Raw genomic sequence first — 57,671 nt, forward strand, 5'->3', positions numbered from 1 at the left:
TCACCAATTTCACCAGCGGTCACAGCCATTCGTTTGGCGGCACCTATCGGGAGCTCGTGCCCGGTGAACGCATTCGCTACACCGCGCGCTTCGACGATGCGAACCTGCCTGGCGAGATGCAGACCACGGTCACCCTGAGGCAAGTTTCCTGCGGCACGGAAATGAACGTGGTGCAGGAAGGCATTCCGGAGATGATCCCCACCGAGGCATGCTATCTGGGCTGGCAGGAGTCGCTGCTGCATCTGGCAAGCCTGGTCGAGCCTGAGATTCCCGGCTGATTCATTGATGGAACGCCTGCGTTCCACGACTCGCAAGGAGCTGTCATGTGGACGCATGAAGAAGGCATCGAGATCGACGCCACACCGGCGCAAGTCTGGGCGGTGTTTGCCGATGTGCACGGCTGGAAGCACTGGAACGCAGGCGTCGAACACATCCAGTTGCACGGGCCTTTTGCCACCGGCACCACCTTCACCATGCAGCCGCCGGGCACGGACGCGTTCGTCAGCACCTTGATCGCGGTGGACGAGCGCAAGGCTTTTACCGACGCAACCGTTATCGATGAAACGCGCGTTGTGGTCGACCACCGTATCGAAGCGCTCTCGCCACATCGGGTGAGAGTGACTTACGCCACCCGGATCACCGGCCCCGAGGCTGAGGCGATCGGGCCGCAGGTCACGGGCGATTTTGGCGACGTACTGCGTTCGCTGAAGAAGATCGTGGAAGAGGCGCGATGAATGCGCTGTCACGGATGATGCAAAAGAAAAGTCCCGGAAATCCGGGGGCTTTCAGCGGGATGAATCGATCGGCTCAGAGGCGATGCAGCGCGCGATGCGCGATATCGCGACGGCAGAAGCCGCCCTCGTAGTGAATCTTGGCCACTGCCGCATAGGCGTGCTCGCGAGCAGCCGCGATGTCCTTGCCCAGTGCACACACCGTCAACACGCGACCGCCGGCAGTGACGACTTTGCCCTGCGCATCGAGCTGCGTGCCGGCGTGGAACACTTTCACGCTGGAGCCAAAATCGCTGTCCAGCCCGGTGATGACGTCGCCACTGCGCACCTTGCCCGGATAGCCGCCCGCTGCCATCACCACGCCGAGCGACGGACGCGCGTCCCACTGCACATGCGTGTGATGCAGCTCACCGTCGAGCGCGGCTTCGATCAGGTCCACCAGGTCGGACTTCAAACGCAGCATGATGGGCTGCGTTTCCGGATCACCGAAGCGCACGTTGAATTCGATGACCTTGGGCGTACCGCTCTTATCGATCATCAAACCCGCGTAGAGGAAACCGATGAAGGGCGCGCCTTCCATCGCCATGCCACGCAGGGTGGGTTCGATCACTTCCTTGAGGATGCGCTTCTCGACGTCAGGCGTGACGACCGGCGCGGGCGAATACGCGCCCATGCCGCCGGTGTTGGGACCCATATCGCCTTCGTCGCGGCGCTTGTGGTCCTGGCTGCTAGCCATCGGCAAGGCGTGCTGGCCATCGCTCACCACGATGTAGCTGGCTTCCTCGCCGTCGAGGAATTCCTCGATCACCACGCGCGCGGATGCATCGCCAAACTGATGCGCACCCAGCATGTCATGCAGCGCCTGCTCGGCATCCGCCAGCGTCAACGCCACCACTACACCCTTGCCCGCGGCCAGACCATCGGCCTTGATCACGATGGGCGCGCCATGCTGGCGCACATAGGCAAGCGCGGGGTTGAGTTCGGTGAACACCGCATAGCGGGCGGTGGGAATGTTGTGGCGGAGCAGGAAGTCCTTGGCGAATGCCTTGGAACCTTCCAGTTGCGCAGCCACCGCGCGCGGACCGAAGCAGCGCAGCCCGGCCGCGCGAAACTTGTCGACCACACCGGCCACCAGCGGCACTTCGGGACCGACCACCGTCAGCCCGATCTTTTCGTCCTTGGCCAGCTTGAACAAACCCTCCAGGTCCGTCACCGCCACGTCGGCGTTGCGCACACCCTTTTCCCGCGCCGTACCCGCATTGCCCGGGGCGACAATCACTTCGCTCACGCGCGGCGACTGCTTGAGCTTCCACGCCAACGCGTGTTCACGCCCGCCGCTGCCGATGACCAGGACTTTCATGGGGACTCCAACTGCCGTAGGGGTGCGCCTGGAGCGGCGCAGCGGGCCATTGTAAAGGGCGGCGGGGGTTTTCGCAGTGCAGCACCGGGGGGGGCTTCAGCGGGAGGCTGGGTTGGGGCCAGGTGAGAGTGAGGAGTGCGGCGCATCGCGTGGCGGCAAGCTGGCCACGGCGCAACTGTAGGAGCGCACTTGTGCGCGACCAGCCTACGGAGCGGTACGTCTGAGCTCCGCGGTCGCGCACAAGTGCGCTCCTACAAGGGATCGCGCTGGCCTGTGGATGGCGGATCAATCTTGCCGGTCGGCTCTTTGTGGGAGCGCACCCTGTGCGCGACAAACCTACGGAGCGGTACACCCAGGCGTGGCTGTCGCGCACAGGGTGCGCTCCCACAGACAAGCGCCAGGTGCGGTAGTCAATTCGCGATGTGCGTGCCAAGGCTAAAGCGAAGCGAAGCGAGGCCCTGCTTTAAGTCCTCAGCGATTCGGGCGCGTTGCGCAGCGCTTGGAAGTACCCCCTGTGTACCCTCGGAGGTTGTCCCGCCAGACGCGCCTCGAGCGATCGGGCTTATCCCAGCACGATGCTGCGGGCGTTATCAGGCCATTTTCTTTGGGTTACTTTCGACGCGAAGCTAGTCCCGAGGGATCTTTTGGGCCAGCAAAAGAAAAGTGACTCGAGCGGCGGCAGCCGATCGAAACGCCCGCCGCGTCCCACAGGGACTAGCTTCGCGTCGTAGGCGGCACGCTGGCGGGGAGGCGGCAACCAGAAACCGAGGCTCTGGCTCCCGGCCTGCGCCGGGACGACGGCGAAGAAGAAACGTTCCCGCGAGCACCCGCCCCTCACCCCAGCCCTCTCCCCGCAGGGGAGAGGGAGCAAGGCTAGAGCAGCGCCAACAACGCCGCCCTCGGCAACTTCCCCGTCTCATTGCGCGGCAACCCGGCCACCAACTTCAAGGGCCGCGGCAAAAACACCGGATCCACCGACTGACGGAATGCGTCCAGGATGGTCTGCTCATCCATATCCGGCGCCACCGCCAGCGCCGCAATGCGATGCACACCGAGCGCATCGCCGTTCTCCAGCTGGAACACCACGCCGTCTTTCACGCCCGGTATCGCCTGCAGCCGACGGGTGAGATCACCGAGCGAAGCACGCTTGCCGGCAATCTCGAGCAAGTCCGAATGACGTCCGCACAAGCGGAAACGGCGTCCGCCGTCATGCAGCGTCACGATGTCGGCCAGCGTCATCGGCTCATCCAGCTGCGGTGCGCGCACCTGCGTGCCGTCGGGCTGGGGATGCAGCTGCACGTCGTCGTACAGCAGCCACGGCTCGTCATTGGCCGAACGGCGGCTGGCGAACACGCAGGTTTCCGTGGATCCGAACACTTCCAGCAGCGGCGCGCCGAAACGCGCCTCAGCCGCCTGCGCAAGCTCCACCGGCATCGGCGCGGTGGCGGACACCATGGCGTCGATCGGCGGCAACGTCACGCCCGATTCGATCAGCGCACGAAGATGCACGGGCGTGGTGATCAGCACGCGCGGCGCGGGCACCTCGGCCAGCGCTGCCGCGACGTCCGCCGGCAGCAGCGGGCGGCCCGCATGGACGGCGATATGCCCGAGCAGGGGCAGCAGCACCGACATCTCCATGCCGTACATGTGCTGCGGCGGCACCGTCGCCACCACGTGGAACTGCTTGCCCACCGACTCATGCAGCATGCGCAGGTTGCCCGCATTGCTGGCGTTGAAGCTGCCCCAGGTCTTGGGGTTGCCCTTGGGCGTGCCGGTCGAGCCGGAGGTGTAGCCAATCGCCACGACCTGGTCGGCCGGCAGGGTCGGAATCGTCAGGTCTGCCTGCGACTCGGGGACGTCCATCAGGTTCGGCAGATGCCGGTAATGGCTCGGCGGCGCATCGAGTGCAAGTTCGCCCAGGGCATAGCTGCCGGGATGAGCGGCCATCACCTCGGCCACGGCCTGCGGTGCGCGCGAGGACGGCAGCAGGTTGGTCTGGCCACGCAGCGCAATGGCGCAGAAGGCCACCAGGAAGGCGTAGCGGTCTTCGCACAGGTTCACGGCGGCAGGGGCCACCGGCAGCTGTTCGGCGACCGCCAGCACGTGCGCCAGGAAGCGCGCGGCGGTGACCGGCTCGCCATCGCGCCACACCAGCGGGCGATCCGGCGCGGTCGCCGCCAGCAACGGCAACTCGATGGCGGATCGTTCGAGCTGGACGTTTTCAAAAACGATGGCCAAGGTGTTCTCCGGCAACGGCAGTCTGCCCCTCGGTCCGGCTTGGGCCGGTCCGACATGCGGACGGAATAGAGAGCCCGCGATGATCGCCATCCTCGCGGTAGCCACTGAATCACTCCCTACTGAGAGCGCGTGGCATGCGGAAACCGTTCATCCTCGCTGACCCGGTCAGCAAGTCCTTGCGGCTTCACTCAGGCACGGATGATAGCGCCCGAGAGCGCATCGCGGATCACGGTGGGGCGTAGCTGATCGCCGGTCGGTGCGTCCAGCAGGCCATCCAGCGCAGGTCCGAAGTAGCCGGCAGCTACGTCAGCGGTGCGCGCCGGCGGCTCGCCATGCGGATTGGCGCTGGTGGAAACCAGGGCGGCGCCATAGGCGCGGCATAGCGCAGCAGCAGGTTCGTGCGCCGTCACGCGTAGGGCGATGCCGGCATGCGCGCCGGCCACCCAGGCCGGAACGTCCGCGGAGCGCGGAAAGATCCAGGTGTTGGGTCCGGGCCAGCTCTCGCGCACCTGCGCCAGCACGGCGGCGGGCACGGCGGCCAGGTCGATATAACGCTCGACCTGGGCAAACTCCGACGCGATCAACAGCACGCCCTGGGTGGGCGGCCGTTGCTTGAGCGCGAACAACCGCTCGAATGCGACGGGATTGTGCGGGTCGCAACCCAGGCCGAACACGGCCTCGGTCGGATAGGCCAGCACACCGCCGCGGCGCAGCAGCGCGGCGGCGGCATCCAGGTCGGACAGGCTGAAGCGAGCCGTCACTCAGGCTTCCGTTGCCGCCTTCTTGGCGGCAGCTTTCTTGGTGGCAGTCTTGGCCGGAGCCTTTTTGGCCGCCGTCTTCTTCGTGGCGGTCTTCTTGCTCGCAGCCTTTTTGGCGGTGGTCTTCTTCGCCGGGGCCTTCTTGGTGGCCGTCTTGCTGGCGGCCGCCTTCTTGGCTGCCGGCTTCTTCTCGGCGGCTGCCTTCTTGGCGGTCTTCTTGAACGCGCCGCGGCCCTTCTTGACCGGTGCGGCAGCGAGCAATTCGATGCACTGCGCTTCGGTCAGTTCCTTCGGCTCCTGGTCCTTGGGAATGCGCGCGTTCTTTTCGCCATCAGTGATGTACGCACCGAAGCGGCCATTGAGCACCTGCACGCCGTTGCCGAAGTCCTGGATGATGCGGTTGGCGATCATCTCCAGTTTCTCCTGCACGATCTGCAGGGCGCGCGGCAATTCGATGGTGTACGGATCGTCTTCGGGCTTGAGCGAGGCGTACGTGCTGCCCTGCTTCACGAACGGACCGAAGCGGCCCACGCCCACCGATACTTCGTCGCCGTTCTCAGCCTGGCCGAGCTTGCGCGGCAGCTTGAACAGCTCCAGCGCGTCGGCCAGCGTGATGGTGTGCATGCTCTGGCCCTGACGCAAGCTTGCGAACTGCAGCTTCTCGTCCGTGTCCTTGTCGCCGATCTGCGCATACGGCCCGTAGCGGCCCAGGCGCACCGACACCGGCTTGCCGCTCTTGGGATCGCTGCCCAGCTCGCGCGCGCCGGTCGCTTCGCTGCGATCGACGGTTTCGGTCTTCTCGTCCACCTGCTGCTTGAACGGCTGCCAGAAGCGCTCCATCAGCGGCACCCAGGCTTCTTCGCCACGGCTCACGGCGTCCAGCTCGTCTTCGAGCTTGGCGGTGAAGTCGTAGTCGACATAGCGGGTGAAGTGCGCCGTGAGGAACTTGCTCACTGCACGGCCCACATCGGTCGGCTTGAAGCGGCGGCTGTCGAGGAAGACGTATTCGCGGTTGAGCAGCACCTGGATGATGCTGGCATAGGTCGACGGACGGCCGATGCCGTGTTCTTCCAGCGTCTTGACCAGGCTCGCTTCGGAGTAGCGCGGCGGCGGCTCGGTGAAGTGCTGGTCGGCCAGGATGTCCTGCAGCGCCACTTTCTCGCCCACGTCGAGCTTGGGCAGGCGGCGGCCTTCGTCATCGTCGTCGGCGGTCTTCTGGTCGCGGCCTTCCTCGTACACGGCGAGGAAGCCAGGATCGACCACGGTGGTGCCGGTCGAACGGAACGAGGCATCGCCACCGTGCACGTGCGGCACGGCGAATTCCACCGACACGGTGTTGAGCGTGGCGTGGATCATCTGGCACGCAACCGTGCGCTTCCAGATCAGCTCGTAAAGCTTGCGCTGCTCGTCGTTGAGATACGCCGACACGTCGCGCGGCGTGCGCATGGCCGAGGTCGGGCGAATCGCCTCATGCGCTTCCTGCGCGTTCTTGGACTTGGACTTGTAGGCCTGCGCATGATCCGGCAGCGCCTTGGTGCCGAAGTCGCGTGCGATCAACTCGCGCAACTCGACCACGGCGTCCTCGGACAGTGCCACCGAGTCGGTACGCATATAGCTGATCAGGCCAACGTTGCCCTCGCTGCCGATCGACACGCCTTCGTACAGACCCTGCGCGACCTTCATGGTGCGGCTGGTGGAGAAACCGAGCTTGCGCGCGGCCTCCTGCTGCAGCGTGGAGGTGGTGAACGGCGGGGCCGGGCGGCGCTTGCGCTCCTTGCTGCCAACCTCGCTGACAGTGAGGTGGCCGTGTGCCGCCTGCTTCAGCGCATGGCGAGCGGCCAGCGCATCGTGTTCGTTGGTGAGGTCGAACTGCTCGAACTTCTTGCCGTTGAGCTTGGTCAGGCGGGCGTTGAAGTCGCCTTCCGGGTGGCGCATCGCCGCTTCGATGGTCCAGTACTCGCGGGCGACGAAGGCTTCGATCTCTTCCTCGCGCTCCACGATCATGCGCAGCGCGGGCGACTGCACGCGACCGGCGGAAAGACCGCGTTGCACCTTGCGCCACAGCACCGGCGAAAGATTGAAGCCCACCAGGTAGTCCAGCGCGCGGCGCGCCTGCTGCGCATCGACCATGTCCAGCGACAGCTGGCGCGGCGAGGCCACGGCGGCCTTGATCGCCTTGGGCGTGATCTCGGAGAACACCACGCGATGCAGCGTCTTGCCCTTGGTCAGGCCGCGCTCCTTGAGGATCTCGCTGATGTGCCAGGAGATCGCTTCACCTTCGCGATCCAAGTCGGTCGCCAGATAGATGTCGTCGGCCAGCTTGGCTGCCTTGGCGATGGCGTCGACGTGTTTCTCGTTGCGGTCGATGACCTCGTAGGCCATGGCGAAGTTGTTGTCCGGGTCGACCGCCCCTTCCTTCGGGCGCAGGTCGCGCACGTGGCCGTAGGAAGCCAGGACCTGGAAGTCCTTGCCGAGATATTTATTGATCGTCTTCGCCTTAGCCGGCGACTCGACGATAAGCAGGTTTTTTGCCATGAAGCTTGCTATCCGCCATCTATAGCCGACCTGTCCGGGCCGGCTTCCTATATTTAGTTAAAGGCATGGCGGCATCACGCCGTCAAGCTGAACCATGTGAAAGCGCGCTGCAGTTGGCCTTACGCTAGCCCGGCAAGCGTTGGTAGCGATTGCCTGGCAGCGCTTCGACCTGGCCGTCCAGCTCCAGCATCAACAACACAGATGTAAGGTCTGCGACAGTTTTGCCGGTGAAACCCGCCAGATCGTCGAGCGCGACCGGCCCGTAACCGAGCGCGTCGAGCAAGGCCCGGCGGGATGGATCGGCTTCGGACGCCGTCTCTTGAGGAGACGCGACGGCAAGGCCTTGTAACCGGCTTGCCAGCTCACGCCCCAGCGCGACAGCAACAGGAGCAAGCGCTTCCACGATTTCGGCAGCCGTTTCGACCAACCGCGCACCATCGCGAATCAGCCGATGGCAACCGTGAGCGAGGGGATTATGTATGGAACCGGGCAAAGCGAATACCTCGCGCCCCTGTTCGGCCGCCAGGCGGGCCGTGATCAGCGAGCCCGATTGCAGGCCGGCCTCGATCACCAGGGTGCCCAGCGACAAGCCGGCGATCAGGCGGTTGCGGCGGGGGAAGTGATCCGCGCGACCCGGCGTGCCCGGAGGAAACTCACTCACGAGCGCACCCTCGGCCGCCAGCCGCCGGGCCAGGGCCTGGTGCTTGTGCGGGTAGACGCGGTCCAGTCCGGTGCCCACCACGGCCACCGTAGGCAGCCCGGCCTCGAGCGCGGCCAGGTGAGCGGCGCCATCGATGCCCTCGGCCATGCCGCTGGTGATGGTGAAGCCGGCATGGCCCAGGTCCTGGGCGAAGGCGCGCGCGTCGGCGCAACCGCTCAGGGTCGCCGCGCGAGCGCCGACGATGGCCAACTGCGCGTGCAACAGCAGGCTGGCGTCGCCGGCGACAAACAGCACCGCGGGCGGCTGTGCAATCGCTTCGAGCTGCGGAGGGAAGTCCTCGTCGGTGTACAGCATCAGGCGATGGCCGGGCTGCGCCAGCCAGGCCAGATCGGCGTCGAGACGGCGCGGGTCGGGGCGCTGCAGCCAGCGGCGGGTGTCGGCGGGCAGGTCGGCCAGTCGTTGCTGGAGAGCCGCGAGCACGGCATCGACCTGGCCGTCATGGGCCACCAGCTGTTCGCGCAGCGCGCCCGGCCCGAGGCGCGGCGTGCGCAGCAGGATCAGCCAGGTGCGTAGATGTTGAGGGTCGTTCATCGCCGTCCAGCCTAGGCACGGCGCAAAAAAAAACGGCGCGGTCGTGACCGCGCCGTTCTGTCGTCCTGTACCGCCGGGGTTTTAGTTCGGCAGCTCGAGCTTGTCGTGCCTGTGCACCGGGCGCAGGCCATCCATGATCAGGCCGTAGCTGACGCGGTCGAAGGTGCGGAACACCATCACGTGTCCCACGAACTCCTGGGGCAGCGTCACGTCCACGCCGGTGCCGCGATTCCAGCTGTTGTGGGCGACGTCGTCGTTGATGGTTTCGCCCGGCTGGTAGATCGAATAGGTCTGGCCGTTGTCCACGCCGTCCTGCGAGCCGATGTTCAACGCAACCACTTGATGCGGACCCACCGCATCGTAGGCGTCGGCGAAGGCGATCACGCGCGCATTGCCCGGCAGCGACTTGGGCGCATGCGGGTAGTAGTAGGCGTCATACGGCTTGTCGTCGATCGGCAACAGGCGGTCGCCCTTGTTGATCTCCATGGTGCCGTTCAACAGCAGCAAGGTGGTCGGGTCGCCGGTGCGCAACACCTCGGCGGTGCCGATCACCATCACCTCGGTACCGATGTCCTCGCCATGGCCGTAGTGGCCGTCCGCGCGGAAATCTTCCTTCCACGGCGTCTGGACCAGCGACACATTGCTGTCCAGCGGATGGGCGACCAGATCCGAACCACTGTCGCGACCCTTCTTGCTGTCGAAGTCGCGGAAGGTCTGGGTGGGACGCACGATCGCAAAGCGCTGGCCCGGCTCGGACTGCAGGTTGCGGGCATAGACGTTCTTGCCCACCGTGCCGCGCAGATCCGCTTCCTCGAAGCCCACCACGTAAGGCAGTGCCTTGACCTGGTCGCTGTTGAGTACGCGCATTTCCTTGAGGAACGTCTGCAGCTGATCCAGCGGAATGGCCGGCACTGCATCGCCCTCGGCACGCACGCGGGGCTGCAAGCCCAGGCGCGGACCGTTGGCAAACGACAGATTCAGCACGTCACCCGGATAGATGAGATGTGGGTTCTGCACTTGCGGGTTGGCTTGCCAGATTTCCGGCCACAGCCACGGCTTGGACAGGAAACGTGCGGAAATCGCCCAAAGGGTGTCGCCCTTTCGAACCGTATAGGTATCCGGGTGATCGGCACGCAATTGCGCGCCCGCAGCGTAAACAGCCACCGTGACCAGCATGCCGGCCAGCAGCCCTATGGACTTTCTGATCATAAACGGGAATCCCCCATCCCCCGACGCTCGGGCGAGTGTAACCGAACAACTTGTTCACGCAACCGTGACCAGTTGGCAAAACAGCATGCCAGACGGGCGCTTGGCGGCGTACAATAAAGGTCATTCTAGATGCGCCCGGGGCTTGGTTTTCACCGATTCGCCCGCAGTTTCGGCGCTTGAGGTAAAGCCATGTCCGTACTGACCATCATCGAATTTCCCGATCCCCGCCTGCGTACCAAGGCCGAACCGGTGACCGTGTTCGACGCCGAACTCAAGCAGTTCGTGGCCGATATGTTCGAGACCATGTATGACGCCAATGGTGTCGGCCTGGCCGCTACCCAGGTGAATGTACACAAGCAGGTGCTGGTGGCCGACATGAGCGACGAGCGCAATGAGCCGCTGGCGCTGATCAATGCACGCATCATCGAGAAGGACGGCGCCCAGGTCTACCAGGAAGGCTGCCTGTCGTTCCCGGGCATTTACGCCGATGTCACCCGCGCCCTCAAGGTGAAGGTGAAAGCCAACGACGTGGACGGCAACGAGATCGAGCACGAGTTTGAAGGCCCACTGGCCGTGTGCGTGCAGCACGAGATGGATCACCTCGCCGGCAAGGTGTTCGTGGACTATCTGTCGCCGCTCAAGCGCTCCATGCTGCTCAAGCGCCTGGAAAAGCAGCGCAAGCAGGCGGCCACCGCTTGAAGCTCCGCGTCGTTTTCGCGGGCACTCCCGAATTCTCCGTACCCTGCCTTGAAGCGTGCCGTGCGAGCGGTGCGCAGGTGGTGGCGGTCTACACCCAGCCCGATCGCCCCGCCGGTCGCGGCCGCAAACTCACACCCAGCCCGGTCAAACAGGCGGCCCTGGCAGCCGACATTCCCGTCGAGCAACCCGAATCGCTGAAGTCCGACGAGGCACGCGCCACGCTGGCCGCGTACGCGCCGGACCTGATGGTGGTGGTGGCGTACGGCCTGATTCTTCCGCGCAAGGTGCTGGCCATTCCGCGCCTGGGCTGCTGGAACGTGCACGCCAGCCTGCTGCCGCGCTGGCGCGGCGCGGCGCCGATCCAGCGCGCCATCCTGGCCGGCGACAGCGAAAGCGGCGTCGACCTGATGCAGATGGAAGCCGGCCTGGATACCGGCCCGGTACTGCTGGAGCGCCGCACGCCGATCAGCGGCGAGGACACCGGCGGCTCGCTGCATGATCGCCTCTCCATGTTGGGCGCCGACGTGCTCGCCGAGGGTCTGGCGCGTGTGATGGCCGGTGAAAGCTTGGCCCCCCAGGCCCAGCCGGACGAAGGCGTCACCTACGCGCACAAGTTGGACAAGGCCGAGGCGCGACTCGACTTCACGCGACCGGCGATTGAGTTGGAGCGCCAGGTGCGCGCCTTTGATCCGTGGCCGGTGGCTGAAGGTGAAGTCGCTGGCGAAATGCTGCGAATCTGGGCCGCGCGCGCCATCGAAGGCAGCGGTGCGCCGGGTTCGGTGCTTGGCATAAGCCGCGAGGGTATCGATATCGCCTGCGGTGAAGGCGTGCTGCGGGTAACCGCGTTGCAGCGTGCGGGTGGCAAGCGCATTACGGCGGCCGATTACTTCAACGCCATGAAGACTCGCGGCCTCTAAAGATCGTCATTCCGGCGCAGGCCGGAATCCAGTAGCGGGAACCATTGGCTTTCGCGACGCCAGTGGTAAGTCTCATGAGCGCCAGCGAAAACCGAGCACTGACGCTACTGGAGTCCGGCCTGCGCCGGAATGACGAGCTAAAAAGCGCGCTTCCGTTTACCCTCGCTTCTCACCCACATCCACTACCTTCCCCTGATGACCGATACCCGCGCTCTAGCCGCCCAAGCCCTTGCCGACGTCGCCTTGCGCGGCACTTCGCTGCGCGACGCGATGGAGCGTCATGCGCCCAAGCTGGCCGACGGTCGCGATCGCGCGCTGCTGATGGCTTTGCTCAGCGATGGCGCACGCTGGTGGCTGCGGTTCGACCCCGTGCTCGATCGCCTGATGGAGAAGTCGTTGCGCCAGAAGGAGCCCGTGGTGCATGCACTGCTGGTGCTGGGACTGGTGCAACTGGAAATCCTGCAGCTGCCGGCGTATGCCGCCGTGGCCGCTACGGTGCAGGCGACGCGAGCTATGCAGCGACCGCGCATGGCAGGCCTGGTCAATGCCGTGCTGCGTCGCTGGCAACGCGAGCGCGAGACGCTGCTGGCCGAACTCGACGCCAAGCCGCAGACGCGACACGCGCATCCCCTGTGGCTGGCCAAGACGCTGGCGCGCGACTGGCCCGAGCATGCCGATGCGGTGATGGCGGCGAACAATGTCGAGCCGCCGCTGATGCTGCGCGTCAACCATCGCCGCAGTGAACGCGACTCGCTGATCGAGCGCCTGCGTACGGACGGCTATACGGCCGATGCCCATGCGTGGCTCGCTGACGGCATCGTGCTGCCGCACAGCACCGACGTTACCCGCCTGCCGGGTTTCGCCGCTGGCGAGTTCGCGGTGCAGGACGGCGCCGCGCAGATTGCCGCCGATCTTGCTGACGTGCGCGACGGCCAGCGCGTGCTCGATGCCTGCGCCGCGCCTGGCGGCAAGGCCTGCCATTTGCTGGAGCGCGCGGATCTCTCGCTCACGGCGCTGGAATTCGACGCCAGGCGCACCCAGCGCATCAGCCAGAACCTGGAACGTCTCGGCCTCAAGGCCGATATCGTCGTCGGCGATGCAGGCGAGCCTGAAGGCTGGTGGGACGGCAAGCCGTTCGATCGCATCCTGATCGATGCGCCCTGTTCGGCTGCTGGCGTGCTGCGCCGGCGGCCCGATGTACGCCTGCATCGCCGCGACAGCGACATCGCCCCGCTCGTAGCCCAGCAGAAGCGCATCCTGACGGCCCTGTGGCCGCTGCTGGCGCCGGGCGGCCGGCTGGTCTACATCACCTGTTCCATGCTGCGCGCCGAGAACGACGCCGTGGTCGGCGCCTGGCTCCAGGGCCGGTCCGATGCACGGGTCGTGGAGTTCTCCCTGCCAGTGGGACAGGCGGCGAGTGTCGGCTGGCAGGTTCTGCCCGGGGATGGCGACCTGGACGGCATGTACTATGCCGTCCTCGAGAAGGCCTGAAGGCGCCCGCAGGCGCCGCCGCTAAGCCAGGGACAAGGCCAAGGCCGTTAAGCTCGGGCCACGGCATTAAGCTATGAGTTTGCGACGCGTCCCGCCGCAGCCCCGGAATCCACCCATGTCTGTTTTTTCTCAAGCCACTCCCCTGGAACGCCGCCGATTCTGGCTGTTGCTGCTGATTGCCCTGGTGGTGATCGGCGCCGGCATGGGCCTGCGTGATCCCTGGCCGTCGGACGAACCGCGCTTTGCGCTGGCTGCCAAGCACATGGTGGAGAGCGGCGACTGGCTGTTCCCACATCGCGGCAGCGAACTGTATTCGGACAAGCCGCCGATGCTGTTCTGGCTGGAAGCTGCCAGCTATACGGTGATCCGCAGCTGGCGCATCGCCTTCCTGCTGCCTTCGCTGCTGGCGGCACTGGGTTGCCTGGCGCTGGTCTATGACCTCGGCCGCCGCCTGTGGAATCGCCAGGTCGGCTTGTATGCCGCTTCGGCCCTGCTCATCACGTTCCAGTTCGTCTACCAGACCAAACGGGCGCAGATCGATCCACTGGTGATGTTTTACATCACGGCGGCGAACTGGGGCCTGCTGGTGCATATGCTGAAAGGGCCTAACTGGCGCGCGTTCTGGTTCGGCTGTTTCTGCGCGGGGCTGGGCGTGATCACCAAGGGCGTTGGCGTGCTCGCGCTCTTCATGTTTGTGCCGTATCTGGTGGCCGCGTTTGGCCAGTGGAATGGCGTGTCGCGCATGGGTGAGGGCGCCTGGTGGCGCTGGGCATTGGGTCTGGTTGCGCTGTTGCTGGCGATGGCATTGTGGCTGGTGCCGATGCTGTTGGGCGCGAAAGCGCACGCGGGCGATCCGGCCTATGCCGCTTACGTCAACGACATCCTGTTCCACCAGACGGCCGGCCGTTACAGCAAGTCCTGGGATCACCACCACAACGCGCTGTACTACGTGCCCATCGTGCTGTTCACCTGGCTGCCGCTGTCGCTGACCTATCCGGGCACGCTGCCGCGCTGGTGGCAGTCGCTCAAGGCCAGGGACGCGCGCATCCTGTTGCCGCTGGGCTGGATCGTGCTGCTGCTGGTGTTCTTCTCGATTCCCAAGGGCAAGCGCGACGTCTACATCATGCCGGCGCTGCCGATGCTGGCGCTGGTCAGTGCGCCGTATCTGGACGAGCTGCTGCAGAAGCGCTGGCTGCGTGCGGCTGGGCTCGTCTTCATCGGCATCATGGGCGCCGCCATGCTCGGCGTGGGCGCCACGGCGCTGGTGGCGCATCCGAAGTTTGCGAGCGAGTTCGCTACGGCGCGCGGTTTTGATGATGGCGGCCATGCGCTGTGGTGGATGTTCGTCACCATCGGCGCCGTGCAACTGCTGCTGATCGCCACGCTGCGCATGCGTCGCGCTGTCGCCGCCGTCGCTGGCGGCATGGCGGCCATGTGGCTGGTGTGGAGCTTGTGGGCCTACCCCATCCTCAACGATTCCAGCTCGGCTGCCGGGCTGATGCAGGACGTGCGTGAGCGCCTGCCGGCGGGCGACCAGATCGGCATGGTGGCGTGGAAGGAACAGAACCTGCTGATGTTCAACCATCCGGCCACGGATTTCGGTTTTACGCGACCGTGGCATGAGCAGTACAGCGCTGCGGTGAAATGGCAGGCTGCGGATCCCGAGCATCGCTGGTTGTTTGCGCTGGATGGGGTGATGGCTCAGTGCGTGGATCGCAGCAAGGCGGTGAGCCTGGGGCATGCGAATCGGCGTGAGTGGTGGATGTTCAAGGCTGATGCCGTGGTGCCGGGGTGCATGCCTAGTGAGGATGTGGATCGGGTGCCGGCGGCGGCGCTGGAGGAGTGAGGGGGTTGGGTGGGTGGTGGTGGCTACGCCCACTTGCTTGAATGCGCCCTTTTTTGATCGTCATCCCGGCGCATGCCTAAATCCAAAGCTTCGGTGACTAGCTGTCGCCACGAGGCCAGCGTGCCGCCTACGCGGCGCTGTGGGAGCGCACCCTGTGCGCGACAGCCACGCTGGGGTGTATGGCTCCGTAGGCTTGTCGCGCACAGGGTGCGCTCCCACAAAGAGCTGATCGGCACCGGGCTGCATGTCCCCTTGTAGGAGCGCACTTGTGCGCGACCGCAGCGCATGGGTGTACCACTCCGTTAGGTGGTCGCGCACAAGTGCGCTCCTACAGTTGCGTTGTGGCCAGGTTGTCGGCGCGATAGAAATGCGATGCACCTCACTTCGCCCTGTTCGTCCCGGCGATCAGGTCCGACGCATGTCCAGCAGATCCTGGTAAATCTGCTCCGTTCGACCCACAAACAGCGGCAACCCAAACTCCTGCTCCGCATGCTGGCGCGCAGCTTCGCCCATCGCAGGCAGGGTGTCGCGTTGTTCGAGCAATCGCTGCACGGCGGCAGCAATCGCCGCGGGATTGCGCACGGGGACCAGCCAACCATCCTTTCCTTCGTGGATATTCTCGGGCAGCCCCGCGTAGCGGGTGAGCAGCACCGGTTTGCCCATCGCCATCATTTCGCGGCAGGCGAACGAGATGGTTTCCACGTCGTAGGACAACACGAAGCCCGCGTCGAGCGAGGCCACCATGGGGCGGGCGTCGGTCAACACGCCGGTGAAATGCACCTGATCGGACACACCAAGCGCGGCGACTCGCTCCAGTTCTGCCGTCTTGGGCGGCACGCCGGCAATCACCACGCGCACTCGACGGCGAATCTCCTCCGGCAGCATCGGCAATGCTTCCATGAGGTCCATCCAGCCTTTGTAACTCGCCGTTCCTGCGTTGCTACCGAGCACCAACACGCTTTCATCGCCACCTGTCCAATGTGCACGCTCAGCCCTGGCTTGGTCGATCGGCCACGGAGACCAACGCTCGATATCCACGCCGTTGTAGACCGTTTCCAACCTGCAGCGGCGATAGGCGGTGTGCATCAACTCGCGGCGCGTGTACTCGCACACGGCGATGACCATATCCGTGTGCCGCGCGCGCAGCGCGGCGCCCAGGCCACGGACCGGTTTGGAGTTGTGCTTGGTCCACACCAGGGCGGGACGCCTGGACGGCATGGCCGAAAGCACCAGGCGATGATCGGCGGAGCCGTTGACGTGGATCAGGTCAAAGGCTTGCTCGCGCAGATAGGAGGCTAGCTGCGCACGTGCGCGAAGTCGGGCCTTCCATTTGTTCAAGCCGTTCGGAAACGGCTGGTCCAGCACGAACACGCCGGGCAAGGCACGCGCCTCGCGATTGAGGCGGCTACCTGGCGGCGCCGCCACGTGCACCTCGTGCCGCGATGCCAGCGCCGCGGCAAGTTCGCGGATGTAGGTGGTGTGGCCGCCGCCGTCGCCGTGATGAAAATTCGTATAGAGCAGTTTCATCCCGCGTGATCGCTTTCACCGAGCAGGTCGATGTGCTGGCTGATCCCGCGCTCGCACCAGGTGATCCCTTGCGTGCGTGTCTCGTGGAAAAGCACGTTGTTCGGCAGGCTCATGTCGTCGACGTCCGGCGGGGAACGCGAGTTGTGCCAAAGGTGCACGGCAAGCGCTGCCCATTTGAGCGCGCGCCGCTTCAGGCCGGTGTTTTCAAGGCGCGCCGCCAGCTCGCGATCTTCCGCGCCGTAGCCTTCCATGCGTTCGTCGAAGCCATTGACCTTCAACAGATCGTCGCGCCAGAAACTCATGTTGCAGCTCATCACTCGCCCACCGTTGCGCGAGCGGGACTTCCATCGCGCCAGCCACGGTGCACGGAAGGCGTAGAGCTTTTTGGTGCCGTCGAACTCGTCGAAGTGCGCCGTGGACCACGGCGCAAAGACCGGCGCCTTGCCTTCCAGCAGCCGCTGCGATTCCCCAGCGGTGGCCTTGATGCGTCCGCCTTGCAGGAAACAGCCACGCTCGGCCAGCATCAGATGATCAGCGATGAAGTGCGGCTCGATCAGCATGTCGCCGTCGAGCAGGATCACATAGTCGCCCCGACTGGCGGCAATGCCGCGATTGCGCGCACGCGCCGCCCGAAACCCGTGATCTTCCTGCCACAGGTGGCGCAGCGGCACCGGGAACGTCGCCGCCATGCGCTTGACCAAGACAGCGGTCTCTTCGCTCGAGCCATCATCGGCCACGATGACTTCGCAAGGCAGCTGGGTCTGGCGGGCCAGGCCTTCGAGCATGCGCTCAAGCGCCTGTGGCCAGTTGTAAGTCAGCAGGATCACGCTGACCTTGAGCTCCAGTCCGGCGCTCATATGCCAGCAGCCCCGCGCGACATCACGCTCCCGCCTTGCCGCTGTTGCGACGGCCGTGCCGGAGGATGGATACGGTGCGCTCCACCCGCTTGAGCCAGCCCGCCGTGCCGCGCCGGAACGCAATGCCGGCATAGCGCCAGGCCTCATCCATGCCTGCCGCCGGCTTGCTGCGGAACTCGGCCTTGGCCAGGTCCAGCGTATGGACGTCCATATGCATGCGCTCGGCGTAGTGATTGATCAGCGTGCGCGAGCGGAACAGGTTGGCGAACTGGTTCTCGCGATCGCGTGCGTGCCACCAGCCGTTGGCGCCATGGACGCGGTAATGGACCATGCCCGTGGGCAGGTAATACTTGTGCGCACCCAGCACGCTGGTGCCGAACACCAGGCAGTTATCGGCCGAAATGCGCCACGTCGTGAGAAACGTATGCGGCAGATCCAGCACCCGCTGCGCCCACATGCGCCGCATCGACAAGGCCGATGTGGCAGCGCCGTACCAGTAGGCCGTCACCCAGGTGCTGATGGCGGTATAGCCCAGATCGGTCGCTCGATCCGCGTAGCCGACGATGCCCTGCTCATTGCCGAACAAGTTGACATCGGTGAACACGAAATCGATATCCCGGCGACTGTCGTACACCTCGCCGATGCGCGCCAGGTAATCCTTGTCCCAATGATCGTCGGCATCGAGAAAACACACGATGTCGCCGGTGACGCCTTCCATGCCTTTGACGAACGCCGAAAGCTGGCCGCCATTGCTCACGCAGCGCAGCGTCACGCGCTCGTCGTTGCCGTAGCGCTCGGCCAGCCAGGCGGCCGAACCATCGGTGGAGCCGTCGTCCATCACGATGACCTGGGCGGCGGCGCGCGTCTGCGCCAGCACGCTGTCGATCGCCTCGCCGACGTAGTCGCGGTAGTTGTAGTTGGTGATGATGACGCTGAAGGTCAGAGCCTTCATGCAGCCACCTCTCCCTTCAGCAGCTGACGGAAATAGGCAATGGTTTCGCGCAGGCCGTCGTCCAGGCTCACGCGCGGCTCCCAGCCGAGCTTTTCCTTGGCCAGCGCGATATCCGGCTGGCGCTGGCGCGGATCGTCCGAGGGCAGCGGGCGGAACACCAGCCTGGATTTGCCGCCGACCAGCGCAATCACACGCTCGGCCAGTTGCAGCATGGTGTGCTCGACCGGGTTGCCGATGTTCACCGGGCCGACGAAGCCGGCCTCGCTGTTCATCATGCGGGTGATCACTTCGATCAGGTCGTCGACATAGCAGAAGCTGCGCGTCTGGCTGCCATCGCCATAGATGGTGATGTCCTCGCCGCGAAGCGCCTGCACGATGAAGTTGCTGACCACGCGCCCATCGTTCGGATGCATGCGCGGGCCGTAGGTATTGAAGATGCGCACCACCTTGATGTCCAGGTTGTGCTGGCGGTGGTAGTCGAAGAACAGCGTTTCGGCGCAGCGCTTGCCTTCGTCATAGCAGCTGCGGAAGCCGATGGGATTGACGCGGCCCCAATAGTCCTCGCGCTGCGGATGGACTTCCGGATCGCCATACACTTCGCTGGTCGACGCCTGCAGGATGCGTGCGCCGGTACGCTTGGCCAGGCCGAGCATATTGATCGCGCCGTGCACGCTGGTCTTGGTGGTCTGCACCGGATCGTGCTGGTAATGCACCGGCGAGGCAGGGCAGGCGAAATTGAAGATGCGGTCCACTTCCACGTAGAGCGGGAAGGTCACGTCGTGCCGCATCATCTCGAAGTACGGGTGATCGAGCAGGTGCGCGATGTTCTGCTTGCTGCCGGTAAAGAAGTTGTCCACGCACAGCACGTCATGGCCGTCGCGCAGCAACCGGTCGCACAGATGGGAACCGAGAAAGCCCGCACCGCCGGTAACCAACACCTTGTTCATCGAGATCCCCGAATCCCCAACACGTCGGGGTACTTTAGTTTCAATGGATGGAAATTGCCGGCTTGGCCCGGTCACCCGCGAGCAGGCCCACGACCAGACCCATCGGCAGCCAGATCAGCAGCCATGCCGGCCGCGGGCTGTCGAGCATCTGCGGCATATCGAACTGGAGTACGACCGAGGCGTAAACCCAGATGGTCAGGACCAGCCGACCCTGCAGGGTGCCGCGATGGCGCCAGCCTTGCCAGCCGAGCATGAGCCACATGGCGACGGTCAGCAGCAGGCCCGGCAGGCCCAGCTCGACAGTGACCTGGGTCAGAAGGTTATGCGTGTGCGTGTAGGCCGCACCGTTGACGAGCAGGCTGATGGGAGCACCTTGGCCCAGTCCCAGCAGGGGATGCTGGGCGACCAGATGCATCGCCTGCATGGCCAGCTCCGGGCGCAAAGACGTGCCGCGTACAGTCAGCATGGACGCTGGCCACAGCAACATGACCGCCGCCAGCACGACCACGGTCACCGCCACCCAGCGATGGATGCGGCCCGGCTGCCACAACGGCATCAGCAGGATGGCCAGCGCCAAAGCCATCCACACGCTGCGTGTCTGGGTGAGCCCGACGAACAGAAGCAGCACGGCCATCGCCACATAACGTGCGATGGACCAGCGACGGTCGTCGATATCGAGCTGGCTGAGCCAAAGCGCCACCACCCCCATCAGCGCCGCCGCGTAATTGGCGGTGGCGATCGTCCCCTCGCCGACGATACGGCCATCTTCCATGGGAGCGCGCACAAAGCTGATGCAGTAGTAGATCGCGCAAGCCCCGATGGCCAGGCCGGCGGCCAGCAGCAGATGGCGGATGCGCGACACGTCGTTGGCGGCATAGGCATGCCAGCCCAGCACGAATGCCAGCACGCTGATCAGGCGGCCGACCTCGTCCCCCGCATGGGGTATGTGGCCCCAGCTCAAGGAGAGCAGCGCCCAAGCCAGCAACGCCAGGAACACCCGGAACACCGGCAGCGGCCAAAGTTCGCGCCATACCCGCGCGCCCTGCGAGAAGGACAGCGCCAGGGCGGGCAGGTAGAGCAACACGATCAGGCTGGTCTGGTAGGGCTTGCCGGGATTGAACGACACGCCGGCCGGCATGATGACCATCCCCAGCATCATCCAGACGATGCCCACGCCAAGAATCGTGCGCGTAATGGCCCGGCTCTTCGGCTGAACGTCGGTTTTCAATGGGATCGCCCTGCTTCTCATACTGCCTGCTTGCCTGTTCGTTACTGCGGCCCGGGCGGACCCGAAACCGGTCTATTTTCGGCTTTGCTCCGCCCAAAGTCAGCAGAATAGTGCACGGTTCCAGCTGAAACTGAGCCGACCGCGACCCTGTCGGCTAACGCCGACCGGGGCCTCCCGGAGGACCAAGCCTGCCGGCGAATACCGGTAGAATTCACTTTATGCCTACCTTTTCCCTCACCCTCGTGGTCATGACGTACAACGAGGCGAAGCATATTGGCCGCTGTCTGGATAGCGTGCCCTTCGCCAGTGAAAAACTTGTGGTCGACAGCGGGAGTACCGATGACACGGTAGCCATCGCGCAGGCCCACGGTGCACGGGTGGTGCACCAGCCGTGGCTGGGCTTCGGGCCGCAGCGCAATTTCGCTACGACGCAGTGCAGCAATGACTGGGTGCTGGCGCTCGACGCCGATGAGTACCTCTCGCCCGAACTGGCGGCCGAACTGGAGCAGCGGCTGCCCAAGCTGATGGCCAGCAATCTTTGCGCGGCCTACCTGCGTCGCTCCACCATCTTCATGGGCGAGCGCATGCGCTGGTACCTGCCGGGCCGTGGCGAGAAAATGGCCCGCCTGTACCACCGCGACCGCGCGCGCTGGGCCGATGTGCGCGTGCACGAGTCGCTGCGTTTCGATGGACCTTCCGTGCTGCTGAAAGAAGTGTTCAACCACGAGAACAACCCGAGCCTGCCCGAGAAACAGATCAAGGTGCTGCGCTACGCCGAACTCAAATGCCGTGACTGGCTGCAGAAGAACAAGCCGGTGCGCATGTGGCAGACGCCCTTCGTGTATCTGCTGGCCTTCGTGAAGGATTACTTCCTGCGGCTGGCCTTCCTCGATGGCTGGCGTGGCTTTGTGATCGCGCAGACAGGCGCCTCGTATGCCGCTTACAAACGCATGCGTTACTACGAGATGCGCCGCAATCCCGCGTCGCTGCAGACGGCCACCGACGCCCTGATCCGCCATGGCATCGATCGATGAGTAAAGACCCCGCTCTGAGAGAGCATTACTTGTTGTATGGCTCCGAGCGCTATGCGCTGGCCATCCTGCGTCCGATCCAGGACGCGATCCGCGCCCGCGGCGACGAGGCCGCCTGGTTCTTCGACGGTCCCGGCGCCGAAGACCTGGTGGAAGGCGAGCGCGCGCTGACGGTGGAAGAAGTGCGCGCGTGGAAGCCGCGGGCCGTGATCACCTCCAGCAATGCGGTGCCGCATTTCTTTCCCGGCGTGAAGGTGGAAACCTTCCACGGCTTCGATGCGGGCAAGCCGCGACATATCTATATCCGCGGCTTCTTCGATCTGTACTGCACCACCGGTCCGCGCGACACGGCGCAGTTCCAGGCCATCGCCGATCGCGTCGGCCACTTCAGCGTGGTGGAGACCGGCTTTCCCAAGCTGGACCCCTTCATGCGCGAAATCACCGGACCGATCCCGCCGGTGCGCCAGCCGCCGGTGATCCTGTACCACTCCACCTTCTCGCCGTCCTGGAGCGCCGCCGAAACGCTGTATGAGGAAGTCAAACGCCTCTCGCGCGACGGGCGCTGGCGCTGGATCGTGACCTTCCATCCGAAGATGGAGCCGGCCACGGTGGCCAAGTACAAGGCGCTGCAGAACGAGCACCTGACGTTCGCCGAGAACGACAACATCCTCGAGCTGTTTCCGCAGGTGGACATGATGTGCTCGGACACGTCCTCCGCACTCAATGAATTCCTGCTCACCGGCAAGCCCGTGGTGACCTTCAAGAACCGCCGGCCGGGTCCGCAGCTGATCGATATCGACCAGGTGTCCCAGTTCGAGCCGGCAATCGAGCGCGCGCTGTCGCGACCGGCCGAGCTGATGCAGGCCATCCATGAGTACGGCGAGGCCATCCATCCGTATCGCGATGGCCACTCGGCTGAGCGCATCCTCAAGGCGATCGACGGCTTCATCGCCGCCGGCGGCCGCAACCGTCGCCCTAAGCCTCGGAATTTCTGGCGAAAACTGAAAATCCGCCGGCGGATCGGCTATTGGGGACCGGCCCGCTACTGAGCCCAGCCCCGGCCGCGCGGCGGCCGGGTCAGCGTGGAGCAGGGGCGGCTCGGGCTAGAATTGTTTCAATCCCATAAAGAAGACTGCCCGTGGCATCCAGCAGCTATAGCCGCTCAGAACACCTGCGCTCCCTCTGGCCATGGCTGCCGCTGTGGACCCTGGCCGCGTTGCTGGCGATCTTCTCGCACGGCCCGATGCCGCTGTATTCCACCCGCACGCTCGCGGTGGCCTGGGAGATGTGGATTCACCACGACTGGCTGGTGCCGCACATCAATGGCGCGCCCTACAGCGAGAAGGTGCCGCTGCTGTTCTGGATGATCCACGCCGGCTGGCTGGTGACCGGCGTCAACGACATCTGGCCGCGTGTGCTTGAGGTGATCTTCGGCGGCACCCAGCTGGTGCTGGTGTCGGTGCTGGCGCAGCGCCTGTTTCCGAACCGCCCGTGGGTGGCCAAGGGCGCGCCGTGGATCCTGCTGGCGCTCGGTTATGCGTTCCTGTTCGGCCTGCAGATCATGTACGAGGTGCTGCTGGCGGTCTGGGTGCTGGCTGCGCTGCTTTGCCTGACACCCAAGCGGGACCGCGCGGAGCCGCGCTGGCTGCTGTTTGGCCTGTGCGTGGGCGCGGGCCTGCTGACCAAGGGCCCGGTGATGTTTCTGCACGTGGCCTTTCCCTTCCTGCTCGGCCCGCTGTGGAACGACTGGGCGCGCGACAACCGCGTGCGCTGGTACGGCCGCGGCGTGCTGGCGCTGCTGCTGGGCGGTGCGATGCTATTGGCTTGGGCGCTGCCTGCCGGCTTCGCGGGCGGTGAGGCTTACCGCCAACGCCTGTTCTTCACCCAGACCGCCGGCCGCGTGGTGAACGCGTTCGATCACGCACGCCCGTTCTGGTGGTACGTGCCGATGATCCCGGCGCTGCTGTTCCCGTTCAGCGGATGGCCGCGCGCCTGGGTGGCGCTCGCCACGCTGCGCCGCCCGCTCGATAGCGGCCTGCGTTTTGCGCTGTGCTGGCTGGTGCCGGTGATCGTGGTGTTCTCCTTCATCAGCGGCAAGCAGCTGTATTACCCGCTGCCGGAATTTGCGGGCGCGGCCCTGCTCGTCGCCGGCGCCATCGCGGCCTTGCGCGATCAGCGTCCGAAGCTCGCCGACAACCCCTGGCTGGGTACCTGGCCGCTGGGCGTGGGCGGCATCCTGTTCGGCATCTTCCTGTTCGTGTTGCCGGTGCTGGTATCGCACAACGACCTGCATGGCGAATGGTTCGACACGACCCAGCGCTACAGCCGCTTCTTCAGCGTGGTGTTTGTGCTGCTGGGCGTGTTGCTCTTGTTGCGCGGTCGCGGCGAGCTGCGGCGCCTGGCGTTTGCCGGCCTGGTCGGCACGCTGGCGCTCAATACGCTGTTCACCCTCACCATGTGGCAGAACTTCGACCTGCGGCCGTCGGCCCAGTTGCTCGGCGCGGCCGATGCGCAAAACCAGGCCCTGGGCTTGCTGGGCAATTACGAAGGCCAGTTCCATTTCGCCGGCCGCCTGACCCACAGCATCGAGCGCCTGTACGAAGGCAAGTCCCTGCAGACGTTCGCGCAGGAACACCCCGATGGGCTGATCGTGGAGCATCCGGACAAGCTCACCAACGATGCGCTGCGCTATGCGCTGCTGGTGCAGCCGTTCCGCTCGGGCTGGGTGGTGATCTGGCCGGCCAAGTCGCTGGCCGAACTACGTCTCGGCCGCGTACCGCCTGAGCCGCTGCACCCGACCCGGGTCTACCAGGTCGACCCCTGGCGCTCCCGCGCCCTGCAATGAACGACGCACTGATCGCCAACCTGCGCGCGCAGTGCGGCGGTCCGCGCGATGGCGCCTTGCTGCGCTTTTCGCTGGGCAATGCGCTGCTGGCGGCAGGCGATGCCGCCGGGTCGATACCGGAGTTTCGCCAGGCGCTGGCCTTCGACGCCCACTATTCCGCCGCGTGGAAGCTGCTGGGCAAGGCATGCCTTGCCGTCGATGACCAAGCCGGCGCCGCCGATGCGTGGCGCCAGGGCATCAGCGTCGCCCAGGCGCGCGGCGACAAGCAGGCCGAGAAGGAAATGACGGTGTTTTTGCGGCGGCTGGAAAAGCAGGGCTGAGCAACCGCCCGCATCTGCCGTGCGGCGAGATATTTGTGGGAGCGCACCCTGTGCGCGACAAGCCTACGGGGCGGTAACGACCAGGCGCCCATGTCGCGCACGGGGTGCGCTCCCACAGGTGGGATGCCGCGCAAGTGATTCAGTCGTACGGGCTTTTCCAGGTGTCCGCCGAGAAACGCTTGTACTGCCACTGGTACTGCGAGAAGGCCAGCTCCACGCACTGTTCCACGCCTTGATTTAGCGCCCGGCAACCGATCGCGAGGTCCGCATCGGCCAGACCTTCCGGCGCCGGCAGCAGATGGATGCGAAAACCTTCGCCCTTGGGCAAGCGCTCGGCAAAGGCGAACAGCACGGTCGCACCGGTGCGCGCGGCCAGCCGCGGCAACAACACCATGGTCAGCGCATCCTGGCCGAAGAACGGCGCCACTTCGCCTTCGCCGGCACGCGGCTTCTGGTCCGGCAGGATGCCCACCGTGCCACCGGCAGCCAGTCGCTTGTACAAGGTGCGCACGCCGGCGCCTTCGGCACGCACCTGCTCCGGCGCCAGCGCGCCGCGCACCTTGCGCAGCAGGCCTTCGATCGCGGCAATGCGCGGCGGGCGATACAGGATCGCCATCGGCGTCTTGCGGCACAGCCAATAGTTGAGCAACTCCCAGCAACCCAGGTGCGGCGCCGCGATGATCACGCCCTTGCCCGACTCCAGCGCGGCATCGAACAGCGCCTCGCCACGGACCTCGCGCACCAGGTCGAGCGCACGCTCGGCATCGTTGCCCCAGATCCAGGTGATCTCGGTGGCGGAGCGGCCGGCGTCCTCCATCACTTCGCGCAGCAAGGCGGCATGCGCGCGCTTGTCCAGGCCGGGCCGGGTCAGCTGCAAGTTCACCGAGGTGTTGTGCGCGGTGCGCGTGTGCAGGGCCAGCGAGAGGCGGCCGATGGCGGCGCCCAGGGCATGCAGCGTGCGCAGCGGCAGCCGTCCAAACAGGCGCAGGAGGAGATAGAGGAGGGTGATGTCGAATCGCATGAGCGACGCAGTGTAACCGCCCGCGTCGCCGGTTCACGGGTCAACGACATGCGGCCCGGTTACGTTCTTCGCCCCAGGGCATGCTCTACAACTTTCGCAGGCTATGCGTCGGCGATAGTCAGGCCCTAAGCTTCCGCCGTCTCCGGCCGTTACCACTTTCGATGATCGCCCTGATCCAGCGTGTCCTGTCAGCCCGTGTCGATGTCGAAAACACCACCGTCGGGGCCATTGGCCCCGGCCTGCTTGCGCTGGTGGCGGTGCAGCCCGGCGACGACGAACCGCGCACCAGGCGCATGCTCGAACGCCTGCTGGGTTACCGCGTGTTTGCCGACGCGCAGGGCCGCATGAACCGCTCCCTGGCCGACACCGGCGGCGAGCTGCTGCTGGTCAGCCAGTTCACCCTGGCCGCCGACACCCGTTCGGGCATGCGCCCCAGCTTCACCAGCGCCGCGACGCCCGAGGAGGGCCGCCGCTGGTTCGACCGGCTGGTGGAACTGGCCCGCGGAACGCACCCCAGGGTGGAAATCGGGCAGTTCGGCGCCCATATGAAGGTACATCTGGTCAACGACGGCCCAGTCACCTTCTGGCTGGAGACCCCATGACGCCTGCACCCCGGCGATCTCGACCAAAGACGAAAAAATCCTCGGAAGATGCCGATTTGGCGCGATTTTTGCGTGTCGGCGCTACCGATTTTCTTCCTTGAAAACTGGTCAAAAAAGCATCACATGGGTATACTGATCGGTTCCTGCATACGCGGCGGTAGGTATGAATAGCAAAGCTCCCGAGCAACAGTCTGAAATCAAGGCGCTCATCTCCAAGGGTCTGGAGCAGGGCTACCTGACCTACGCCGAGATCAACGACCACCTGCCCGACGACATTGTCGATCCGGAGCAGATCGAAGACATCATGGCGGTGCTCAAGGGCGTCGGCATTGAAGTGCACGATGCCGCTCCCGATTCCGATCCGCTCTCGGACAACGCGCCCGGCGCGTCCACCGACGACGAAGCTGCCGCCGAAGAAGCGGTCGCGTTGCTGTCGGCGGTCGATTCCGAAGTGGGCCGCACCACCGACCCGGTGCGCATGTACATGCGCGAGATGGGTACGGTCGAGCTGCTGACCCGCGAGGGCGAAATCGCCATCGCCAAGCGCATCGAGGAAGGCCTGGGCCAGGTGCAGACCGCGCTTGCCAGCTTCCCGCTGACCATCGAGCTGCTGCTCGAGGAATACGACCAGCATCTGGACGGCAAGCGCCGCCTGAGCGAGATCCTGGCCGGCTTCGCCGACCTTGAAGAAGCCGCCGATGCGGCCCAGGCTGCTGCCGCCGACGCCGAGGTTGAAGAAGCCGACGCGGACGCCGAAGACGAAGAAGAAGAAGGCGCGGCCGAAGAAGAAGAAGCCGGCCCGACTGGTCCGGACCCGGAAGAGGTCAAGCGCCGCATGGAGTTGCTGCGCGACTACTACGGCAAGTTCCAGAAGGCGGCCCCCAAGGCCACCGACATCAACGACAAGAAGGTCACCAAGCTGCGCGACCAGATGGCTGAGGAATTCCTCAAGCTCAAGCTGCCGTCCGCGCTGATCGACAGCTTCGTGCGCAAGCTGCGCGAAGTGGTGAACGATATCCGTCACCACGAGCGTGTGCTGATGGAGATCTTCGTCAAGCACGTGAAGATGCCCAAGGCCGAGTTCCTCAAGACGTTCCCCAGCAACGAGGGCAACCTCGAGTGGGCGAACGAGCTGGGCCGCAAGCGCCAGAAGTGGTCGCCGAACATCAAGACCTACAAGGAAGCGATCGACGGCGAGCAGGAAAAGCTCGGCGCGATCGAGCACAAGCTGTTCCTGCCGCTGACCGACATCAAGGAAATCAACCGCACGATGTCGATCGGCGAGGCCAAGGCACGCCGCGCCAAGAAGGAAATGGTCGAGGCGAACCTGCGCCTGGTCATCTCCATCGCCAAGAAGTACACCAACCGAGGCCTGCAGTTCCTGGACCTGATCCAGGAAGGCAACATCGGCCTGATGAAGGCGGTGGACAAGTTCGAATACCGCCGCGGTTACAAGTTCTCCACGTACGCCACGTGGTGGATCCGCCAGGCCATTACCCGCTCGATCGCCGACCAGGCACGCACCATCCGTATCCCGGTGCACATGATCGAGACGATCAACAAGTTGAACCGCATTTCCCGCCAGATGCTGCAGCAGTTCGGCCGCGAGCCGACGCCTGAAGAGCTGGCCAAGGAAATGGACATGCCTGAGGACAAGATCCGCAAGGTGCTGAAGATCGCGAAGGAACCGATCTCGATGGAAACCCCGATCGGCGACGACGAGGATTCCCATCTTGGCGATTTCATCGAGGACACCAACGCGTCCTCGCCGATCGAGTCAGCCACCGAAACGGGCCTGATGGAAACCGTGCGCGACGTGCTCGCCGGCCTCACCCCGCGCGAGGCCAAGGTACTGCGCATGCGCTTCGGCATCGACATGAACACGGATCACACGCTGGAAGAAGTCGGCAAGCAGTTCGACGTCACGCGTGAACGGATCCGCCAGATCGAGGCCAAGGCGCTGCGCAAGCTGCGTCACCCGAGCCGCTCGGAACAGCTGCGCTCGTTCCTCGACATCGACTAAGCACACGCTGGTGCATTTGCAGAGAGCCCCGCGAAAGCGGGGCTTTTTGTTGGGGCCTCACGCGACCCGATGACCTGTGGGAGCGCACCCTGTGCGCGACAGCCGGCGAAGCCGGCATGGTCTTGCTGCAAGATCCCATTGCACGGTAAGCCGATAGACCGCGTCGCGCACAGGGTGCGCTCCCGCAGGGGGCACGGTCGACTTCACCCACCCGCATCGTAAAAAAACTGCTCCTGCACGATCTTGTCGTCCTTCACGTGATAGACGCAGATCTCCTGCATGTTGACGCGGCCGTATTCCTTCATCGTCACATCCAGCGTCATCACGACGCTGAACCAGTTGCCGGCGATCAGCGGCTCGCTGACCTGGACGCCGTGCATCTCGGTGACACCCGCCTGGAAGCGCTTGCCCTTCTCGAGGATGGCATCCAGGCCTTTGACGTTGCCGAGCGGGCCTTGCGCCATGCCCTCCGGCTCGATGCTCACGGCGTCCTTGGCATACAGCTCGTGCTGCGCTTCCTCGAACTGGCCGTGGCGGCACATGGCCACCAGGCGCTTTGCTACGGATTCGGTACTCATCGTGGAACCTCCGGCTGGCGAGGCCCGCGAGCGTAACGCCGCCCGCGGTAGCCGGATGTGAAGGTGCGCCGTCCATGGCCCACCTTCACGCACACATCAATGCTTGCCGACGTTGTCGGTGTCGCCGATGAAGCGCGCCACGTTGTCGTGCAGCTGTTTGAGCGAATCCTCGTGGGCGTAGACCATGTGCCCCGACGGATACCACGCATAGGAGATGTTCTTCTCCAGGTTCGCCGGTATCGGCATGTGATGCATCTCGTAGTCGGCGGCGAAATACGGCGTGGCCAGATCGTAGTAACCGCCGTTGAGCGAGACGCGCAGGTTCGGATTGGTCTTCATCGCCGTGGCCAGATCAGGCATCACGTTGGTCGACTGCTGCAGCGATTCGGTCGAGCCCGGCGCCTTGTGCGAGAAGTCCCAGTTGTCGATGTTGGCGAACAAGCGATAGGTCTGGTTTTCGCCAAACTTGAGCTGGCGCCGCACGTAGTCGTTGAACGCCGCCACATAGGCCGAGCTGATCGCCGAGGACTGCGGATCGTAGTCGGACGACTTGCTCAGCGGGTCGATCGACGGACCCGAGAAGCGGCTGTCCAGGCGGCCGGTGGTGATGTCGCCATCGGCCTGCAGCTCATGCTCGAACATGCCGCCGTCGACACGCAGGTTGGCCTTCATCAGGTAGGCAACCGGCAGGCCGGTGTACTGATGCAGCTTCTGCGCCACGGCCTGCTTGCGGCCTTGGTCCAGACGCGAGCCGGCCATCAGGGCTGAGGCGTAGTCGGTCATGGCGTACTGCTCCACTTCGCGCAGGAAGGGCTCCAGCGCGGCGGGCTGCTGCGGCAGCTTGTGGTGGTAGTACGCCGTGGCCGCGAAGGTCGGCAGGCCAACCACGTACGGCAGATCCACGCCCGGGTTGTTGGCCGGACCATCGATGCTGCTGTCGAAACTGAGGATCTGCGACAGCAGGATCACGCCGTTGAGGTCGACGCTGTTTTCATTTTCCAGAATATTGGCCACCACCGCCGAGCGCGTGGTGCCGTAGCTTTCGCCGAACAAGTACTTGGGCGAGTTCCAGCGGTTGTACTTGGACAGGAACTGGGTGATGAACTGCGCGAAGGCATGGCCGTCGCCATCGACGCTGTAGACCGTCTTCTTGCGGTCCTTCAACAACTCTTCGCGCTTGCCCTTGTCGGCGTCGTCGGCGATCAGGCGACTGAAGCCTGCGCCGGGCGCATCGATGAAGACCAGATCGGAGGCATCGAGCAAGCTGTAATCGTTGTTCACCAGGCCGTACGGCGCAGCCGGTGTATGCGCATCATCGCTGGTCACCACGCGCTTGGGCCCGAACGCGCCCATGTGCAGCCACACCGTGGCCGAACCCGGGCCGCCGTTGTAGACAAAGGTGATCGGCCGCTTGCCCGGCTCCGCGCCTTTCTTGAAGTACGCGGCGTAGAACATGCTGATCTGCGGTTCGCTCTCCTTGTCGCCGCTGCCATGCAACACCAACGTGCCCGCCACCGCCTTGTAGTCGATGCTCTTGCCCTCGACCTTCACCGTACCTGAGGTTTCAGACGCCTGCGGCTTGAGCAGCACGGCATCGGGCTTGTCCTCCGGCTTGTCCTTGTTGTCTTTCTTGTCATCGGCATGAACCGCCGTACCGAGCAACAGCGTGGCGAGTGCCACGACGAGGGGAAGCTTGCGCATGAAAGTGAAACCTCTGAACGGACGCGGTAGCGCGACGCTCCAGCTTAGGTGCCGTGGCTGGGTGGTTTCATACGCCAGAAGTCATTGGCGGGGGAACTCTGCGACGGCTGCATAATCGCGAGATCTCGCGATGTTTCCCAAGCTTTCAATCGGGCCTGATGAAAGCGCGAGGCTAGATGGCCCCCTCGCCCCAACCCTCGCCCCGGGGGAGAGGGAGAAGTGTGGTGCATTGCTCCGTAGGTTTGTCGCGCACAGGGTGCGCTCCCACAGACAAGCGCCAGGTGCGGCAAAGGGAAGGGGGATGCCTAGAGCCGATGCGCAGCGAGGCCCCGCTTTAAGTCCTCAGCGATTCGGGCGCGTTGCGCAGCGCATTGAGGTACCCGCTGTGTACCCTCGGAGGTTGTCCCGCAACGACGCGCCTCGAGCGTTCGGGCTTATCCCAGCACGATGCTGCCGGCGTTATCAGGCCATTTTCTTTGGGTTACTTTCGACGCGAAGCTAGTCCCGAGGGATCTTTTGGGCCAGCAAAAGAAAAGTGACTCGAGCGGCGGCAGCCGTTCGAAACGCCCGCCGCGTAGGCGGCACGCTGGCCGTACCGCGACAACCAGAAACCGAGGCTCTGGATCCCGGCCTGCGCCGGGATGACGACCCCACTAACCCCAAGCGATCACCCCAATCGCCCCCAACGCCAACACCACACCCCCCGCATTAACCCAACTCAAGCGCTCACGAAAAGCCACCGTGCCAACCACCGCCCCCAACGCCACCACCCCAAGATTCATACTGGCAAACACCAGCGACGGATGATCCGGCAACGCCTGATGCCCCCGCACGTAAAACACGATATTGCCAAAGTTGGCCAACCCCAACAGCAACCCCGCCACCGCATCGCGCAACGTGAAAAACGTGCGGTCATGCCAGCGACGCCACAACAGGATCGCCAGCGACACCACCAGCGCCAGAGCGAACATCGCCTGCAATGAAGCTGCAAACGGCGTACCCGCAGCCGCCACACGCTTGAACAGAATATCGATCGCGCCAAAACCCGCGAACACCACCAGCGGCCAAAGCCAGCTGCGTTCACCCTCGCCGTGAGTGGCGGCCGAGCCGCGCCACACCATGCATGCAAGCGCGACCAGACCCATCGCGATGCCAAAACCCTTGCCCATACTCAGCGTTTCGCCGAACAGCAGGAACGCCGCCATCAGGGACATCAGCAGCGACAGGCGCTGCGCTGCGTCCGTGCGCACGATGCCGGCGCTGCTCACCGAGGCGGCAAGCGCCAGGAAGATCAGCGGCAACAGCAGGCCCAACCCGACGAAGCTCAGCCAGGGCGCCTGCGCGCTGGACAACACGGCTAACGAAGGGCGAAACACCAACATCGTGAGCGCACTGGTGGCGACGTAGTTCCAGGCGATCGCCTGTCCGACATCCACGGACAGTCGGCGGGAGAGCTTCAGCAAGACCGACACCAGTACGCTGCAGACCACGCTCAGCAACACGTAAACCATGAAGATTCCTTGTGGGCGACACGGCGGTTCCGCTCCGCCGATATACCCGGTGTAGATGTCAACTTTCCTGCGGTGCGCCAGCCGCACCGACGACGCTCACCGTTGCAGGGCGAATCGCTCGCGGTAGCGTGCCGGGCTCAGCTGCAGGTGCTGTCGGAAATGGTGACGTAGGGTATCCGCACTGCCGAATCCGCACACCTCGGCCACGCGGTCCACGCCCATCTCGCTGCCCTCCAGCAGCTCACGCGCGCGCCCGAGGCGCTCATGCGTCAACCACTGCTTGGGCGAGCATCCGGTGGCTTCCTCGAAGCGCCGCAAGAGCGTGCGCTCGCTCATGCGGGCGCGCTCGGCCAACACGGCAACAGGCTGTGGCTGGTCGAGGTGGCGACGCATCCACTCCAGCAGTTTGCCCAGTCCCGCGCCCTGCGCCGGCATGGGCGACTGGATGAACTGTGCCTGCCCGCCATCGCGATGCGCCGGCACCACCGCACGACGCGCGACGCTATTGGCCACTTCCGCGCCATAGTCCCGGCGAATCAGGTGCAGCGAAAGATCCAGCGCCGCCGCGCTGCCTGCCGAGGTGAGCAGCTGACCCTCGTCGACATAGAGCACATCCGGCTCGATGCGGATGCGCGGATAGCGCTCGGCCAGGGCCTCGGCATAGCGCCAATGCGTGGTCGCGCGACGATCATCGAGCAGTCCCGTGGCGGCAAGCACGAACACGCCCGAGCAATACGACAGCAAGCGCGCACCGCGCGCATGCACCGCTCGCAGTGCCTCAAGCAGCGCCTCGGGTGGCGCCTCGGGTGGCGCCGCATCGATGCCTCGCCAACCCGGCACGATGATGGTGCCGGCGCCAGCGAGCGCCTCGAGGCCGCCATCGGCCAGCACGCGCATGCCGCCGGCCGCGCGCATCGGGCCGCGGTCCACCGCGCACAGCCGAAAGTCGTACCAGTCGGCCAGTTCGGGGCGCGGCAGGCCGAACATTTCCACGGCGATGCCGAACTCGAAGGTGCACAGCCCGTCGTAGACCAGGGCCGCCACCTGCCGGTTGGGCGGGCCGGACAGGCGTCCGGATCGTTTTGGCGGTTTCTTCATGGTGACTGGCATTCTTGCCAATGTCGGCGTAGCGCGCCAGTGCCGATACTGACGCTGTCTTTCCACTGGAGTGATTCCATGAGCAGCGTCGTGCAACGTGTCTCCCCTGCCGCCAGCGATGAAGCGCTGGCGCATTTCCAGGCCCGGCTCGGCTTCGAGACCGATTGTGCCGACGTCTATTACGCGACCCACCATGAAGCGAAGGATTTCGTGCTGCTGGACGTGCGCACGCCAACGCTCTACGCCGCCGGTCACGTGCCGGGTGCGCTCAACCTGCCCACCCGCATGATCAGCGAGCAGCGCCTGGCGGAATACTCGCCCGACACGCTGTTCGTCGTGTACTGCGCCGGCCCGCACTGCAACGGCGCCAACAAGGCGGCGGTGAAGCTCGCGCAACTTGGCCGTCCGGTGAAGGAGATGATCGGCGGGCTCACCGGGTGGATCGATGAAGGCTTCGGCCTCGAGCGTTGAGATGCAGCACGACGTCAGAATTCGCCGGGCGCATGCTCCGGATGTGCCCGAGCTCATGGCGATCTGCGCCGAGCACGCGGATTTCGAACGGCTGCCGCATGTTCCCGGCGAGCGTGCCGCTGCGCTTGCCGGCGCCCTCGATGGCGATACGCCTCGGCTGATGGCGTGGCTCGCTTGCATCGGCGACGCCGTGGTGGGTTATGCCAGTGCGACGGTCGATTTCTCCACGCTTGATCGTGTCAGTTATCTGCACATGGATTGCCTCTATGTGCGCGCGCCATGGCGCAACCATGCGATCGGACGCCAGCTATGGGAGCACGTGATCGCCCACGCATCAGCGCAGCGATGCGCATCCGTGCAATGGCAGACGCCCGCCTGGAACGATGGAGCAGCGCGTTTTTACCGAAGGCTGGGCGCCAACGAACATGCCAAGCTGCGCTACGTGTTGCCGCTGGACGGCGCATGACGTCGCGGAGCTGCCGCTAGCTACTCTGGCATCATCGGCAATATTGCGAAGTGGAGTTCCCATGCTGGATCTACGACCGACCTGCGAGCATTGCAACAAAGCGCTGCCACCGGCATCGACGGAGGCCATGATCTGCTCGTTCGAATGCACCTACTGCAGCGACTGTGTCGAGCTGTTGCAGAATGTCTGTCCGAACTGCGGCGGTGGATTCACGCCGCGGCCGGTGCGCCCCGCGCGGGACTGGAAGAACGGCAATTCGCTGTCACGCTACCCCGCAACAACGCAGGTAACGCATAAGCCCGTGGACCTGGCCAGGCATGCCGTGCTGGTGGCCCAAGTGAACCACCGCGCACCCGCGCAACGCTGATAGATCCGGTTCCGGCCAGCGACGCCTATTCGCGTGCAGCCAGCGCGCGATTCACGCGCAGCGCCAGCAAGGTGCACACCACACCCGAGAGCAGATAGGCACTGACCGCCGCCAGGCCGAAGCGCATCGACAAACCCAGCGCCACCAGCGGTGCAAACGCCGCACCGATCAACCATGCCACGTCGGTGGTCAGCGCCGCGCCCGCATAGCGCAGACGCACCTCGAAATTCGACGTCACGCTGCCGGCCGCCTGCCCATACGAGAAGCCAAGCAGGAGGAAGCCCACGATGATGAAGGCGTCCTGCAATTCCTTGCCGCCGTCCAGCATCCACGGCGTGGCCAAGGCGAACAGACCGATAAGGCCCGCCGCCACACCAAGCGTGGTGCGCCGGCCGATGTGATCGGCCACGTAGCCCGACATCACGATGCCGAAGATGCCCGCCACACCGCCGAAAATCTGGATCAGCAGCACGGAATCCACCGCCTGCGAGTTTTTGAGCACGATCCACGACAACGGGAAGATCGTCACCAGATGGAACAGCGCGTAGCTGGCCAGCGCAGCGAAGGCGCCGATGAAGATGTTGTAGCCCTGCGTGCGCAGGATCTCGCCGATGCCGACCGGCTCCAGCTCGCGCTCTTCCATGGCCACCGTGTATTCCTCGGTCACCACCAGGCGCAGGCGCGCAAACAACGCCACCACGTTGATGGCAAACGCCACGAAGAACGGGTAACGCCAGCCCCAGTCGATGAAGTCGTCCTCCTCCAGGCTGCTATGCAGGAACAGGAACAACGCGCTGGCCACGATGAAGCCGATCGGTGCGCTCAACTGACCGAGCATGGCGTACCAGCCGCGTCGCTCCGGCGGCGTGTTGAGCGCCAGCAGCGAGGGCAGGCCATCCCACGATCCGCCCTGCGCAATGCCTTGCAGCAGACGGAACAGGATCAGCAGTCCAATCGCCCAGTTGCCGATCTGCTTGTAGCCCGGCAGGAAGGCAATGCCCGCGGTCGCGCTGCCCAACAGGAACAACGCGATGGTGAGCTTGGTGCCGCGACTCCAGCGCCGCTGGAAACCCATGAACAACGCGGTGCCGAACGGTCGCGCGATGAAGGCCAGTGAAAAGACCGTGAAGGCGTAAAGAATGCCATCCAGGTGACTGGCGAAGGGGAACAGCACCGAGGGAAACACCAGCACGCAAGAAATACCGAACACGAAGAAGTCGAACTGTTCGGAGGTGCGGCCGATGATCACGCCAATGGCGATCTCGCCTGGCGCCACCTTGGCACGTGCATGCAGCCGCCCGATGTCTTCGGCCGTGGTAGCCGGGGCGCCGCCGTGATCAGGGAAGGTGCTTGACATAGTCATTACTCACAAAGAAGGAATATGTCGCGGCCACACTATGGCACCGCCACGCCTCTCGCGTCACTGGGAATATGGCCTGTTCCTGTTTCGCGCCGAACGGCGTACCGTTTTCCACACTGGTTGCGCCGTCGGTCATGTCTATGAAGCTGCTGCGTGGACTGCTTGTCTCCGTCGTCTTCCTGCTTGCGGGTTGCCAGACCGTATTGATGGCGCCGTCCGGCGACCTCGCCGTGCAGCAGCGCGATCTGATCATCACGTCGACATTGTTGATGCTGTTGATCATCGTGCCGGTCATCGTGCTGACGCTGTTTTTCGCCTGGCATTTCCGCGCATCCAACAAGAAGGCTCACTACGATCCCGAATGGGATCACTCCACCATTCTCGAGCTGCTGATCTGGGCCGCACCGCTGCTCATCATCATTGCGCTTGGCGCGATCACCTGGGTGAGCACGCACAAGCTCGATCCCTATCGCCAGCTCGAACGCATCAGCGCCAATCGCCCGGTACCGGCCAATGTACGGCCCTTGCAGGTGAACGTGGTCGCGCTCGACTGGAAGTGGCTGTTCATATACCCGGAGCAAGGCATTGCCACCGTGAACGAACTGGCCGCGCCGGTGGATCGTCCGATCCAGTTCAAGATTACGGCGTCCACGGTGATGAACTCGTTCTTCATACCCGCGCTCGCCGGCCAGATCTACGCCATGCCCGGCATGGAAACGCAGCTGCAGGCGGTGATCAACGCGCCGGGCGAATTCAAGGGATTCTCCGCCAACTACAGCGGCAACGGTTTCTCGGGCATGCAATTCGTCTTCCACGGCGTGACGGAGGAAGGCTTTGCGCAGTGGGTGGCGAAGGCGAAGGCCAGCGGCGGCGATCTCAATCGTGATGCCTATGTGAAGCTCGCGGCGCCCAGCGAGTACGACCCGGTGAAGTATTACGCCACGGTGGAGCCCGGCCTTTACCGCGCCATCCTCACGCACTGCGTGGACCCGGAGAATCCCTCGTGCATGACGCGCATCGACCTGAGCCCGCACGAGACCAGTGAAGGCGCTGCCGTGTCTCCCCCCGGCCAGGCCAGCGGCATGGCCGCCATGGCAACCCATCCCCACTCCGACTGATCCGGTGGTGTCCACGATGCTTTCCCATCCCGACCTAGCCAAGCTGATCTTCGGACGACTGTCGATCGATTCGTTGCCGCTGCACGTGCCCATCGTGATGTGGACGTTCGTGGTGGTAGCCATCGGCGCGCTCGCGCTGCTCGGCGCCATCACGTACTACAAGCTGTGGGGCTACCTGTGGCACGAATGGTTCACCAGCATCGACCACAAGAAGATCGGGATCATGTACATGATCCTCGGCTTCGTGATGCTGCTGCGCGGCTTTTCGGACGCGATCATGATGCGTGGCCAGCAGGCCGTGTCGTTCGGCGCATCGCACGGGTACCTGCCGCCGGAACACTACGATCAGGTATTCACCGCGCACGGCGTGATCATGATCTTCTTCGTCGCGATGCCGATGGTGACGGGGCTGATGAACTTCGTGATGCCGCTGCAGATCGGTGCGCGCGACGTGGCGTTTCCCTTCCTCAACAACTTCAGTTTCTGGATGACGGTGGCCGGCGCGATGCTGGTGATGAGTTCGCTGTTCATCGGCGAATTCGCGCGCACGGGCTGGCTGGCCTATCCACCGCTGTCCGATATCGTGTCCAGCCCTGACGCAGGTGTCGACTACTACATCTGGGCGCTGCAGATAGCCGGCGTCGGGACCTTGTTATCGGGCATCAACCTGCTTGTGACCATCGTGAAGATGCGCGCGCCAGGCATGACGCTGATGAAGATGCCGGTATTCACGTGGACGGCGCTGTGCACCAATGTGCTGATTGTCGCCGCCTTCCCCGTGCTTACCGCCGTGTTGGCCATGCTTGCGCTGGACCGCTATGCGGGCACCAACTTCTTCACTACCGAGCTTGGCGGCAACGCCATGATGTACGTGAACCTGATCTGGATCTGGGGCCATCCGGAGGTCTACATCCTGATCCTGCCGGCCTTCGGCATTTTCTCGGAAGTCACCGCCACCTTCAGCCGCAAGCCGCTGTTCGGCTATGCATCGATGGTGTACGCCACGGTGGTGATCACCGTGTTGTCGTACCTGGTATGGCTGCATCACTTCTTCACCATGGGTTCGGGTGCGAGCGTCAATTCGTTCTTTGGCATCACCACCATGATCATCTCGATCCCCACGGGCGCGAAGATCTTCAACTGGCTGTTCACCATGTATCGCGGCCGGGTGGAGTTCGAGTTGCCGATGATGTGGACGGTGGCCTTCATGGTCACCTTTGTGATCGGCGGCATGACCGGCGTGCTGCTGGCGGTGCCACCGGCGGATTTCTCGCTGCACAACAGCCTGTTCCTGATCGCGCATTTTCATAACGTGATCATCGGCGGCGTGCTGTTCGGCCTGTTTGCCGGCATCACGTATTGGTTCCCCAAGGCGTTCGGCTTCAAGCTCGATCCGTTCTGGGGCAAGTGCTCGTTCTGGTTCTGGGTCTCGGGTTTCTACTTCGCCTTCATGCCGCTCTATATGCTCGGCCTGATGGGCGTGACGCGCCGCCTGAGCCACTTCGACGATCCGTCCCTGCAGATCTGGTTCCTGGTCGCCGCGTTCGGCGCCTTCCTGATCGCGCTGGGCATTGCCTGCAACATCATCCAGTTCGTCGTGAGCTTCAAGAACCGCGAGGCGCTGCGCGACGTCACCGGCGATCCATGGGGCGGACGGACGCTGGAATGGTCGACCTCCTCGCCGCCGCCGAAGTACAACTTCGCCTTTACGCCACGCATCCATGACCACGATGCGTGGTGGATGATGAAGAAGTATCGCTGGCAGCGCCCGCTGAGCGGCTACCTCCCGATCCATATGCCGCACAACACCGGCGCCGGCTTCATCATGGCCGCGCTGAGCTTCGTGTTCGGCTTCGCCATGATCTGGTACATGTGGCTGCTGGCCATCGTGGCATTCGTTTCGCTGCTGCTGGTGGCGATCGGACACACGTTCAATTACGACCGCGAGTACTACATCCCGGCTGACGAAGTCAGCCGCATCGAACAGTCCCGCACGGATCTATTGGCCAGCCATGTCTGATATGACCTCTTCCATGACACCGGGCAGCGGCGGCCGCACGGAGCAGCTGCTGTTCCACGAGTCGGCCGATGTCCATCCGGCCAACGGCACGCTCCTGGGTTTCTGGATCTACCTGATGAGCGACTGCCTGGTCTTCGCCTGCCTGTTTGCCGCCTACGGCGTGCTCGGGCGCGAGTACGCGGGCGGACCGACTGCGCAGGAAGTGCTGGAGCTTCCCGCAGTCGCCGTGAACACCACGCTGCTGCTGCTTTCGTCCATCACCTACGGTTTTGCCGTGCTGGCCATGCAGCGCGACCGGCAGAAGCCGATGCTGGTGTGGCTGGTGATCACGGGCTTGCTGGGTGCGGGATTCATTACGCTGGAATTGCGCGAGTTTGCGCATCTGATCTCCATCGGTGCGGGGCCGCAACGCAGCGCATTTCTTTCCTCGTTCTTCACCCTGGTGGGGACGCACGGCCTGCACGTGACCTGCGGCCTGATCTGGATGGTGGTGTTGATCACGCAGGTACTGCGCAAGGGCCTGATCACCGCCAACAAGCGGCGTCTGTTGTGCCTGTCGATGTTCTGGCACTTCCTGGACGTGGTGTGGGTCGGCGTCTTCAGCTTCGTCTATCTGATGGGAGTGCTGCCATGAGCGCGCATGACGAACTGCACGCCCACGACGACGGTCACGGTCACGACGACGACCTGGGCATCCATGCCACTTTCAGCGGCTACATGACGGGCTTCGTGCTGGCGGTGATTCTCACCGTCATTCCGTTCTGGCTGGTGATGGCGCATGTGATCACCAAGTCGAGTACGGCGGCGGTGATCATTCTTAGCCTGGCAGCCGTGCAGATCGTGGTGCACATGATCTACTTCCTGCACATGAACGCGAAATCGGAAGGCGGCTGGAACATGCTGGCGCTGGTGTTTACCATCGTACTGGTGGTCATCACGCTGAGCGGGTCGATCTGGATCATGTATCACCTCAACAGCAATATGATGCCCTCGATGATGGATCCGTCGAACCTGCCCTGACGATCCGCACCTCCCATCCGATACGTGAATCCCGATGAGTGTTGTTGAAGAACCGGGCCGCCGACCGCGCGGCCCCGTGGCGCTGGCTTTGCTGACCCTCTTGGGCGTGTTGCTGTTTGCCAGCTTCGTGGCCCTGGGCACCTGGCAGGTGTATCGGCTGGGCTGGAAGCGCGACCTGATCGCGCGGGTGGATGAGCGCGTGCATGCGGCCCCCCTGGCTGCGCCCGGGCGCGGGCAGTGGGGCGAGGTGAATGCGCAAAACTCGGAGTACCGCCATGTCCAATTACTGGGCAGATTTCTCACCGATCGCCGGACCCTGGTATGGGCAGCGACCGACCTGGGCAGCGGCTACTGGTTGATCATGCCGTTGCAGCAAGCGGACGGCTCGGTGGTGTTGATCAATCGCGGCTTTGTACCTGCCGATTGGTGCGGCCTCAAAGACGCGTGCGCAACAGCACCCAGCGGCGACACCCGCGTGACCGGCCTGCTGCGCATCAGCGAAGCGCCGCGACCTTTCCGCCACAACGACCCGGCACGCAACAACTGGTATACGCGCGATGTCGCCGCCATCGCCCAAGCGCGCGGGCTCAAGGATGTCGCGCCGTATTTCGTGGATGAGGACGCCGCGCCGGGCACGCTCGATGCAGGCAAGCCCGCGTGGCCTCAGGGCGGGCTTACGGTGATCTCGTTCCCCAACAACCACCTGAGCTACCTGATCACCTGGTATGTGCTGGCGTTGATGGTGTTGGGGGCGGGGGTTTATGTGGCGCGGGATGAGAGGCGGCTGCGCAGCGGCAGGTAGTGTGTGGGAGCGCACCCTATGCGCGACGGCCGTGCGCCGCGGTACAACGCAACGCCTGTCGCGCACAGGGTGCGCTCCCACAGCACGACGGAGTGCCTGTTGCGCACAGGGTGCACTCCCACAACACGCGGACCCGCCTACATCTTCAAAAACGACTTGCCCTGCTTGAGCACGGTGTCGCAGACCTTGGTGGTTATCTGCGATTTCAGATCGCTGGAACCGCCGCCCACGCTGTTCAAGTCCATGCTTTGGCCATTGCTGCCCTGCAAGATGCCCTTGGCGCCGCTGAGGTAGCCGGGGTCATTGGTTGCGCTGCCCGTGCCCGTGGCGCTGCTGTCCGAGGTCTTCTTCTTGCTGCCGGTGAGCTGGCCGAGCATATCGCTGGGGTTCGAACCGGAATTGCTGGCGGTGGTCTGGGAGCTTGAACCGCCGCCCAGCTTGCCCATCAGCTGGTTCTGGATGCCCGCGGCGCCGGAATCGCCGCCCAGGAAGTTGTTCTTCATGCAGTATTGAAGGAGGCCGGCCACGTTGCCCATGCTGCCGGACGTCATGGAGCCGCCGCCGGGAATCATGCCGCCGAGTTTGCCCAGATCCTGCGCGCCGCCCGTGCTGCAAACCAGGCTCAGGCCGATGGCCACGCAGACTGTTCCGATGCTGCCGATGCGCTTGTTCATGTGTATCCCTCCGTCAGGTGCCGGCATTCAACACCCCGCGCCGTTACGATCGCGTAAGCGGAACGCAGGGATCGTACGTTTCCTACAAGAACGCGCGCCGCGGTGTAGGCCCACGTACCATGGGCATGCGCCCCAACCCAACGATGGAAGACGTTTGATGAAACGACATGTAGTCCTTGCCTTGACGATCACGCTCCTCGCCGGTTGCGCCAGCTCGGGCAGCCTGCGCAATTCAAAGCCTACGGCGTCCTATGCGGGCCCGGGCAGCGCGGCGGACATCGCCTCATGTATCTCGGGCGCCTGGGCCAGCAAACCCGTGCACCTGGAGTCGTACGTGCTCTATACCGGCACCACCATCGAAATCCACAAGACCGAGAACAGTCCCACCATCGCCTTGGTGGATATCAAGCCGGTAAGCGACCACACCGTGGCCACCTACTACTCGAACTTCGATGAAGACGACACCTGGTATTTCCAGCAGGTGCAAGATTGCGTGGACCACACGCCGGCGCCGGCGCCGTAAGCACCTGGGCGGCGCTCCACGTCCTGGCCGCGGGTCGCCGCCGTTCAGTCAGAGGCGGCGAAACACCAGGGACATGGACGCCCCCAGTCCGTCGCGCGGTGTACGCACCACGGTGAGCGAGTAGCCAGCCCCGTCGGCGAGCGCGCGGTCGATCTTCATGCCGCCATCGACGTGGCTGACCGGCGCATCAGCCTTCAGCGATGCGCTGACCTGGGCGAAAGCCGCCGGCGCCAGCACCAGCTCGGTCACCGAGCGTGCGCGTTCCAGCCACAAGGCATCGGACATGGCGTCGTCGCCGGCCACCCACAGGCGCGCGGAGAGCATCGAGGTCACGCATCCCGTGCTGGCCACGCGCAGCACGTCGCCGTTGTCATACATCACCGTGGCGCGGGTAGCGGTGGGGTCGAGCACCACCGACTGCACGCCGGCCGTCGCCTTCAGATGGGCGATATCGATAGTGAGCGGACGAATCGGGCAACCCACCGACGCATCGTCTGCGCTTGCCGGGCCGGACAGGCCCAACCCCAGCGTTGCCAACAGCAACGCACCAACCAGAACCACCCTGCGCATCGAGACTCCCCCCGGAGATCGGTGAAGGGCCCACTTTGACATGATGGGGCCGGAGCCGCCAACGGCTCCTGCCTCGCGATGGTTCAGCGCAGGGCAGCGGCTTCGCGGGCCAGTGCTTCGATGCCAGCCCAGTCGCCGCCGTGCAGCTTGTCGGCAGGTGTAAGCCATGAACCGCCCACGCAGACCACGTTCGGCAAGGACAGGAAGTCCGGCGCACTGCTCAGGCTGATGCCGCCCGTGGGACAGAACTTCACCTGCGGCAGCGGGCTCGCCCAGGCGGCCAGCAGTTTATGGCCGCCGGCCGGTACGGCCGGGAACAGTTTCAGAAAGCGATAGCCGCGTTCGAGCAGAGTCATCACTTCGCTCGCCGTGGCAGCGCCTGGCAGCAGCGGCAACTCGCTGTCGTCCGCCGCGTCCAGCAGACCCGGTGATACGCCCGGCGACACCGCAAAAGTCGCACCGGCCTTGTGCGCCGCACGCAGATCCTTGGCGCTGAGCACCGTACCCACGCCGACGACAGCGCCTTCCACTTCGTTCGCGATCGCCTTGATCGCGTCGAGTGCGGCAGGCGTGCGCAGCGTGACTTCAATCGCCGGAATACCGCCCGCCACCAAGGCGCGGGCCATGGGCACGGCATGACGCGCGTCTTCGATGATCACCACGGGTACCACTGGCGCGAGACGCAGCGTGGATTCGACCTGCTTTTGCTTGTTTTCGATGCTCATGGCGTTCCGTGAATGCAAGAAAGAAGATGACCGCGGATCAGAACACGCCCGCGCCGAGGTCGGCCGTGGTGGCGTTGCGGCGGAACATGCCGAACAGTTCGCGACCCAGGCCGAACTGATGCGCCGACAGGTCGGCCGTGGCCGGCACGCGTGCAGCGAACTCGGCCGCATCCACCAGCACATCCAGCAAGCCATGCACGGCATCAAGGCGCACGATGTCGCCGTCGCGGATGCGCGCGATGGCGCCCTGGTCCTGCGCTTCGGGCGTCACGTGGATGGCCGCCGGCACGCGGCCGGAGGCGCCCGACATACGGCCGTCGGTCAGCAGGGCTAGGCGATGGCCGCGATCCTGCAGTACCGACAGCGTGGGCGTGAGTTTGTGCAGCTCTGGCATGCCGTTCGCCTGCGGGCCCTGGAAGCGCACCACGGCGACAAAGTCGCGGTTGAGTTCGCCGCGCTCGAACGCCTTGCGCACGTCGTCCTGGTCGTGGAACACGATGGCTGGCGCTTCGATGACGAGGCGATCATCCGGCACCGAAGACACCTTGATCACCGCGCGACCGAGATTGCCGGTCAGCATGCGCAGGCCGCCGTCGGCGCGGAACGGCTCGTCCGCGCCACGCAGCACGCCGCGATTGCCGCTTTCCTTGGACACCGGCGTCCACGCCAGCGCGCCGTGCTCGTCAACATGCGGTACCTGGGTATAGCCGTCCATACCGGTGCCGAACACCGTGCGCACCTCGGCATGCATCAAGCCGTGGCTCAGCAGCTGGTCGATCAGGAAGGCCATGCCGCCGGCTTCGTGGAACTGGTTCACATCGGCGTAGCCGTTCGGATAGACGCGCGCCAGCAGCGGGATCACCGAGGACAGCGCGTCGAAATCATCCCAGCGCAGTTCGATGCCTGCAGCACGAGCGATGGCCACCAGGTGCAGCAGGTGATTGGTCGAACCACCGGTGGCATGCAGGCCGATCACGCCGTTGATGATGGCGCGCTCGTCGATGATGTGACCGAGCGGCAGATACGACGAACCCGGCGCGCTCAACTCGGCCACGCGATGCACGGCTTCGCGGGTGAGCGCGTCGCGCAGCGGCGTATCCGGGGCGACGAAGCTGGAGCCGGGCAAATGCAGGCCCATGATCTCCATCAGCATCTGGTTGGAGTTGGCGGTGCCGTAGAAGGTGCAGGTGCCGGCCGCGTGATACGAGGCGGCTTCGGCTTCCAGCAGCTCGGCCTTGGTGGCCTTGCCCTCGGCATAGGCCTGGCGCACCTTGGATTTCTGCTCGTTGCTGATGCCGCTCGGCATCGGTCCGCTCGGCACGAAGATGCCGGGCAGGTGGCCAAAGCTCAGCGCACCAATCAGCAGGCCGGGCACGATCTTGTCGCAGATGCCCAGGTACATCGCGCCGTCGAACATGTCGTGGGAGAGCGAGATGGCCGTGGCCATGGCGATCAGGTCGCGCGAAAACAGCGACATCTCCATGCCCGCGCGGCCCTGCGTGATGCCATCGCACATCGCCGGCACGCCGCCGGCCATCTGGGCGGTGATGCCCGCTTCGCGCGCCACGTTGCGGATCAGCTCCGGATAGCGCTCATACGGCTGATGCGCCGAGAGCATGTCGTTATACGAATTGACGATGGCCAGATTGGGCGTGTGGCCTTCGCGCAGGCGTTCCTTGTCGGTGGTGCCGCAGGCGGCGAAACCGTGGGCCAGGTTGCCGCACGACAGCCGCTCGCGATGCACGCCGTTGCCGCGCGCCGCATCGATGCGGCGCAGGTACTCGGCGCGCGACTCGCGGCTGCGCTCGCGCAGGCGTTCGGTGACTTCGACAAGAACGGGGTGCAGCACACTCATTTCGAACTCCGGTAGAAGCAGGCGACGCGCTGATCAGCGCATCGATTCGTCGGGCAACGCCGTGGATGCCTCAGGGGCACCAATACGCGGCGACCGGCACACGTTGCTGGGTCAGCACCGAGCGCACGGGGAAATTCGCGGCCTCGCCAAGGCCAAGTCGCGCGTCAGCCAGCAGCTGGCGCTTGGTGTCGCCTTCGATATGCAGGTACAACGCGCGCGTATCGAGCAGAGCGGACAGCGTGAAGGTAATGCGTGGTTCGCCGGCGCCCGCTGCGCGCATCGGCAGCACGCGCGTGGCGTTGTTCAGATCCAGCGCTTCGGGGAGGCGGTCGCCGCCCGGAAAGAACGAGGCCGTGTGGCCGTCATTGCCCATGCCCAGGATCACCGCATCGAAGGGCAGCTCCAGCGAGGCCATGCGTGCGCGCACCGCGGCAAGGCCCGCTTCGGGCGTTGGTGCATCGGTGTACAGCGGCACGAACTGCGCACTGCTGGCCGCGTGCTGCAGCAGCATGCCCTTCACCATCGCCGCGTTGGAACGCTCGTTGCTCTCAGGCACCCAGCGCTCGTCGACGAGGGTCACGCTGACCTTCGACCAATCCAGCGTCTGGCGCGAAAGCTTCTCGAAGAAATGTCTGGGCGTGCTGCCGCCGGAGACCGCGAGCAGCGCGTGTCCGCGTTCGGCGATACCGTCGCGCAGGCGATCGGCGATGCGTTCGGCCAGCGCGGTAGCCAGTGCGTGGCAGTCGGTGAAACTATGGGTGGTGACGTCGAGAGTGTCAGGCATGATCGATGAAGGATGCGAGCTGCGCGGGAGCACACGCGCGGCGAAAAGAAGAGGCGGACGGCAAGTCTAAAAACCGCTCCGCGATGCACAGGTGAAGTGCCCGTGCATCGCGCGCGTTCAAGCGAAACGCCGACTTATTCACCGTCCTCGTACCAGGTACGGCCATCGCGCTCGATCAGCGCTACGGCCGCGCTCGGGCCCCAGGTGCCCGACGTGTAGGGGCGCGGCGCCTCGCCGCTGTCCGCCCACGCGGCGAGAATGGGATCGGCCCAGCGCCATGCCGCTTCCACCTCGTCGCGTCGCATGAACAGCGTGGGATTGCCGCGCACCACGTCGAGCAGCAGGCGCTCGTAGGCATCGGGCTGCTGCACGCCGAACGCTTCGGCAAAGCTCATATCCATCGGCACGTGACGCAGGCGCAGGCCGCCCGGTCCCGGATGCTTGATGGTGAGCCACAGCTTGATGTCTTCGTCCGGCTGCAGGCGCAACACCAGGCGGTTCTGCACCAGCGGACCGGCGGACGGATCGAAGATCGAATGCGGCACGGCCTTGAAGACCACCGTGATCTCGGAGACGCGCTCCGGCAGGCGCTTGCCCGTGCGCAGGTAGAACGGCACGCCGGCCCAGCGCCAGTTGGCGATCTCGGCCTTCACCGCGACAAAGGTCTCGGTGTTGGACTTGTGGTCCTTCAATTCGTCCAGATAGCCCGGCACCGCCTGACCTTCGGCCGAACCTGCGCGGTACTGGCCGCGCACGGTGAGCTGGGCCGCATTGCCTTCGTTGATCGGCTTGAGCGAACGCAGCACCTTGAGCTTTTCGTCGCGCACCGCGTCGGGCGCCAGCGAGGAGGGCGGCTCCATCGCCAGCATGCACAGCAGCTGCAGGATATGGTTCTGCACCATGTCGCGCAGCGCGCCGGCATGGTCGTAGTAGCCCGCGCGCTGGCCGACGCCGAGGGTTTCAGCCACGGTGATCTGCACATGGTCGATGTGCTCGGCATTCCACAGCGGCTCGAACAGCGCGTTGCCGAAGCGCAACGCCAGCAGGTTCTGCACCGTTTCCTTGCCGAGGTAGTGATCGATGCGGAAGGTCTGCGATTCGTCGAAGAAGCGGCCGACGTCGTCATTGATCTGGTTGGCGCTCTTCAAGTCGTGGCCGATGGGCTTTTCCAGCACCACGCGCGACTTGCCCTTGTTGAGGTCGTACTTGCCCAGCCGGTTGCAGATATCGACGAACAGGTCCGGCGAGGTGGACAGGTAGAACACGCGGATGCGCTCGGCATCCTTGCCCATCAACTTGGCGAAATCGTCCCAGCCATCGTCCTTGCGGGCATCGAGCGAGCGATAGCCAACCAGCTTGAGGAAGTCTTCGACCTTGCCGCTGCCGTTGTTCTTCAGCACGGCGCGCAGATTGTCGCGATAACCCTCGTCGTCCAGCCCTTCGCGGGCGATGCCGATGATGCGGCTGTCGTCGGGAATCTGGCCGTCCACGTAGCGGTGGTAGAGCGCTGGCAGGAGCTTGCGCAGGGCAAGGTCGCCGGTGCCGCCGAAAATCACCAGGTCAAAAGTCTCGACCGGCTGGGGAGAAGCAGTCACTTCAGTCACCTCAAGGCGATGCGGGGAGCGGGAGCGTGGCATGCATACCACGTCGATTGCCCGCTGATCGTACCAGTGACATACCAGACAACACCAGTTCCCCTGAGACACCTCGGGAAGCTGCGCTGGGCAAGGATTCGCCAGCAAAATTGGTACCACCCGCAAGGCCGCGAAAAAACAACTGATTGCCAGATTGGTATGGTCATTGGTATCGTTCCGGTATGGAAACCGCCCTCGTCAACGAATACCGCCGGCTCAGCCGCGACCCCGCCACCAGCCAGCCGCTGGCGTATCTGCGTCTGCGCCGGGCCATTCGCAACGTGGTCGAGCACCGCGATATCGAACCCGGCCAGGCGCTGCCGAGCGAGCGCGATCTTTCCCGCCTGCTGCAGCTGTCGCGCGTGACCGTGCGCAAGGCGATCTCCGGCCTGGTCGAAGAAGGCCTGCTCAACCAGCGCCACGGCGCGGGCACCTTCGTGGCCGAGCGCATCATCAAGCCAATGTCGCGGCTCACCAGCTTCACCGAAGACTTGCGTGCGCGTGGTCTCAATCCGCGCTCGGAATTTTCCGAACGCATCATTGGCGAAGTGACGCCTGAAGAATCGATGGCGCTCAATCTGTCGCCGGGCGTGCTGGTGGCCCGCCTGCATCGCGTGCGCTACGCCAAGGAAGAGCCGCTGGCGATCGAGCGCAGCGTGGTGCCGGCCAGCATTCTGCCGGACCCGACCATCGTGCAGGACTCGCTGTACGAGATCCTCGAAACGCTGGGCGCCCGGCCGCGTCGTGCGCTGCAACGCCTGCGCGCCGTGTCGCTCGGCGCGCAGCAGGCCCGCCTGCTGCATGTACCCGCAGGCAGCGCCGGCCTCAACATCGAGCGCCGCAGTTTTCTCGATGACGGCCGCGTGGTGGAGTTCACCACCTCGTGGTATCGCGGCGACATCTACGACTTCGTGGCTGAGTTGCAGACCGACTGAAGTCCGCGCCACGACGTCTTTTGCTTGCGTCACGCTGAAGTGACGATCGCGTGAATCGCGCAGGCGTCAGAGACATGACGCTTGGCCTATACGCACTTACGGCACATTCGTTAACGCAGCATTGCGTGCATAACGTGCGATAGAGCTGGCTGACCGCAGGGCCGCTCGTGTCCAGGGCGCGGACGAGGGCGCGCTGCCGACGACGATACGCACACCGTGAATCTGTTCGCACCATTCATACGTCGTCCGATCGGCACTTCGGTGCTGGCGTTCGGTCTCGCGCTGGCCGGCTTCTGGGCGTATCTGCTGCTCGGCGTGGCGGCGCTGCCGTCGCTCGAATTCCCGGGCATGGTGGTCTACACGGAGTTGCCTGGCGCCAATGCGCAGACCATGGCGTCGACCGTGGCGGCGCCGCTGGAGCGTCACCTCGGACGCATTCCCGGCATCAAGGAGATGCATTCGGAGAGCAATGACGGCTCGACCTCGGTGCGCATCATCTTCAATTTCGGCAACAACACCGACAAGCTTGCGCGCGACGTGCAGGCGGCGATCAACGCGGCGCAGGCGGATCTGCCGGCCAACATCCCTATCCCGCCGCGCTACTACAAGTTCAACACGGCCAACATCCCGGTGTTGCTGCTGTCGCTGACTTCCAATTCGCTGCCGCCGGACAGGCTTTACGACCTGGCCGACACGCTGATCAATCCGGCGCTCTCGCAGATTCCCGGCGTGGCGCAGGTGCGTGTCATCGGCGGCCGGCCGAAGGCAGTGCGCGTTGAACTGGACACCGGCGCGCTGGCCGCGAAAGGCCTGACCGCCAACGATGTGGCGAACGCCTTGCGCGCTGCGAACGTGACCTCACCCGAAGGCGCGCTCACCGACGGCCACACCCAGATGACGGTCGCCGCCACCGACGCGCTCAGCACGCCGCAGGAATTCGGCAAGCTGCTGATCGCGATCCAGAAGGGTTCGCAGGTGCGCCTGTCCGACGTGGCCAAGGTGAGCACCGGCCAGCAGGATGAGTACCAGGCGGCATGGTTCAACAACCATCGCGCCGTCGCCGTGCGCATCAGCAAACGCCCGGAAGCCAATGCCGTCGCCACGGCGGATGCAGTGCGGGCGAAACTGCCGCAGATGCGCGCGTGGCTGCCGGCCGACCTGAAGATCACACCCATCTTCGACCTGACCCAGACCACCAAGTCAGCGCTGCACGAGGTGGAAGTGGCGCTGATGATCAGCGTCTTGCTGGTGGCGCTGGTGATGCTGGTGTTCCTGCGCCGGGTGGGGCCAACCCTGATCGCCATGCTGAGCGTGCCGCTGTCGCTGGCGGGCGCGTTCACCGTGATGTGGATACTGGGCTTCACCCTCAATACCTTGTCGTTGGTCGCGCTGGTGCTGTGCATCGGCTTCGTGGTCGACGACGCCATCGTGGTGATCGAAAACATCGTGCGCCACATGGAACACGGCTCACCACCCTTGCAGGCCTCGCTGGATGGCGTGAAGGAAATCGGCTTCACCGTGGTCTCGATCACGCTGTCGCTGATCGCCGTCTTCGCGCCGCTGCTGTTCGGCAACAACCAGTTCACCATGCTGCTGCGCGAGTTTTCAGTCACCTTGACGGCCGCCGTGGTGATCTCTGCCGTCATCTCGCTCACGCTGACGCCTGCGCTGTGCGGCCGCTATCTCACGCTGGAAAACGCGGGCGGGCGCGTGCCCAATCGCATGGAGCGCGCGCTGGAACGGTTCGATCGCTGGCTGCATCGCATCTACCAGACGGCGCTCGACTGGGCCATGCGGCACCGGCGCCTGATGCGCTGGCAGCCGCTCATCCTGCTCACGCTCACCGTGGGCATGGCGATGGCGGTGGTCAAACTCTACGGTTTCGATTTCATGCCGCAGGAAGACATCGGCATGATCCAGGGCGATGTGAAGGCGGACATCAATATCTCGCCCACGCTGATGGCCGAGCGCGCGAAGAAGGCGGCCGCCATCATGCTGGCCGACCCGGCGGTGCTGGACGTCACCACCTTCCTTGGCAGCGACAACGCCGGCGGCGCGGTGGGCAACCAGGCGACCATGTTCGTCGACCTCAAGCCGCGCGGCCATGGTGTCGGCATGCGCGACGAGTCGATCAAGGACACCATCGCGCGACTCAACAAGGCCTACGAGAAGCTGCCCGACCTGCATGTCGCGCTCAATTCCATCGGTTTCTTCAACGACAACAACAATGCCAATCGCGGCAGCGAAAGCTTCCAGCTGATCAGCAGCGACAACGTGGACCTGCAGCCGTGGGCTTATAAAGTCACCCAGCAGATGCGCAAGCACAAGGAATTCCGCGACGTCAGCAGCGATTACGACGATGTCGACAAGCAGCAGATGCTCACGGTCGACCGCCTCACCGCAGGACGCCTGCAGCTGAGCATGGGCAATATCGACTCGGCGCTGTACAACGCGTTCGGACAGCGCCAGGTGTCGATCATCTATTCCAATATCAACCAGTACTGGGTGGTGCTGACCTCGTCAGCCGAACGTTCGCTCAGTCCCGACACGCTGCTCAATACCTATGTGCGCAGCGACAGCGGCAACATGGTGCCGCTGTCGGCCGTGGCGCATATCGAGCAGGCGGTGCAGCCGTCGCTGGTCATCCACACCAACCAGCTCGAAGCGACGCAGATCTACTACAACCTCGAACAGGGCCTGCCGCGGGACAAGGCGACGGCGCTGATCGAGCAGATCGTGTCCGACGCGCGCCTGCCGCCGGGTATTCAACTGGGCTATTCCGGCGACGCGCAGAACCTGCAGGAAACCAAGTCCAATGCGAACGTGCTACTCCTGGGTTCGATCCTGGCGATGTATATCGTGCTGGGCATTCTGTACGAGAGCCTGGGCCATCCGCTGACCATTCTCTCCACCCTGCCGGCCGCGGGCGCGGGAGCCTTCCTGGCGCTGCTGGTCACCGGCACCTCGATGTCGCTGATGGCCATCATCGCGATCCTGATGCTGATCGGCATCGTGAAGAAAAACGCGATCCTGATGGTCGACTTCGCCTTGGTGGCGCAACGCGAACACGGCATGTCGCCACCGGATGCGATTCGCGAAGCGGCGTTGGTGCGCTTTCGTCCCATCACCATGACCACCCTGGTGGCGATGGGCGCGGCCCTGCCCCTCGCCGTCGGCTTCGGCATCGGCTCCGAACTGCGCCAGCCGCTGGGTGTGGCCATCGTGGGCGGCCTGCTGGTATCGCAGCTGCTGACCTTGCTGAGCACACCGGCGATTTACCTGTGGAACTACGACCGGAAGCTGCACAAGGAAGCCCGGCGGGCGAAGCGGGCGGCCAAGCGGAGGCTGAAGGTGCAGACGGCGGCGGGCTGAGGGGTAGGGTAGTTTCGCAGGGATCGTCGCGACCGCTCTTTTGTAGGAGCGCGCTTGTGCGCTGCCAGCCGACGGAGCGGTGCACCAACACGCCGCGGTCGCGCACAAGTGCGCTCCTACAAGAGGTCGCGCTGGCCTGTGGATGGCGGATCAATCTTGCCGGTCGGCTCTTCTGTGGGAGCGCACCCTGTGCGCCACAAACCTACGGAGCGGTACACCGCAGCGTGGCTGTCGCGCACAGGGTGCGCTCCCACAGACAAGCGCCAGGCGCGGCACCCAATTTGAATAGGGAGGCTCCAAAGCCAACGCGCAGCGAGGCCCCGCTTTAAGTCCTCAGCGATTCGGGCGCGTTGCGCAGCGCTTGGAAGTATCCGCTGTGTACCCTCGGAGGTTGTCCCACAACAGCGCGCCTCAACCGTTCGGGCTTATCCCAACACGATGCTGCGGGCGTTATCAGGCCATTTTCTTTGGGTTACTTTTCTTTTGGGCCAGCAAAAGAAAAGTGACTCGAGCGGTGGCAGCCGTTCGAAACGCCCGCCGCGTAGGCGGCACCCTGGCCTCAAGGCAACAGCCAAAGACTGAAGAAGCAGGATGACCAGCCTTCGCTGTTGAAAAGCGCCTCCGGCGTACGGCGGAATGACGAGCAAAAGGGCTAACGGCGGCAAGACAACGAGCAAAAGCAAAAGCCCTGTCCGCACCACGACGACAAGCCCAAAGTCCACCTCCCCCACCAAACCCACCTCCAAAACCCCGTCACCACTAACCCTCCCCACCCCTGCCTTCCGGCACGGACCGACTTCAGGCACATTCGCCCATGCCGCCAATGCAGGCATAAATGGCACTATGTGCGGGCTCTTTGCCTTGCTTACGTGAACGTACGCCCTCGCTGATGGTCTGCCTGGGTAACGGCGCGCGCCCTAACTGGTATGGAAACCTGAGTGAATATCTTCGCCCCCCTCATCCGTCGCCCCGTGGGCACGTCGCTGCTGGCGCTTGGCCTGCTGCTTGCGGGTGCGTTCGCATATCGCCTGCTCGGCGTGGCTGCACTGCCGTCGCTGGAATTTCCCGGCGTGTATATCGTCGCCTCGATGCCGGGGGCGAGCGCGCAGACCATGGCGTCCACCGTGCTCGCGCCGCTGGAGCGCCATATCGGGCGTATCCCGGGCATCGACGACATGTACGGCAATGCATCGGAGGGCTCGGCGTCGATCCAGGTGCGCTTCACCTTTGATCGCACCGCCGACAAGGCGGCGCGCGACGTGCAGGCAGCGATCAATGCGGCCCAGGCCGATCTGCCGGCGCTGCCCAGCCCGCCGCAGTATTTCAAGTTCGACACCTCGCAGATTCCCATCCTGCTGGTCTCGCTGACCTCGACGGGGCTGCCGCAGGACAAGCTGTACGACCTCACCGATACGTTGCTGAAGCCGGCGGTGGCGCAGATTCCTGGCGTCGCGCAGGTGCAGGTATTCGGCGGCACACCGCACGCGGTGCGCGTGGAGTTGGATATCAACGCGCTGGCCGCGAAGAATCTCACCGCCAATGACGTGCGCAATGCGCTGATCGCGGCAAACGTGACGTCGCCGCAAGGCATCCTCACCGATGGCCGCACCCAGATGACGGTGACGGCCAACGATGGCCTGAGCGAGGCGTCCGATTTCGCCAACGTGCTGATCGCGTCGAGGAACGGTTCGCCTGTGCGCCTTTCCGACGTGGCCAAGGTGACCAGCGGCCAGCAGGATATCTATCAGGGCGCCTGGTTCAACGCCCAGTCGACCGTGGCGATGCAGATCAGCAAACGCCCCGAAGCGAACGCGGTGGAAACGGTGGACGAGATCCGCCGACGCCTGCCGGAGTTCCGCCAGTGGATGCCGGCGGATGTGCAGATCACCCCGATCTTCGACCTCACCACGACCACCAAGTCGGCCTTGCACGAAGTCCAGGTCGCACTGCTGATCAGTATCGTGATGGTGGTGCTGGTGATGCTGGTGTTCCTGCGGCGCATGCGGCCCACGCTGATCGCCTCGCTGAGCGTGCCGCTCTCGCTGGCCGGCGCCTTCGTGGTGATGCTGGCGCTGGGCTATACGCTCAATACCTTGTCGCTGGTGGCGCTGGTGCTGTGCATCGGCTTCGTGGTCGACGACGCCATCGTGGTGATCGAGAACATCGTGCGCCACATGGAGAAGGGCGAAGCGCCGTTGCAGGCTGCCTTGATCGGCGTGCGAGAAATCGGTTTCACGGTGGTATCGATCACGCTGTCGCTGGTGGCGGTGTTTGCACCGCTGTTGTTCGGCAACAACATGCTGATCATGCTGCTGCGCGAGTTCTCGGTGACGCTGACGGCGGCGGTGGTGATCTCCGCCCTGGTCTCGCTCACGCTGACCCCGGCGCTGTGCGGCAAGCTGCTCAAACATGAAGAGCCCGGCGAGCGCACGCCTGGTCGCATGGAGCTGGCGCTGGAGCGCTTCGACAAGGGTCTCCACCGCGTGTACGAACGCTCACTGGACTGGGCCATGCACCATCGCCGCGTGATGCGTTGGCAGCCCCTGGTTCTGCTCATTGCGACGTTTGTGCTCGGCTGGGCCGTGGTGGCGACCGCGGGCGGCAACTTCATGCCCGAAGAAGACATCGGCATGCTGCAGGGCGATATCCGCGCCGACGCCAATATCTCGCCCACGCTGATGGCCACGCAGGCGCAGAAGGCCGCCGACATCATGAAGGCCGACCCAGCGGTGCTCGATGTGCTCACCACGCTGGGTGGCAACGATGGCAACGGCGCCGTGGGCAACGCGGGTACCATGTTCGTCGACCTGAAGACCAAGGGCAGCGGCCCGAACGATCGCCACGACAGCGCCAAGGTGGTGATGGAGCGTCTGTCCAAGCAGTACGACGCGTTGCCTGGCATACGCGTCTCGCTGAGCCTGGTGCAGTTCCTCGGCGGCGGCGGCAGTGGCGACAAGGGCGGCGCCTACGAATTCCAGCTGATCGGCAGCAATGGCGAAGACCTGCAGCCGTGGACGCTGAAGATGGTCCAGCAGATGCGCAAGACCAAGGAATTTCGCGACGTTGGCAGCAACTTCGACCTGGTCGGCAAGCAGCAGCAGCTGAAAGTGGACCGCAACGCGGCCGGTCGCCTGGGCGTGACGATGGGCGATGTGGACACCGCGTTGCTCAACTCCTTCGGTCAGCGCCAGGTGTCGGTGATCTATTCGGACATCAACCAGTACTGGGTGGTGCTCACTTCGAGCTCGGCAACGTCGCTGAGCCCCGAGGCGCTGCTCAATGTGCGCGTGCGAAATGCGCAGGGTGAAATGATTCCGCTGTCGGCGATCTCGCGCATCGAGCCCAATATGAGCCCGACCCGCATCCGCCATCACAACCAGCTCGAAGCCTCGACCATCAACTACAACCTGGCCAAGGATGTCACCCAGGATGTAGGCACCCGGCTGGTGGAGAACGCGGGCATCATCGTGGGCCTGCCCGAAGGCGTTCGCATCGAATGGACCGGCCAGAACCAGCGACTGCAGCAGGCCAAGAGCAACGGAATGGTGCTGCTGATCGGCGCGATCATCGCCATGTACATCGTGCTGGGCATCCTCTACGAGAGCCTCGGCCATCCGCTGACCATTCTCTCCACGCTGCCAGCCGCCGGCGCCGGCGCCTTCCTGGCGATGCTGGTCACCCAGACGCAGCTCACCCTGATGGCCATCATCGCGATCCTGATGCTGATTGGCATCGTGAAGAAGAACGCGATCTTGATGGTCGACTTTGCACTCGTTGCACAACGCGAACGCGGCTTGTCGCCGCCTGACGCGATCAAGGAAGCCGCGCTCGTGCGGTTCCGCCCGATCACCATGACCACGCTGGTGGCGATGGGTGCGGCGCTGCCGCTCGCCATCGGCTTCGGCGTCGGTTCGGAAATGCGCCAGCCGCTGGGCGTCGCCATCGTGGGCGGGTTGTTGGTATCGCAGCTGTTGACGCTGCTGAGCACGCCGGCGATTTATTTGTGGAATTACGATCGCAAGATTCGCAAGGAGGCACGCCGGGTGAAGCGGGCGGCGAAGAGGGCGTTGAAGGCGCAGACGGCGTTGGGGTGAGGCGCGTCGCCTCTATTTGGCCCCAGTTGAGCGCCAGAGCCCAGTGCGTGGCTGCTTTCTGTAGGAGCGCACTTGTGCGCGACCAGCCAACGGAGCAGGACACCCGCGCGCTGCGGTCGCGCACAAGTGCGCTCCTACATGGGTTTCGCTCGCTCCCAGGTCGCGTCGGAGAGGTGGGGATCGTTCATTTTGTGGGAGCGCACCCTGTGCGCGACAGCCACGCCGGGGTGTACCGCTCCGTCGGTTTGTCGCGCACAGGGTGCGCTCCCACAGACAAGCAGGTCCTGCCAAGGTGTGATCAATCCTTCGGACTCGTACACGCCGCCACCCTGGCCCCCTCGACCTGCACTACATCCTTCCCGCCAAGACTCACACTCGCCGTGTAGTGCTCCGCGGAATCAAACTTCACCCGCCCTCGCGCAGCATCCGTCAAACCCGAACACTGCAAAGACCAACTGAGCGCCGTACTGCTCCGATGCTGGTCGACGCGTTCGCACTGGCCATAACCAGGCACGGGGAGCTGGGCAAATTCCACCCACGGATCCGGGCCTTCGTCCACGCAATGCCAGGTCACCTGTGGCTCGCCTTGCTTGCCGTGATCGAAGACACGCGTGGTGATCTTCCAAAGTCCCGGCATCGCCTGAAAGTCGCCGGGGTCGGCATGGCCCGGTTCGCCGATGAACGCCGCACCCAGCAACACCAGGATCGCGACGAAGCGCGACACCGCGTGACCGCGACGGCCGTCTGCGGCGGAACTTGAAGGATTCATAGTCGGCAGTACCTCCAACGCACGAAAGACCCCACCCGCTTTCGCGGGCAGGGTCCGGTCCGCGCTATTGCATCAGTCCTGTGTTTCAGCTGCTGCGTAGCCGTGGCCACGGCCATCGCTGCCGAACGAGAACATGTTCATCAAGTTGCCGATGGCCGGCGCATTGAGTGGCACATACGGATTGTTGGGCAGCGACACCGGGTTGGGCAGGTTGTCGCGACTGCGATGGGAAATGGTCTCGCGCAGGCCCCAGTTGGCTTCGACGAATTTGTCGAAGGACACATGGTCGTAGTACGTGTGCACCACGCGGCCGCCTTCGGAGTAGCGCGAGATCACCAGCATCGGGATGCGCGTGCCGTCGCCGAAGAAGTCGATCGGCTGCACATAGCCCGAATCGTAATAGCCGCCGCCTTCGTCAAAGGTCACCATGATCACGGTGTCGTTCCACACCTTGGGGTTGGCCTTGGCGAGCTCGACGATCTTCTTCACGTAGCCTTCGAACAGATCCAGCTTGGACGAGGCCGGGTGGCCGTCCAGGATGCCGTCCGGCTTGGCGATGGAAACCGCCGGCAGCGTGTCGTTCTGGATGTCGTTGTAGAGATCGGTGATGTCCTGGTTGTTCGCACGCAGCTTGGGATTGGTCATGACCTGCGTGGAGTACAGGAACGGATCGCAGATGTTGCAGAACGTGCCCGCTTCACCGTTCTCCTTGCCGCTGGCATAGCCTTCGCCGTAGTACTTCCATGACACGTGGTGGCGATTCAGCAGCAGCGCGAGGTTGTCCTGGCGCGTCGGCGGGATGGTGAACTGCTGCGCGCCCAGCGGTGCCGGCGTG

49 protein-coding genes (2 of these 49 cut by a window edge) are annotated in these 57,671 nt (G+C 64.5%); 24 read left to right on the forward strand and 25 right to left on the reverse strand.

The genetic code is table 11. From position 1 onward, the window contains the following. Together AC1DE1_RS06435 and AC1DE1_RS06440 are read left to right on the forward strand one after the other, a co-directional pair. Window positions 1–278 carry the 3' portion of an SRPBCC family protein gene (locus AC1DE1_RS06435; protein ID WP_477177786.1) on the forward strand. Its footprint begins 169 nt before the window's first position, so 278 of the gene's 447 nt are visible here — the last part of the coding sequence; its start codon lies beyond the left edge, outside the window; the stop codon is at window positions 276–278. 45 nt (window positions 279–323) lie between these two features. Further along, window positions 324–734: an SRPBCC family protein gene (locus AC1DE1_RS06440; RefSeq protein WP_477177785.1), complete on the forward strand. Its 411-nt coding sequence runs from the start codon at window positions 324–326 to the stop codon at window positions 732–734. Window positions 735–807: 73 nt separating this feature from the next. Here the strand turns inward: AC1DE1_RS06440 and purD are convergent, their stop codons facing one another. The 6 genes from purD to AC1DE1_RS06470 form a co-directional block, all read right to left on the reverse strand. Next, window positions 808–2,091, reverse strand: a complete 1,284-nt coding sequence (gene purD, locus AC1DE1_RS06445; RefSeq protein WP_477177784.1) for a phosphoribosylamine--glycine ligase — start codon at window positions 2,089–2,091, stop codon at window positions 808–810. Between the two features lie 873 nt (window positions 2,092–2,964). Next, the gene (locus AC1DE1_RS06450) at window positions 2,965–4,329 is read right to left on the reverse strand and encodes an AMP-binding protein (protein ID WP_477176603.1); all 1,365 of its coding nucleotides are present in this window, start codon (window positions 4,327–4,329) and stop codon (window positions 2,965–2,967) included. Between the two features lie 188 nt (window positions 4,330–4,517). Beyond that, entirely contained in the window at window positions 4,518–5,090 is a 573-nt protein-coding gene (gene tsaC, locus AC1DE1_RS06455) for an L-threonylcarbamoyladenylate synthase type 1 TsaC (RefSeq protein ID WP_477176602.1), read from the reverse strand. Next, on the reverse strand, window positions 5,091–7,622 hold the full coding sequence (locus AC1DE1_RS06460) for a DNA topoisomerase I (protein ID WP_477176601.1): 2,532 nt from the start codon (window positions 7,620–7,622) through the stop codon (window positions 5,091–5,093). A gap of 124 nt (window positions 7,623–7,746) precedes the next feature. After that, window positions 7,747–8,874, reverse strand: coding sequence for a DNA-processing protein DprA (gene dprA, locus AC1DE1_RS06465; protein ID WP_477176600.1), 1,128 nt, complete (start codon window positions 8,872–8,874; stop codon window positions 7,747–7,749). Window positions 8,875–8,955: 81 nt separating this feature from the next. After that, entirely contained in the window at window positions 8,956–10,083 is a 1,128-nt protein-coding gene (locus tag AC1DE1_RS06470; RefSeq protein WP_441601917.1) for a LysM peptidoglycan-binding domain-containing protein, read from the reverse strand. 189 nt (window positions 10,084–10,272) lie between these two features. On the opposite strand from AC1DE1_RS06470, the gene def reads away from it, so the two are divergent. The 4 genes from def (at window position 10,273) to AC1DE1_RS06490 (ending at window position 15,036) form a co-directional block, all read left to right on the forward strand. Then, window positions 10,273–10,782, forward strand: coding sequence for a peptide deformylase (gene def / locus AC1DE1_RS06475; RefSeq protein ID WP_441601916.1), 510 nt, complete (start codon window positions 10,273–10,275; stop codon window positions 10,780–10,782). Next, a complete protein-coding gene (fmt, locus tag AC1DE1_RS06480; protein WP_441601915.1) occupies window positions 10,779–11,699 on the forward strand; it encodes a methionyl-tRNA formyltransferase in 921 nt (306 codons plus the stop codon). Before def ends, fmt begins: the two co-directional genes overlap by 4 nt. 192 nt (window positions 11,700–11,891) lie before the next feature. Beyond that, the gene (gene rsmB, locus AC1DE1_RS06485; RefSeq protein WP_477176607.1) at window positions 11,892–13,190 is read left to right on the forward strand and encodes a 16S rRNA (cytosine(967)-C(5))-methyltransferase RsmB; all 1,299 of its coding nucleotides are present in this window, start codon (window positions 11,892–11,894) and stop codon (window positions 13,188–13,190) included. Between the two features lie 115 nt (window positions 13,191–13,305). Next, window positions 13,306–15,036, forward strand: a complete 1,731-nt coding sequence (locus tag AC1DE1_RS06490) for an ArnT family glycosyltransferase (RefSeq protein ID WP_477176599.1) — start codon at window positions 13,306–13,308, stop codon at window positions 15,034–15,036. Window positions 15,037–15,441: 405 nt separating this feature from the next. Here AC1DE1_RS06490 and AC1DE1_RS06495 read toward each other — a convergent pair whose 3' ends face one another. Genes AC1DE1_RS06495 through AC1DE1_RS06515 form a run of 5 tightly spaced genes read right to left on the reverse strand, consistent with a single transcriptional unit; the run spans window position 15,442 to window position 20,547 of the window. Beyond that, window positions 15,442–16,563 carry a glycosyltransferase family 4 protein gene (locus AC1DE1_RS06495; RefSeq protein WP_477176598.1) on the reverse strand — a complete coding sequence of 374 codons (1,122 nt, stop codon included), beginning with the start codon at window positions 16,561–16,563 and terminating at the stop codon, window positions 15,442–15,444. After that, window positions 16,560–17,420: a glycosyltransferase family 2 protein gene (locus tag AC1DE1_RS06500; protein ID WP_477176597.1), complete on the reverse strand. Its 861-nt coding sequence runs from the start codon at window positions 17,418–17,420 to the stop codon at window positions 16,560–16,562. The genes AC1DE1_RS06495 and AC1DE1_RS06500 overlap by 4 nt, the downstream gene beginning before the upstream one ends. Before the next feature lie 22 nt (window positions 17,421–17,442). After that, complete coding sequence (locus tag AC1DE1_RS06505) at window positions 17,443–18,372, reverse strand: glycosyltransferase family 2 protein (RefSeq protein WP_441601911.1); 930 nt, start codon at window positions 18,370–18,372, stop codon at window positions 17,443–17,445. Further along, on the reverse strand, window positions 18,369–19,319 hold the full coding sequence (locus tag AC1DE1_RS06510; protein WP_441601910.1) for a UDP-glucuronic acid decarboxylase family protein: 951 nt from the start codon (window positions 19,317–19,319) through the stop codon (window positions 18,369–18,371). Before AC1DE1_RS06510 ends, AC1DE1_RS06505 begins: the two co-directional genes overlap by 4 nt. Window positions 19,320–19,359: 40 nt before the next feature. Further along, the gene (locus AC1DE1_RS06515; protein WP_477176596.1) at window positions 19,360–20,547 is read right to left on the reverse strand and encodes an O-antigen ligase family protein; all 1,188 of its coding nucleotides are present in this window, start codon (window positions 20,545–20,547) and stop codon (window positions 19,360–19,362) included. A gap of 218 nt (window positions 20,548–20,765) precedes the next feature. Here AC1DE1_RS06515 and AC1DE1_RS06520 point away from each other — a divergent pair, with 218 nt between their 5' ends. The 4 genes from AC1DE1_RS06520 (at window position 20,766) to AC1DE1_RS06535 (ending at window position 24,743) form a co-directional block, all read left to right on the forward strand. After that, a complete protein-coding gene (locus tag AC1DE1_RS06520) occupies window positions 20,766–21,581 on the forward strand; it encodes a glycosyltransferase family 2 protein (RefSeq protein WP_441601908.1) in 816 nt (271 codons plus the stop codon). Then, the gene (locus AC1DE1_RS06525) at window positions 21,578–22,627 is read left to right on the forward strand and encodes a UDP-N-acetylglucosamine 2-epimerase (RefSeq protein WP_477176595.1); all 1,050 of its coding nucleotides are present in this window, start codon (window positions 21,578–21,580) and stop codon (window positions 22,625–22,627) included. The genes AC1DE1_RS06520 and AC1DE1_RS06525 overlap by 4 nt, the downstream gene beginning before the upstream one ends. Window positions 22,628–22,716: 89 nt before the next feature. Beyond that, the gene (locus tag AC1DE1_RS06530; RefSeq protein WP_477176594.1) at window positions 22,717–24,423 is read left to right on the forward strand and encodes an ArnT family glycosyltransferase; all 1,707 of its coding nucleotides are present in this window, start codon (window positions 22,717–22,719) and stop codon (window positions 24,421–24,423) included. Further along, window positions 24,420–24,743, forward strand: coding sequence for a hypothetical protein (locus tag AC1DE1_RS06535; protein ID WP_477176593.1), 324 nt, complete (start codon window positions 24,420–24,422; stop codon window positions 24,741–24,743). Before AC1DE1_RS06530 ends, AC1DE1_RS06535 begins: the two co-directional genes overlap by 4 nt. A gap of 139 nt (window positions 24,744–24,882) precedes the next feature. On the opposite strand, the gene AC1DE1_RS06540 is transcribed toward AC1DE1_RS06535, so the two are convergent. Next, window positions 24,883–25,764, reverse strand: coding sequence for an LpxL/LpxP family acyltransferase (locus tag AC1DE1_RS06540; protein ID WP_477176592.1), 882 nt, complete (start codon window positions 25,762–25,764; stop codon window positions 24,883–24,885). Window positions 25,765–25,925: 161 nt separating this feature from the next. Here AC1DE1_RS06540 and dtd point away from each other — a divergent pair, with 161 nt between their 5' ends. Together dtd and rpoD are read left to right on the forward strand one after the other, a co-directional pair. After that, on the forward strand, window positions 25,926–26,366 hold the full coding sequence (dtd, locus tag AC1DE1_RS06545) for a D-aminoacyl-tRNA deacylase (protein WP_477176591.1): 441 nt from the start codon (window positions 25,926–25,928) through the stop codon (window positions 26,364–26,366). 163 nt (window positions 26,367–26,529) lie between these two features. Beyond that, the gene (gene rpoD / locus AC1DE1_RS06550; protein WP_441601902.1) at window positions 26,530–28,389 is read left to right on the forward strand and encodes an RNA polymerase sigma factor RpoD; all 1,860 of its coding nucleotides are present in this window, start codon (window positions 26,530–26,532) and stop codon (window positions 28,387–28,389) included. 203 nt (window positions 28,390–28,592) lie between these two features. Here rpoD and AC1DE1_RS06555 read toward each other — a convergent pair whose 3' ends face one another. From AC1DE1_RS06555 to ftrA, 4 genes are all read right to left on the reverse strand, one after another. Then, on the reverse strand, window positions 28,593–28,967 hold the full coding sequence (locus AC1DE1_RS06555; protein ID WP_441601901.1) for a SnoaL-like domain-containing protein: 375 nt from the start codon (window positions 28,965–28,967) through the stop codon (window positions 28,593–28,595). Between the two features lie 96 nt (window positions 28,968–29,063). Further along, window positions 29,064–30,668: a S10 family peptidase gene (locus AC1DE1_RS06560; protein ID WP_477176590.1), complete on the reverse strand. Its 1,605-nt coding sequence runs from the start codon at window positions 30,666–30,668 to the stop codon at window positions 29,064–29,066. A 653-nt stretch (window positions 30,669–31,321) separates the two neighbouring features. After that, complete coding sequence (locus AC1DE1_RS06565) at window positions 31,322–32,179, reverse strand: EamA/RhaT family transporter (RefSeq protein ID WP_477176589.1); 858 nt, start codon at window positions 32,177–32,179, stop codon at window positions 31,322–31,324. A gap of 96 nt (window positions 32,180–32,275) precedes the next feature. Beyond that, window positions 32,276–33,277 carry a transcriptional regulator FtrA gene (gene ftrA, locus AC1DE1_RS06570; RefSeq protein ID WP_477176588.1) on the reverse strand — a complete coding sequence of 334 codons (1,002 nt, stop codon included), beginning with the start codon at window positions 33,275–33,277 and terminating at the stop codon, window positions 32,276–32,278. 78 nt (window positions 33,278–33,355) lie between these two features. Here ftrA and AC1DE1_RS06575 point away from each other — a divergent pair, with 78 nt between their 5' ends. From AC1DE1_RS06575 to AC1DE1_RS06585, 3 genes are all read left to right on the forward strand, one after another. Continuing rightward, entirely contained in the window at window positions 33,356–33,748 is a 393-nt protein-coding gene (locus tag AC1DE1_RS06575; protein ID WP_441601898.1) for a rhodanese-like domain-containing protein, read from the forward strand. Between the two features lies 1 nt (window position 33,749). Then, window positions 33,750–34,214 (forward strand): N-acetyltransferase family protein, encoded by a 465-nt coding sequence (locus AC1DE1_RS06580; RefSeq protein WP_477176587.1) that lies wholly within the window; start codon window positions 33,750–33,752, stop codon window positions 34,212–34,214. 61 nt (window positions 34,215–34,275) lie between these two features. After that, the gene (locus tag AC1DE1_RS06585) at window positions 34,276–34,581 is read left to right on the forward strand and encodes a DUF1272 domain-containing protein (protein ID WP_441601896.1); all 306 of its coding nucleotides are present in this window, start codon (window positions 34,276–34,278) and stop codon (window positions 34,579–34,581) included. 25 nt (window positions 34,582–34,606) lie between these two features. On the opposite strand, the gene AC1DE1_RS06590 is transcribed toward AC1DE1_RS06585, so the two are convergent. Next, on the reverse strand, window positions 34,607–35,938 hold the full coding sequence (locus tag AC1DE1_RS06590) for an MFS transporter (protein WP_477176586.1): 1,332 nt from the start codon (window positions 35,936–35,938) through the stop codon (window positions 34,607–34,609). Between the two features lie 137 nt (window positions 35,939–36,075). Between AC1DE1_RS06590 and cyoA the strand changes: the two genes are divergently transcribed. From cyoA to AC1DE1_RS06615, 5 genes are read left to right on the forward strand one after another with little or no spacing between them, the layout of a single operon-like run. Continuing rightward, window positions 36,076–37,059 (forward strand): ubiquinol oxidase subunit II, encoded by a 984-nt coding sequence (gene cyoA / locus AC1DE1_RS06595; protein ID WP_441601894.1) that lies wholly within the window; start codon window positions 36,076–36,078, stop codon window positions 37,057–37,059. A gap of 46 nt (window positions 37,060–37,105) precedes the next feature. Continuing rightward, complete coding sequence (gene cyoB / locus AC1DE1_RS06600; protein WP_477176606.1) at window positions 37,106–39,079, forward strand: cytochrome o ubiquinol oxidase subunit I; 1,974 nt, start codon at window positions 37,106–37,108, stop codon at window positions 39,077–39,079. Window positions 39,080–39,092: 13 nt separating this feature from the next. Continuing rightward, complete coding sequence (gene cyoC, locus AC1DE1_RS06605) at window positions 39,093–39,713, forward strand: cytochrome o ubiquinol oxidase subunit III (protein WP_477179031.1); 621 nt, start codon at window positions 39,093–39,095, stop codon at window positions 39,711–39,713. Continuing rightward, complete coding sequence (gene cyoD / locus AC1DE1_RS06610; RefSeq protein WP_441601892.1) at window positions 39,710–40,099, forward strand: cytochrome o ubiquinol oxidase subunit IV; 390 nt, start codon at window positions 39,710–39,712, stop codon at window positions 40,097–40,099. The genes cyoC and cyoD overlap by 4 nt, the downstream gene beginning before the upstream one ends. Before the next feature lie 34 nt (window positions 40,100–40,133). Next, the gene (locus AC1DE1_RS06615) at window positions 40,134–40,901 is read left to right on the forward strand and encodes an SURF1 family protein (RefSeq protein ID WP_477176584.1); all 768 of its coding nucleotides are present in this window, start codon (window positions 40,134–40,136) and stop codon (window positions 40,899–40,901) included. Window positions 40,902–41,038: 137 nt separating this feature from the next. On the opposite strand, the gene AC1DE1_RS06620 is transcribed toward AC1DE1_RS06615, so the two are convergent. Beyond that, window positions 41,039–41,575, reverse strand: a complete 537-nt coding sequence (locus AC1DE1_RS06620) for a DUF2501 domain-containing protein (RefSeq protein WP_477176583.1) — start codon at window positions 41,573–41,575, stop codon at window positions 41,039–41,041. A gap of 157 nt (window positions 41,576–41,732) precedes the next feature. On the opposite strand from AC1DE1_RS06620, the gene AC1DE1_RS06625 reads away from it, so the two are divergent. Continuing rightward, entirely contained in the window at window positions 41,733–42,098 is a 366-nt protein-coding gene (locus AC1DE1_RS06625) for a hypothetical protein (RefSeq protein WP_441601889.1), read from the forward strand. Between the two features lie 48 nt (window positions 42,099–42,146). Here the strand turns inward: AC1DE1_RS06625 and AC1DE1_RS06630 are convergent, their stop codons facing one another. From AC1DE1_RS06630 to zwf, 5 genes are all read right to left on the reverse strand, one after another. Beyond that, a complete protein-coding gene (locus AC1DE1_RS06630) occupies window positions 42,147–42,668 on the reverse strand; it encodes a hypothetical protein (RefSeq protein WP_441601888.1) in 522 nt (173 codons plus the stop codon). An 83-nt stretch (window positions 42,669–42,751) separates the two neighbouring features. Next, window positions 42,752–43,393: a bifunctional 4-hydroxy-2-oxoglutarate aldolase/2-dehydro-3-deoxy-phosphogluconate aldolase gene (gene eda / locus AC1DE1_RS06635; protein WP_441601887.1), complete on the reverse strand. Its 642-nt coding sequence runs from the start codon at window positions 43,391–43,393 to the stop codon at window positions 42,752–42,754. A gap of 37 nt (window positions 43,394–43,430) precedes the next feature. After that, window positions 43,431–45,248, reverse strand: a complete 1,818-nt coding sequence (gene edd, locus AC1DE1_RS06640) for a phosphogluconate dehydratase (RefSeq protein ID WP_477176582.1) — start codon at window positions 45,246–45,248, stop codon at window positions 43,431–43,433. Between the two features lie 70 nt (window positions 45,249–45,318). Beyond that, window positions 45,319–46,032, reverse strand: coding sequence for a 6-phosphogluconolactonase (gene pgl, locus AC1DE1_RS06645; protein ID WP_477176581.1), 714 nt, complete (start codon window positions 46,030–46,032; stop codon window positions 45,319–45,321). A gap of 134 nt (window positions 46,033–46,166) precedes the next feature. Further along, the gene (zwf, locus tag AC1DE1_RS06650; protein WP_441601884.1) at window positions 46,167–47,627 is read right to left on the reverse strand and encodes a glucose-6-phosphate dehydrogenase; all 1,461 of its coding nucleotides are present in this window, start codon (window positions 47,625–47,627) and stop codon (window positions 46,167–46,169) included. 221 nt (window positions 47,628–47,848) lie between these two features. Between zwf and AC1DE1_RS06655 the strand changes: the two genes are divergently transcribed. The 3 genes from AC1DE1_RS06655 (at window position 47,849) to AC1DE1_RS06665 (ending at window position 56,067) form a co-directional block, all read left to right on the forward strand. Then, complete coding sequence (locus tag AC1DE1_RS06655) at window positions 47,849–48,601, forward strand: GntR family transcriptional regulator (RefSeq protein ID WP_121883188.1); 753 nt, start codon at window positions 47,849–47,851, stop codon at window positions 48,599–48,601. Window positions 48,602–48,817: 216 nt separating this feature from the next. Further along, window positions 48,818–51,973: an efflux RND transporter permease subunit gene (locus AC1DE1_RS06660; RefSeq protein ID WP_477176580.1), complete on the forward strand. Its 3,156-nt coding sequence runs from the start codon at window positions 48,818–48,820 to the stop codon at window positions 51,971–51,973. A 938-nt stretch (window positions 51,974–52,911) separates the two neighbouring features. Further along, window positions 52,912–56,067, forward strand: coding sequence for an efflux RND transporter permease subunit (locus AC1DE1_RS06665; protein ID WP_477176579.1), 3,156 nt, complete (start codon window positions 52,912–52,914; stop codon window positions 56,065–56,067). A gap of 298 nt (window positions 56,068–56,365) precedes the next feature. Here AC1DE1_RS06665 and AC1DE1_RS06670 read toward each other — a convergent pair whose 3' ends face one another. Together AC1DE1_RS06670 and AC1DE1_RS06675 are read right to left on the reverse strand one after the other, a co-directional pair. Further along, on the reverse strand, window positions 56,366–56,836 hold the full coding sequence (locus tag AC1DE1_RS06670) for a DUF3617 domain-containing protein (protein WP_477179026.1): 471 nt from the start codon (window positions 56,834–56,836) through the stop codon (window positions 56,366–56,368). 72 nt (window positions 56,837–56,908) lie between these two features. Beyond that, window positions 56,909–57,671: the 3' end of an alkaline phosphatase family protein gene (locus AC1DE1_RS06675; protein WP_477176577.1), read on the reverse strand. Its footprint extends 1,250 nt past the window's final position; the window shows 763 of its 2,013 coding nt (coding positions 1,251–2,013); its start codon lies beyond the right edge, outside the window — the gene reads right to left on this strand; its stop codon occupies window positions 56,909–56,911.

Source organism: Dyella sp. 05T440 (assembly GCF_056395965.1).

What these genes read in the sequence shown, in the direction of transcription:
- AC1DE1_RS06440 (WP_477177785.1), top strand. Translation starts at nt 324, where the DNA reads ATGTGGACGCATGAAGAAGGCATCGAGATCGACGCCACACCGGCGCAA.
- purD (WP_477177784.1), bottom strand. Translation starts at nt 2,091, where the DNA reads ATGAAAGTCCTGGTCATCGGCAGCGGCGGGCGTGAACACGCGTTGGCG.
- AC1DE1_RS06460 (WP_477176601.1), bottom strand. Translation starts at nt 7,622, where the DNA reads ATGGCAAAAAACCTGCTTATCGTCGAGTCGCCGGCTAAGGCGAAGACG.
- dprA (WP_477176600.1), bottom strand. Translation starts at nt 8,874, where the DNA reads ATGAACGACCCTCAACATCTACGCACCTGGCTGATCCTGCTGCGCACG.
- AC1DE1_RS06470 (WP_441601917.1), bottom strand. Translation starts at nt 10,083, where the DNA reads ATGATCAGAAAGTCCATAGGGCTGCTGGCCGGCATGCTGGTCACGGTG.
- def (WP_441601916.1), top strand. Translation starts at nt 10,273, where the DNA reads ATGTCCGTACTGACCATCATCGAATTTCCCGATCCCCGCCTGCGTACC.
- AC1DE1_RS06490 (WP_477176599.1), top strand. Translation starts at nt 13,306, where the DNA reads ATGTCTGTTTTTTCTCAAGCCACTCCCCTGGAACGCCGCCGATTCTGG.
- AC1DE1_RS06495 (WP_477176598.1), bottom strand. Translation starts at nt 16,563, where the DNA reads ATGAAACTGCTCTATACGAATTTTCATCACGGCGACGGCGGCGGCCAC.
- AC1DE1_RS06500 (WP_477176597.1), bottom strand. Translation starts at nt 17,420, where the DNA reads ATGAGCGCCGGACTGGAGCTCAAGGTCAGCGTGATCCTGCTGACTTAC.
- AC1DE1_RS06505 (WP_441601911.1), bottom strand. Translation starts at nt 18,372, where the DNA reads ATGAAGGCTCTGACCTTCAGCGTCATCATCACCAACTACAACTACCGC.
- AC1DE1_RS06510 (WP_441601910.1), bottom strand. Translation starts at nt 19,319, where the DNA reads ATGAACAAGGTGTTGGTTACCGGCGGTGCGGGCTTTCTCGGTTCCCAT.
- AC1DE1_RS06520 (WP_441601908.1), top strand. Translation starts at nt 20,766, where the DNA reads ATGCCTACCTTTTCCCTCACCCTCGTGGTCATGACGTACAACGAGGCG.
- AC1DE1_RS06525 (WP_477176595.1), top strand. Translation starts at nt 21,578, where the DNA reads ATGAGTAAAGACCCCGCTCTGAGAGAGCATTACTTGTTGTATGGCTCC.
- AC1DE1_RS06535 (WP_477176593.1), top strand. Translation starts at nt 24,420, where the DNA reads ATGAACGACGCACTGATCGCCAACCTGCGCGCGCAGTGCGGCGGTCCG.
- AC1DE1_RS06540 (WP_477176592.1), bottom strand. Translation starts at nt 25,764, where the DNA reads ATGCGATTCGACATCACCCTCCTCTATCTCCTCCTGCGCCTGTTTGGA.
- dtd (WP_477176591.1), top strand. Translation starts at nt 25,926, where the DNA reads ATGATCGCCCTGATCCAGCGTGTCCTGTCAGCCCGTGTCGATGTCGAA.
- rpoD (WP_441601902.1), top strand. Translation starts at nt 26,530, where the DNA reads ATGAATAGCAAAGCTCCCGAGCAACAGTCTGAAATCAAGGCGCTCATC.
- AC1DE1_RS06555 (WP_441601901.1), bottom strand. Translation starts at nt 28,967, where the DNA reads ATGAGTACCGAATCCGTAGCAAAGCGCCTGGTGGCCATGTGCCGCCAC.
- AC1DE1_RS06560 (WP_477176590.1), bottom strand. Translation starts at nt 30,668, where the DNA reads ATGCGCAAGCTTCCCCTCGTCGTGGCACTCGCCACGCTGTTGCTCGGT.
- AC1DE1_RS06565 (WP_477176589.1), bottom strand. Translation starts at nt 32,179, where the DNA reads ATGGTTTACGTGTTGCTGAGCGTGGTCTGCAGCGTACTGGTGTCGGTC.
- ftrA (WP_477176588.1), bottom strand. Translation starts at nt 33,277, where the DNA reads ATGAAGAAACCGCCAAAACGATCCGGACGCCTGTCCGGCCCGCCCAAC.
- AC1DE1_RS06575 (WP_441601898.1), top strand. Translation starts at nt 33,356, where the DNA reads ATGAGCAGCGTCGTGCAACGTGTCTCCCCTGCCGCCAGCGATGAAGCG.
- AC1DE1_RS06580 (WP_477176587.1), top strand. Translation starts at nt 33,750, where the DNA reads ATGCAGCACGACGTCAGAATTCGCCGGGCGCATGCTCCGGATGTGCCC.
- AC1DE1_RS06585 (WP_441601896.1), top strand. Translation starts at nt 34,276, where the DNA reads ATGCTGGATCTACGACCGACCTGCGAGCATTGCAACAAAGCGCTGCCA.
- AC1DE1_RS06590 (WP_477176586.1), bottom strand. Translation starts at nt 35,938, where the DNA reads ATGTCAAGCACCTTCCCTGATCACGGCGGCGCCCCGGCTACCACGGCC.
- cyoA (WP_441601894.1), top strand. Translation starts at nt 36,076, where the DNA reads ATGTCTATGAAGCTGCTGCGTGGACTGCTTGTCTCCGTCGTCTTCCTG.
- cyoC (WP_477179031.1), top strand. Translation starts at nt 39,093, where the DNA reads ATGACACCGGGCAGCGGCGGCCGCACGGAGCAGCTGCTGTTCCACGAG.
- cyoD (WP_441601892.1), top strand. Translation starts at nt 39,710, where the DNA reads ATGAGCGCGCATGACGAACTGCACGCCCACGACGACGGTCACGGTCAC.
- AC1DE1_RS06615 (WP_477176584.1), top strand. Translation starts at nt 40,134, where the DNA reads ATGAGTGTTGTTGAAGAACCGGGCCGCCGACCGCGCGGCCCCGTGGCG.
- AC1DE1_RS06620 (WP_477176583.1), bottom strand. Translation starts at nt 41,575, where the DNA reads ATGAACAAGCGCATCGGCAGCATCGGAACAGTCTGCGTGGCCATCGGC.
- AC1DE1_RS06625 (WP_441601889.1), top strand. Translation starts at nt 41,733, where the DNA reads ATGAAACGACATGTAGTCCTTGCCTTGACGATCACGCTCCTCGCCGGT.
- AC1DE1_RS06630 (WP_441601888.1), bottom strand. Translation starts at nt 42,668, where the DNA reads ATGCGCAGGGTGGTTCTGGTTGGTGCGTTGCTGTTGGCAACGCTGGGG.
- eda (WP_441601887.1), bottom strand. Translation starts at nt 43,393, where the DNA reads ATGAGCATCGAAAACAAGCAAAAGCAGGTCGAATCCACGCTGCGTCTC.
- edd (WP_477176582.1), bottom strand. Translation starts at nt 45,248, where the DNA reads ATGAGTGTGCTGCACCCCGTTCTTGTCGAAGTCACCGAACGCCTGCGC.
- pgl (WP_477176581.1), bottom strand. Translation starts at nt 46,032, where the DNA reads ATGCCTGACACTCTCGACGTCACCACCCATAGTTTCACCGACTGCCAC.
- AC1DE1_RS06655 (WP_121883188.1), top strand. Translation starts at nt 47,849, where the DNA reads ATGGAAACCGCCCTCGTCAACGAATACCGCCGGCTCAGCCGCGACCCC.
- AC1DE1_RS06670 (WP_477179026.1), bottom strand. Translation starts at nt 56,836, where the DNA reads ATGAATCCTTCAAGTTCCGCCGCAGACGGCCGTCGCGGTCACGCGGTG.